At 30.6% G+C, this 57,671-nt stretch carries 40 protein-coding genes, 2 pseudogenes, 1 riboswitch and 1 other annotated feature (2 of these 44 running past the window's edge); of the genes and pseudogenes, 7 read left to right on the top strand and 35 right to left on the bottom strand.

Annotation, left to right across the window (positions count from 1 at the left end):
- Together ABDZ93_RS10285 and ABDZ93_RS10280 are read right to left on the bottom strand one after the other, a co-directional pair.
- Nucleotides 1-492, bottom strand: partial view of an ABC transporter ATP-binding protein gene (locus tag ABDZ93_RS10285; RefSeq protein ID WP_343826089.1) — the beginning only. 1,251 nt of this gene lie to the left of the window's left edge; the window shows 492 of its 1,743 coding nt (coding positions 1-492); it begins with the start codon at nucleotides 490-492; its stop codon lies off the left edge, out of view.
- A gap of 40 nt (nucleotides 493-532) precedes the next feature.
- A complete protein-coding gene (locus tag ABDZ93_RS10280) occupies nucleotides 533-2,236 on the bottom strand; it encodes an ABC transporter ATP-binding protein (protein WP_343826088.1) in 1,704 nt (567 codons plus the stop codon).
- Nucleotides 2,237-2,407: 171 nt separating this feature from the next.
- Here ABDZ93_RS10280 and ABDZ93_RS10275 point away from each other — a divergent pair, with 171 nt between their 5' ends.
- Together ABDZ93_RS10275 and ABDZ93_RS10270 are read left to right on the top strand one after the other, a co-directional pair.
- Nucleotides 2,408-3,133, top strand: a complete 726-nt coding sequence (locus ABDZ93_RS10275) for a hypothetical protein (protein WP_343826086.1) — start codon at nucleotides 2,408-2,410, stop codon at nucleotides 3,131-3,133.
- Nucleotides 3,130-4,215, top strand: a complete 1,086-nt coding sequence (locus tag ABDZ93_RS10270) for an anti-sigma-I factor RsgI family protein (RefSeq protein WP_343826085.1) — start codon at nucleotides 3,130-3,132, stop codon at nucleotides 4,213-4,215. Before ABDZ93_RS10275 ends, ABDZ93_RS10270 begins: the two co-directional genes overlap by 4 nt.
- A 378-nt stretch (nucleotides 4,216-4,593) precedes the next feature.
- Here ABDZ93_RS10270 and bioA read toward each other — a convergent pair whose 3' ends face one another.
- The 5 genes from bioA to ABDZ93_RS10245 form a co-directional block, all read right to left on the bottom strand.
- Complete coding sequence (gene bioA, locus ABDZ93_RS10265) at nucleotides 4,594-5,940, bottom strand: adenosylmethionine--8-amino-7-oxononanoate transaminase (RefSeq protein ID WP_343826083.1); 1,347 nt, start codon at nucleotides 5,938-5,940, stop codon at nucleotides 4,594-4,596.
- A 19-nt stretch (nucleotides 5,941-5,959) separates the two neighbouring features.
- Nucleotides 5,960-6,697, bottom strand: coding sequence for a dethiobiotin synthase (gene bioD / locus ABDZ93_RS10260; RefSeq protein ID WP_343826081.1), 738 nt, complete (start codon nucleotides 6,695-6,697; stop codon nucleotides 5,960-5,962).
- Nucleotides 6,690-7,673 carry a biotin synthase BioB gene (gene bioB / locus ABDZ93_RS10255; protein ID WP_343826079.1) on the bottom strand — a complete coding sequence of 328 codons (984 nt, stop codon included), beginning with the start codon at nucleotides 7,671-7,673 and terminating at the stop codon, nucleotides 6,690-6,692. The genes bioD and bioB overlap by 8 nt, the downstream gene beginning before the upstream one ends.
- 21 nt (nucleotides 7,674-7,694) lie before the next feature.
- Nucleotides 7,695-8,258 carry a biotin transporter BioY gene (locus ABDZ93_RS10250; protein WP_343826077.1) on the bottom strand — a complete coding sequence of 188 codons (564 nt, stop codon included), beginning with the start codon at nucleotides 8,256-8,258 and terminating at the stop codon, nucleotides 7,695-7,697.
- Between the two features lie 297 nt (nucleotides 8,259-8,555).
- The gene (locus ABDZ93_RS10245; RefSeq protein WP_343826075.1) at nucleotides 8,556-9,443 is read right to left on the bottom strand and encodes an AraC family transcriptional regulator; all 888 of its coding nucleotides are present in this window, start codon (nucleotides 9,441-9,443) and stop codon (nucleotides 8,556-8,558) included.
- A gap of 199 nt (nucleotides 9,444-9,642) precedes the next feature.
- Between ABDZ93_RS10245 and ABDZ93_RS10240 the strand changes: the two genes are divergently transcribed.
- Both ABDZ93_RS10240 and ric read left to right on the top strand, forming a co-directional pair.
- The gene (locus ABDZ93_RS10240; RefSeq protein WP_343826073.1) at nucleotides 9,643-10,350 is read left to right on the top strand and encodes a Crp/Fnr family transcriptional regulator; all 708 of its coding nucleotides are present in this window, start codon (nucleotides 9,643-9,645) and stop codon (nucleotides 10,348-10,350) included.
- Nucleotides 10,351-10,530: 180 nt separating this feature from the next.
- A complete protein-coding gene (ric, locus tag ABDZ93_RS10235; RefSeq protein WP_343826072.1) occupies nucleotides 10,531-11,247 on the top strand; it encodes an iron-sulfur cluster repair di-iron protein in 717 nt (238 codons plus the stop codon).
- A gap of 104 nt (nucleotides 11,248-11,351) precedes the next feature.
- Here ric and ABDZ93_RS10230 read toward each other — a convergent pair whose 3' ends face one another.
- The 8 genes and pseudogenes from ABDZ93_RS10230 to zupT form a co-directional block, all read right to left on the bottom strand.
- On the bottom strand, nucleotides 11,352-13,118 hold the full coding sequence (locus tag ABDZ93_RS10230; RefSeq protein ID WP_343826070.1) for a PAS domain-containing protein: 1,767 nt from the start codon (nucleotides 13,116-13,118) through the stop codon (nucleotides 11,352-11,354).
- A gap of 296 nt (nucleotides 13,119-13,414) precedes the next feature.
- Nucleotides 13,415-14,494: a 2,3-butanediol dehydrogenase gene (locus ABDZ93_RS10225; RefSeq protein ID WP_343826068.1), complete on the bottom strand. Its 1,080-nt coding sequence runs from the start codon at nucleotides 14,492-14,494 to the stop codon at nucleotides 13,415-13,417.
- Nucleotides 14,495-14,830: 336 nt separating this feature from the next.
- Nucleotides 14,831-16,771 (bottom strand): sigma-54-dependent Fis family transcriptional regulator, encoded by a 1,941-nt coding sequence (locus tag ABDZ93_RS10220; protein ID WP_343826066.1) that lies wholly within the window; start codon nucleotides 16,769-16,771, stop codon nucleotides 14,831-14,833.
- Nucleotides 16,772-16,907: 136 nt separating this feature from the next.
- Nucleotides 16,908-17,150: pseudogene (locus ABDZ93_RS10215) on the bottom strand (winged helix-turn-helix transcriptional regulator).
- A gap of 469 nt (nucleotides 17,151-17,619) precedes the next feature.
- Nucleotides 17,620-17,775 carry a hypothetical protein gene (locus tag ABDZ93_RS10210; RefSeq protein WP_343826064.1) on the bottom strand — a complete coding sequence of 52 codons (156 nt, stop codon included), beginning with the start codon at nucleotides 17,773-17,775 and terminating at the stop codon, nucleotides 17,620-17,622.
- Between the two features lie 282 nt (nucleotides 17,776-18,057).
- Nucleotides 18,058-20,598, bottom strand: coding sequence for a cation-translocating P-type ATPase (locus ABDZ93_RS10205; RefSeq protein ID WP_343826062.1), 2,541 nt, complete (start codon nucleotides 20,596-20,598; stop codon nucleotides 18,058-18,060).
- Between the two features lie 99 nt (nucleotides 20,599-20,697).
- A riboswitch (NiCo riboswitch) is annotated at nucleotides 20,698-20,796 on the bottom strand.
- 140 nt (nucleotides 20,797-20,936) lie between these two features.
- Nucleotides 20,937-22,184, bottom strand: coding sequence for a UV DNA damage repair endonuclease UvsE (gene uvsE / locus ABDZ93_RS10200; RefSeq protein WP_343826061.1), 1,248 nt, complete (start codon nucleotides 22,182-22,184; stop codon nucleotides 20,937-20,939).
- A 21-nt stretch (nucleotides 22,185-22,205) separates the two neighbouring features.
- Complete coding sequence (gene zupT, locus ABDZ93_RS10195) at nucleotides 22,206-23,042, bottom strand: zinc transporter ZupT (RefSeq protein WP_343826060.1); 837 nt, start codon at nucleotides 23,040-23,042, stop codon at nucleotides 22,206-22,208.
- A gap of 403 nt (nucleotides 23,043-23,445) precedes the next feature.
- On the opposite strand from zupT, the gene ABDZ93_RS10190 reads away from it, so the two are divergent.
- Nucleotides 23,446-24,201: a creatininase gene (locus ABDZ93_RS10190; protein ID WP_343826057.1), complete on the top strand. Its 756-nt coding sequence runs from the start codon at nucleotides 23,446-23,448 to the stop codon at nucleotides 24,199-24,201.
- Nucleotides 24,202-24,319: 118 nt separating this feature from the next.
- Here the strand turns inward: ABDZ93_RS10190 and ABDZ93_RS10185 are convergent, their stop codons facing one another.
- A complete protein-coding gene (locus ABDZ93_RS10185) occupies nucleotides 24,320-24,814 on the bottom strand; it encodes a hypothetical protein (protein WP_343826055.1) in 495 nt (164 codons plus the stop codon).
- A 363-nt stretch (nucleotides 24,815-25,177) separates the two neighbouring features.
- Here ABDZ93_RS10185 and ABDZ93_RS10180 point away from each other — a divergent pair, with 363 nt between their 5' ends.
- Together ABDZ93_RS10180 and ABDZ93_RS10175 are read left to right on the top strand one after the other, a co-directional pair.
- Nucleotides 25,178-26,899, top strand: coding sequence for an ABC transporter ATP-binding protein (locus ABDZ93_RS10180; protein ID WP_343826053.1), 1,722 nt, complete (start codon nucleotides 25,178-25,180; stop codon nucleotides 26,897-26,899).
- A gap of 4 nt (nucleotides 26,900-26,903) precedes the next feature.
- A complete protein-coding gene (locus ABDZ93_RS10175) occupies nucleotides 26,904-28,631 on the top strand; it encodes an ABC transporter ATP-binding protein (RefSeq protein ID WP_343826051.1) in 1,728 nt (575 codons plus the stop codon).
- Between the two features lie 73 nt (nucleotides 28,632-28,704).
- Here the strand turns inward: ABDZ93_RS10175 and ABDZ93_RS10170 are convergent, their stop codons facing one another.
- The 19 genes and pseudogenes from ABDZ93_RS10170 to ABDZ93_RS10080 all read right to left on the bottom strand — a co-directional run.
- Nucleotides 28,705-30,429, bottom strand: coding sequence for an FAD-binding oxidoreductase (locus tag ABDZ93_RS10170; protein ID WP_343826049.1), 1,725 nt, complete (start codon nucleotides 30,427-30,429; stop codon nucleotides 28,705-28,707).
- A gap of 21 nt (nucleotides 30,430-30,450) precedes the next feature.
- Complete coding sequence (locus ABDZ93_RS10165; protein WP_343826047.1) at nucleotides 30,451-32,007, bottom strand: FGGY-family carbohydrate kinase; 1,557 nt, start codon at nucleotides 32,005-32,007, stop codon at nucleotides 30,451-30,453.
- Nucleotides 31,997-32,386 (bottom strand): DUF1667 domain-containing protein, encoded by a 390-nt coding sequence (locus ABDZ93_RS10160; protein ID WP_343826045.1) that lies wholly within the window; start codon nucleotides 32,384-32,386, stop codon nucleotides 31,997-31,999. Before ABDZ93_RS10160 ends, ABDZ93_RS10165 begins: the two co-directional genes overlap by 11 nt.
- Before the next feature lies 1 nt (nucleotide 32,387).
- Complete coding sequence (locus tag ABDZ93_RS10155; RefSeq protein WP_343826044.1) at nucleotides 32,388-33,671, bottom strand: NAD(P)/FAD-dependent oxidoreductase; 1,284 nt, start codon at nucleotides 33,669-33,671, stop codon at nucleotides 32,388-32,390.
- Entirely contained in the window at nucleotides 33,658-35,418 is a 1,761-nt protein-coding gene (locus ABDZ93_RS10150) for an NAD(P)/FAD-dependent oxidoreductase (protein ID WP_343826043.1), read from the bottom strand. The genes ABDZ93_RS10155 and ABDZ93_RS10150 overlap by 14 nt, the downstream gene beginning before the upstream one ends.
- Before the next feature lie 82 nt (nucleotides 35,419-35,500).
- The gene (locus tag ABDZ93_RS10145; RefSeq protein ID WP_343826040.1) at nucleotides 35,501-36,223 is read right to left on the bottom strand and encodes a GntR family transcriptional regulator; all 723 of its coding nucleotides are present in this window, start codon (nucleotides 36,221-36,223) and stop codon (nucleotides 35,501-35,503) included.
- Nucleotides 36,224-36,562: 339 nt separating this feature from the next.
- On the bottom strand, nucleotides 36,563-37,525 hold the full coding sequence (locus ABDZ93_RS10140) for an ABC transporter ATP-binding protein (RefSeq protein WP_343826038.1): 963 nt from the start codon (nucleotides 37,523-37,525) through the stop codon (nucleotides 36,563-36,565).
- 11 nt (nucleotides 37,526-37,536) lie between these two features.
- On the bottom strand, nucleotides 37,537-38,481 hold the full coding sequence (locus ABDZ93_RS10135) for an ABC transporter permease subunit (RefSeq protein WP_343826037.1): 945 nt from the start codon (nucleotides 38,479-38,481) through the stop codon (nucleotides 37,537-37,539).
- 1 nt (nucleotide 38,482) lies between these two features.
- Nucleotides 38,483-39,451 (bottom strand): ABC transporter ATP-binding protein, encoded by a 969-nt coding sequence (locus tag ABDZ93_RS10130; RefSeq protein ID WP_343826035.1) that lies wholly within the window; start codon nucleotides 39,449-39,451, stop codon nucleotides 38,483-38,485.
- 25 nt (nucleotides 39,452-39,476) lie between these two features.
- The gene (locus ABDZ93_RS10125) at nucleotides 39,477-41,927 is read right to left on the bottom strand and encodes an ABC transporter permease subunit (RefSeq protein ID WP_343826033.1); all 2,451 of its coding nucleotides are present in this window, start codon (nucleotides 41,925-41,927) and stop codon (nucleotides 39,477-39,479) included.
- A gap of 678 nt (nucleotides 41,928-42,605) precedes the next feature.
- Entirely contained in the window at nucleotides 42,606-44,141 is a 1,536-nt protein-coding gene (gene rlmD, locus ABDZ93_RS10120; protein WP_343826031.1) for a 23S rRNA (uracil(1939)-C(5))-methyltransferase RlmD, read from the bottom strand.
- Nucleotides 44,142-44,290: 149 nt separating this feature from the next.
- On the bottom strand, nucleotides 44,291-44,650 hold the full coding sequence (locus tag ABDZ93_RS10115) for a DUF1540 domain-containing protein (protein ID WP_343826030.1): 360 nt from the start codon (nucleotides 44,648-44,650) through the stop codon (nucleotides 44,291-44,293).
- Nucleotides 44,651-44,972: 322 nt separating this feature from the next.
- On the bottom strand, nucleotides 44,973-46,730 hold the full coding sequence (gene pyk / locus ABDZ93_RS10110) for a pyruvate kinase (protein WP_343826028.1): 1,758 nt from the start codon (nucleotides 46,728-46,730) through the stop codon (nucleotides 44,973-44,975).
- 108 nt (nucleotides 46,731-46,838) lie between these two features.
- Entirely contained in the window at nucleotides 46,839-47,798 is a 960-nt protein-coding gene (pfkA, locus tag ABDZ93_RS10105; protein ID WP_343826026.1) for a 6-phosphofructokinase, read from the bottom strand.
- A 658-nt stretch (nucleotides 47,799-48,456) separates the two neighbouring features.
- Nucleotides 48,457-49,977, bottom strand: coding sequence for a lysine--tRNA ligase (gene lysS, locus ABDZ93_RS10100; protein WP_343826024.1), 1,521 nt, complete (start codon nucleotides 49,975-49,977; stop codon nucleotides 48,457-48,459).
- A 186-nt stretch (nucleotides 49,978-50,163) separates the two neighbouring features.
- Nucleotides 50,164-50,500: a binding site (T-box leader), on the bottom strand.
- 50 nt (nucleotides 50,501-50,550) lie between these two features.
- Nucleotides 50,551-50,765: pseudogene (locus ABDZ93_RS10095) on the bottom strand (hypothetical protein); the annotation flags it as partial.
- Nucleotides 50,766-50,907: 142 nt separating this feature from the next.
- Nucleotides 50,908-52,107: an FprA family A-type flavoprotein gene (locus ABDZ93_RS10090; RefSeq protein WP_343826022.1), complete on the bottom strand. Its 1,200-nt coding sequence runs from the start codon at nucleotides 52,105-52,107 to the stop codon at nucleotides 50,908-50,910.
- A gap of 50 nt (nucleotides 52,108-52,157) precedes the next feature.
- A complete protein-coding gene (locus tag ABDZ93_RS10085; RefSeq protein WP_343826020.1) occupies nucleotides 52,158-54,068 on the bottom strand; it encodes an acyl-CoA dehydrogenase family protein in 1,911 nt (636 codons plus the stop codon).
- A gap of 753 nt (nucleotides 54,069-54,821) precedes the next feature.
- Nucleotides 54,822-57,671: the 3' portion of a DNA polymerase III subunit alpha gene (locus tag ABDZ93_RS10080; RefSeq protein WP_343826018.1), read on the bottom strand. It continues 714 nt past the right edge of the window; 2,850 of the gene's 3,564 nt are visible here — the last part of the coding sequence; the start codon falls outside the window, past its right edge — the gene reads right to left on this strand; its stop codon occupies nucleotides 54,822-54,824.

Genomic DNA, 57,671 nt, shown 5'->3' with positions numbered 1-57,671 from the left:
TTCAGATATCATAACCATGGACACAAAAGATATTACCACAGTAATTATGCTTGAACAAATACTAACTAAATCAGATGTGAGGGTAGAATTTAAAGTATCCACATCATAGGAAATTTTACTTATAATATCCCCTGTTGCATGAGTATCAAAATATCCTACTGGAAGGGATAATAACCTATCAAATAAATCTTTTCTCAACCTATAGGATATTCTCTTACTAATTTCTAGCATAAGCATTGATAAAATATAAGCCAAAATGGAAGATAGAATATAAAATATAACCATAAGTCCACAGTAGTAATATACCTTAGAAAAATTTACAGCTCCCCTTCCAAGATTAATATTATCTATGGCATAACCTGATAACATTGGTCCAATAAGTGCAAAAATATTAGAACCCATGGATAATAAAATTGCTATAATCATTAATATCTTATATTCAAATAAATAGGACATTACTCTTTTTAAAGTATTCTTTTTTCTATCTTTCATAAATTATTAATGTCCTCCTTTTAACTTTAATTTTCATATCTTACTCTCCCATCTGAGACTTATTAATTTCTTTGTATATATCACAACTTTCAATAAGCTCCTCATGAGTTCCATAACCAACAACATAACCATCTTCTAACACACATATGTGATCTGCATTAAAAATTGAACTAATTCTTTGAGCAATCATTATAGTTGTAGTATCTTTAAAATGTTCTGTAAGATTTCTTCTAAGTACAGCATCTGTCTTATAATCTAAAGCACTAGAGGAATCATCTAAAATTAATATTTCTGGGTGTGCTGCTATAGCTCTAGCTATAAGCATTCTTTGCTTTTGTCCACCACTTAAATCTGCACCTCTTACTGCAACTTTAGTATTAAAGCCTTCTCCCTTGCCCTCTATAAACCCTGTTGCCATGGCATAATCTGCTGCTGAACTTATAGCTTCATCATCTAAAGCCCTTCCAAATCTAATGTTTTCATAAATTGTATCAGTACTTATAAAATCGTTTTGGAATACAACTCCAAACTTTTCTCTTAGCTTCTTCATATCAATGGCTCTAACATCTTGTCCATTTATATAAACTGAACCCTGATCTACATCATAAAATCTCATTAATAGTTTAATTAAAGTAGACTTTCCTGAACCTGTAGCTCCTATAATACCAAGAGTTTCACCTTTTTTAACTCCAAAGGTTATATTACTTACATTTTCTTCTTTGTGATTGTAAGAAAAAGATACATTACTAAATTCAATAGCATAATCAGTTTTTATGCTTGGTATATCTTTAATTACTAATTCTTCTTTTTCATTTAGTATTTCAGTGATACGCTTTGCAGAAGCACTTGCTTTGGAGTAATTAGTAAAAACTCTAGAAATAAATAAAAGAGCATTTAATATTAAAGTTACATATGTTAAAAATGCAATTATTACTCCTGGTTTAATAGCTCCACTATTTACTCTGTAAGCTCCAGCCAAAATAACAAATACTGTTCCTACGTTTAAGCAAAGGTTCATTACTGGATTTAATACAGACATAACCATACCACTCTTCTTTTCTTGAACTACTGTGGCCTCATTTCGCTCATTAAATTTTTTCTTTTCATAGTCTTCTTTTGATAAAGCCTTAATTACACGAATTCCTGTAACATCTTCACGAACCACACGTACAAAATCATCTACTTTTTTCTGAACAATTGAATACATGGGAATACCAACTTTTGAAACGTACATAATAGTGAGAAAAATAATAGGCATTACTGAAATCATTACAAGGGTTAGTAATGGATCTAAAGTCAAGGTTATAATTATTCCACCAATAAGCATTATAGGAGCTCTGATACCAAGTCTTTGCATCATTCCTATCATCTGATGAATATTATAAGTATCAGTGGTGGCCCTAGAAATTAAAGAAGGTAGTGTAAAAGCATCCACTTGCTTATCAGAAAGACAAATCATTTTAGAAAATAAATCATTTCTGACTCTCTCTGTGGTGTCTCTTGCCACCTTTGAAGCCATTCTATTAGCTAATATATTAAAGGTCACTGCACAAATTGCACATAAAAGCATAATTCCGCCCCAAATTAAAATTAAAGATACTTGTTTCAATGGAATAATTTCATCAATCATATAAGACAAAATCCAAGGAATAGCTAACTCTACAATAGTTCCAGTAAACTTTATGGAAAATCCTATAATCATGTTTACTGTATAAGGTTTTAAATACTTAAATATTTGCTTCATAATATTCCACCTATAAAATTAATATATTTCGTTATCCTAAATATATTATATCTTAAAGCTTTTAAAAAATCTATTTTAAAATTCAAAAATTATACTTTAGCAATTTATAGTTCTAAAGGTTTACCTAATAATTTTTAGATGATAAAATAGTAAGAACAAGGAGGTGCCATGTTGAGAGAAATAGATTATATGGCTATAGATGCTGCTAATGATCAGGATCTATTGAATAGTTTCATTGAACAAAATGAATTGTTTATTTTGAAATGCACATCAAGAATAACCCGGAAATACATAACTAAAAGTGATGATGAATGGTCTGTTTCACTTCAGGCATTTGTACAAGCAATTCAAGGTTACGAATTAAGCAAAGGAAATTTTCTTAGTTTTGCTGGGCTTATAATCCATAGACGTCTTATTGACTATATTAGACTTCAAAAAAAATATAACTTAGAATTATCCGTAAATCCTGCCATATTTAATTGTCAGTTAGATGAAAATGAAGATGATAAAGATATTGCACTTGGACTTGCTGTAGCAGAAAAGGTATGCCAAAAAGACAACTATACACTAAAATTTGAGATTGAAGCTGCAAATGAAGTATTTTCCCATTACGGTTTTTCTTTTTTAGATTTATCTACCTGCTCACCTAAAGCTAAAAAGACAAAATCGTCCTGTGCAAAAGTTGTAATATATCTACTTAGTAATCCACTATTAATTAATGAATTACAAAGTTCAAAACAATTACCACTAAAAATAATTGAAAAAAATTTAAATGTACCCCGAAAAATATTAGAACGTCACCGAAAATATATAATAGCAGCAGTGGAGATACTATCCGGAGAGTATCCAAATCTAGCTTACTATTTCAGGTACATCAGAGAGGAGATTAACAAATGAAATCTGTTGTTGTAGAAATCAAGGCTGGCTATGCTGCAGTCCTTTCTGAAGATGGCTGCATATCAAAAATTAAAAATAGAAATTATATCATTGGGCAGGTGATTGAAATTAAAAGTAGCAAGTTTAAAAATATAAATAAATTGGTAATGTGTTCTGCTTTAACAGCTATGATTGCAATTGCAGGAGGCATAACCCTATGGGCCTATAAAACACCTTACTCCTATGTGAGTTTAGATGTAAATCCTTCTATAGAATATTCTTTAAATCGTTTCGACAAGGTAATTAGTGTAACCGCAGTAAATGATGATGGTCAGGAAATTCTTAATGAACTTGAGTTGGACAAGCTTGAAAATCAAAATATTGAAGATGCAGTTGCTGAAACAGTTAATCAAATTAGTGAAGATGGTTATTTTGATAATAGCATTGATAATGACATTGAGGGTGGAATTATTATTGCAACTTCTGGTGAGGATCTAGAGAAATCAGATGAACTTGCTGAAAAATTGCAAAAAAGTTTGGAAAATGAAATTGAAGAAATAGGTGGAGATATTAAACTTGAAACAATAAGTGTTGGACTTGAACGAGTACAAAAAGCAAAAGAACTTGGCGTAACACCTGGCAAATTAAATTTAGTTGAAAAACTACAAAATAGTTCTACAGATCCAGAGAGCATTATTGTTGAAGAGTGGTTAAACAAACCAGTTAAAGATATTATGAGTGCTATTAAGGAAAATAAAAAAGCTAAAGTAGAACAAAATGAAACTTCTGATGAAGATGAAACTACTGAAGAATCAACTACAGATAATGCAGAAGTAGTAGATGAAATAAAAACTGACAAAGCCCTAACTAGAGAAGATGGAAAGACCAATAATACTGAAGTTACTCAGGAAAGATCTAACCAAAAATCTCAGAATAAAGTAGAAAAAGTTACTAACAAATCTGAAAAAACTGAGGGGAAATCTACTAATAAACCTGAAACCACTGAGAAGAAAAACAACAACACTGAAAAGACTAAAGAAAAGACACCTAATAAACCTGAAAATCCAGGAAAAAAAGGTAATGACAAATCAAATAAAAACTAATATTAGTTTTTATATATATAACTAATGATAAAAATGTAATTAAAATATACTAATGATAAAAACATCGTAAAGTACAATAAAAAATACAAAGAGTATGCCCCTAATACCCCCATACTCTTTGTATTTTTTATATGCTTATAAACAGATTTCTTAGCTTTTTTGAAGCTCATGAATCGTTATCCAGGGACGTAACAGCTCTTAACTTCCGATTTGAAAAAGATGGGAGTATTAGAGCTGGTAGCCATCGGATAAAACCATAAATATCCCTGAAACCTCCATGAACGGAACAACTATATAAATAGTTAAATAGTTTCCTATATAACTATTTATATAGGAAACTATTTTTATATCTAATGAAATTTTTCTATTATATCAAAATTAATATTTAAAATATTCTTTTATACATTCAAAGCAAGTATTTATCATAAATTCTATTTCATCCTTATTTATAACATAAGGCGGTATGAAATAAAGCACATCTCCCATAGCTCTTAACAGTAAGCCTTTCCTTAGTGCTATTTTATAAATTTCATATCCTACTCTACTTTGCCAAGGATATCTCTCCTTTGTATCTATATCCTTTACTATTTCAATGGCTGTTATCATGCCTATACTTCTTACTTCTCCTACATACTTACAACTCTTTGCCTTTTCTAGTGTTAGTTCTTTTATTAATTTTCCTTTTTCTTTATTATTCTCTATAATCCTATCTTCTTCAAATATCTTTAGATTTTCTAAGGCAATAGCACATGCCATGGCATTTCCAGCATAGGTATGACTATGTAAGAAAGATTTTCTTTCATAGTAGTCACCGTAAAAACAATTATATATTTCATTAGTAGTCATAACTACAGACATTGGCATATATCCTGCAGAAATACCCTTTGAAAGGCACATAAAATCTGGACTTATATCTGCATGATTACATGCAAACATTTCTCCTGTTCTTCCAAATCCCATGGCAATCTCATCTACAATTAAATGCACATCATACTTATCACAAAGATTACGAAGCTTTTTGAGATAAATAGGTGAGTAAATTTTCATCCCTGCTGCCCCTTGAACCATTGGTTCAACTATTACAGCACTTATCTCCTCATGATTTTCATTTAAACACTTTTCCATAGTTTCAAAGCATTCAGCATTACATTGCTCTCTATTACATCCATATTTACATCTGTAACAATCAGGTCCATCAATCCTAAGAGTATCTAAAAGTAATGGTTTATATATCATGTTAAAAGCATCAATATCACATACAGATAGTGCTCCTAAGGTTTCTCCATGATAGGCATCACTTAAAGCCACGAATTTCTTCTTTTTAGTTTTATTTCTTTGCATATTATAATGAAAGCTCATCTTCAAAGCTATTTCCACTGCAGAAGAACCATTATCTGAATAAAATACTTTATTTAATCCCTTTGGTGTTATAGCTACTAGTTTTTCTGCTAGATCTATAGCTGGTTTATTAGAGAAATTAGCAAAAATAACATGCTCTATATCATCTATTTGATTTTTAATAGCTTCATTAATTCTTTTATTACTATGTCCTAGGGTATTTGTCCACCAAGATGATATACAATCTAGATATTTATTTCCATTGATATCATAAAGCCAGACTCCTTCTCCCTTTTCTATAACTATGGGATTAAGCTCCTCATAGTCCTTCATCTGAGCACAAGGATGCCATATATATTCTAAATCTCTTTTTACATAATCTTTCATATAAACACCTAACTCCTTACTATAATTCTTCCATCCATGTTAAGATATTTTTATCAGTAAATTCATTTTCAGCACAATTTCTTATACTTTCTATATTATTCTCTATACTGTTTTCATCTAGATTTTCTATGGCTTTAAATTTAGCTACTATTTGAACTCCAGTAAGCCTTTCAATAACATTAATATTATCTCTAGTTAAGTAAGTGTCTTCATAATTATTTATGATTATTCCCTTTACCTTAATTCCTAAAGACTGAATACATTTTATAGTAAGTACAGTGTGATTTATTGTTCCCACTCCAGCCCTTGCTACAACTAAGGTGCTCATATTTACTTCCTTAATAAGGTCAGCTAGAGTATATATCTCTTCATCATTATCTATTAGTGGACATATTATTCCTCCACTGCCTTCAGCAATTATAAAGTCATATTTCCCTTTTAACTCTTCATATTTCTCTCTTATTATATTTAAATCTATAGGCTTATCTTCTATTTTTGCTGCCAAATGTGGAGATACCGCTGTCTTATATACATACGGAGTTATATTTTCATAGGATTCATTTAATCCACTAACTCTACTTACTAAATTGGTATCACCAGGGATTAGCTTATCTCCTTTTTCTATAGCTCCACTTACCGCACCTTTAAAATATGTTGCACTGTGACCTTTACTTCTGAGAACATAGAGAAGTCCTGCAGTTATAATAGTTTTTCCTACATCTGTATCTGTTCCAACTATAAATATTCCTTTAGTCATTGTTTCTAACCTCCAACTTAAGCTCACCAATCATTCTCTTATCATCACATACCTTATTTCCAGAAGTAGTTAAATAATTTCCTGTGATTGTGGCATTAGCACCTGCATTAAAGCAACCTTTTCCTAAATCTTCAATAAGATTTCTACCACCTGCCAATCTTATTAAAGCCTTAGGATTTATAAATCTAAAAATAGCAATAGTTTTTAGAATATCCTCTTGAGTTAAATTTTTAGAGCCCTCAAGAGGAGTTCCTTTAACAGGATTAAGTATATTAACTGGAATAGACATGACATTTAACTCTTCTAACTGAAAGGCGAGATTAATTCTATCTTCCCAGCTTTCTCCCAGTCCAATGATTCCTCCTGAACATATAACCATTCCAGCTTCTTTTGCAGCCTTTATTGTATCTATTCTTTCTTCATAACTATGAGTTGTACATATTTCCTTATAAAATTCTTTACTTGTTTCTAGGTTGTGATGATACATTGTTATTCCTCTTTCCTTTAATTTAAGAAAATCATCATATCCAAGTATTCCTAGTGAGGCACATAAATCCATACTTAACTCATTATTTAATTCCTCGTATATATCTAAAATCTTTTCAAAATCACTACCTACAATACCTCTGCCACTTGTAACTAAAGAAAATCTATTTACTCCTTCTGCTTCATTTTCTTTTGCTAGCTTTAATGCTGACTCTTTGGAAACTAGATCATAAACTTCCACATTAGTGTTGTAGTGGGCAGATTGAGCACAGAATTTACAGTCTTCAGAGCATCTTCCTGATTTTGCATTCATAATAGTACAAAAATCAACCTTATTTCCACAAAGAGTCTTCCTTATATTGTCAGCGCTAATGTATAACTGCTCTATATCCTCATTGCTATCTAACTTTGTTAAACTTAGAGCTTCTTGAAAGGTTATACCTTCTCCTAATAGCACTCTTCTTTCTAAATCCTTAATAAAATTTATCATACTTAAAACCTTCTTTCACATTTAATTTATATATCCATTTCTTTTTAATATAGGTATTATTTTTACTGCTACATAAGCTGCAAAAGCTGTTAAAACTAAATCTCCAGCTATACATACTAAAAAGCCATTAAAAAATGCTAAGTATAATGACATAGGTTGTCCTAAATATAAGTTATAGCTGATATAAAGATATATAACTCCAAATAAATAAACAAAAAATAATCCAGCTAAAAGCATTCCCATAGCTTTAGTAAAAGTTAATTCCTTAATTTTTTCTCTTATCTTCCCTATAACGCAGGTAGCTACTATAAATCCTATAAGATATCCAAAAGTAGGTTTAAATATATAGCTCAAGCCTCCACCTTCAGTGAACACTGGTACACCTGCAAGGCCTACCATAACATAAACTATTTGGGATAGTGCACCTAGCTTAGAACCTAAAATAACACCTGCTAAAGCACAAAATAAGTATTGAAGGGTAAATGGTACATAGGGTATTGGAATTTTAATAAATGCACCGATAGCTGTTAAAGCTGCAAACATGGCTACTAAAATTAAGTTTCTAGTATTATTAGTGTTTTTCATAAATCTACTCCTTAAAATATTTATTTTATGGTTTTGATTATAATTAAGAATTTTCACATTGTCAACCATGTTTATAATTATAGTTTACGATATTGCTATAAGTATTTTTTCTTTACTCTATACTAAAAATGCATTAAGTATTATTAGCAAGTAAACAAAAATTAAAGAGCATGCTCTTTATAGAACAATGCTCTCTAATTTATCAAGTTTTATATTTATTATTTTGCATAGGCTCTATTTCAAAATTCTTTGATGATTTCACAAAAGTTTAGCCTGTACCTTAATATTTAACTAATTTTAAAACAGCTTCTTTACTGGAACATAGATTTCCATAACTGTATCTGGTCTGTAATGGCAGCGTTCATCATAAAATTCAAAATCCAATTTACCTTCGTCATAGATATATCCACTATCTTTAAACCATTCTTCAAATATATATCTCCACGTTTCTTTAATTACATCTGAAAATTCAATTTGCTGAGGATCTACAGTGACATCCACTGGTGGAGTAGTAAATACTGCATACTCAGCTTCTGGCACTTCTACTGTAATCATATCACTTGTAACTTTAGAGAAATCCTCCACAATAACTCCTAAAAGATAGCTTACATTTCCTCCTTCATCTGTTGGAACACATAACCCAACTTCTCCATGTTTAGGAGGCTTTAAGATTTCATACATCTTTGATTCTAAATTTTCTCCATCATAATTACTCCAAAAGGATGCAATATCCTTTGTATAGCTTGTTCCTCCAATATTAGTCTTTATTCCATATCCAGCTACCTTAAAAGCTGGCTTTTTAACAATAATAGGATTCATAATATAACCTCCAATTTTAAATGTTGTTTCCTTATTAAAATACCCATCCATTCTAGATACATATTGCGTTGGACTATATCCAAAAGCTTTCCGGAATGCCTTTGAAAATCCACTAGGTGTTTCAAAGCCATATTCAAAAGCAATATCAATAATCTTTCTTCCTTTAAATAATTCTATTGCCGATAATGATAATTTACGCTTTCTAAGGTATTCCATTATGGATACCCCTTTACATAATGCGAACACTCTACAAAAGTGGTTTACAGAATAACCAACGTAATCAGCAATCTCCTTTACAGTAAGAGTCTCTTTAATATTGTTCTCTATAAATTCAATACACCTATCAATATCTTTACTGTAATTCACTTCTATCACAACCTTTTCCCTAGGGTAACTTTATTATATCAAGTCTTTAAAATTGTTGCTGTTCCTATTTTGCTAAAATCTTAAATTTAAAACCCAATATTCACTTTTGAATACTTTAATGGTATATTAATTTTAAAGAAATTCAGTGTTATATTATTAAAAATAGCTTATCAACTCATAAGTAAGGATGTGATTATTCATGAATGAACATGAAAAATGTAATTGCGAAAACTGTCTTCATAAATTATGTGTAGAAAGAGTTCCTATTTTCTCAAGTTTAACTTCTGAAGAATTAAGTAAGGTAGCTATCTTAGTTGTAAAAAGGAAATATGAAAAGGGTGAGCTAATTATAATGGAAGAAAGTTATTTAGAAAATTTAATTATTATAGATAAAGGCAAGGTAAAAGTATTTCGGTATACTATCGAAGGTAAAGAACAGATTCTATATATATTTGATCAAGGTGACTTCTTTGGTGAAAAAAATCTCTTAAATAATCAACAATCCACCTATAATGTTGAAGCACTTGAAACTACTTATATTTGCATGATAAATAAAAATGACTTTCAAAAACTTTTAATTAATTATCCTAAGATAGGAATTAAAATCATAGAAGAATTGTGTACCCGAATGGATAAAATAGAGAGTTCAGTGCAAAATATGGGTACTAAAAACATCGAATGGCGTATAAATTCACTACTTCTTGAATTTGCAGAAAGATATGGAAAAAAACACCCTAGTGGTATTATTGTAGAGCTTCCTTTAAGTCGTGAAGGAATAGCTAATTACATAGGTACTGCAAGAGAAACGGTTAGTAGAAAATTAAGTGTATTACAAGACGAAGGTGTTATTAATATGATAGGAAATAAACGTATTTTAATACTAAATATGAATGCTTTAAAACATTAGAAAGTTGAATATGAATGAATAAGGTTGTCGCAAAGCAAACTAAATCTTAATTAGTATTGTTACAACCTCTTTTTATTCTTTTAAAACTATGACTCCAGTCACAGAATATTTCAGAGAACTAATATATTATAAAGTTATAAGTAAGAAATTTATAAATAATACTGTATTGGAGGAATATATATGAATAAATTTAACAGTTCTCAAACCGTAGGAGAAATTGTTTCAATTATGCCTAAGGCTAGTGAAATTTTCAAACAATATAAAATTGATTTTTGCTGTGGAGGTAATAGACCGCTTACAGATGTACTCTATGAATTACATCTTGATGAAAATCTAATATTAAATAAAATAAATGAGATTTTTGAAGAAAGTAATAATACAAAAGAAGTATCCATAGATTTTAGGGCATTGACATCAAGTGAATTAATTGACCATATTGAAAATACTCACCATGCCTATACTAAGAGAGTACTTCCTGAATTAGGAGAATTAACAACAAAAATAATGCAAGTTCATGGTATAAACCATAAGGTACTGTTCAGAGTCCATAAGCTTTTTTCAATGCTTAAAACTGAGCTGGAGCAACATCTACTGAAGGAAGAACAAATTCTTTTCCCATTAATTAAAAAATATGATAAAAATCCAAGTGTTAAACAACTTCAAAATATTGATGAGGTAATTAATGAAACTGAGGATGAGCATGAAGCTGCGGGGGATATCCTAAAGGAACTTAGAAAAATTACAGATGATTTTAAAGTTCCTAATGACGGTTGTAACACCTACGTTATAACTTTTAAAACTCTTGAGGAACTAGAGGCTGACTTATTCCAGCATATACACCTTGAAAACAATATTCTATTTAAGAGAATAACCTTGGATGTAAACAAACATTTATAAGCAACTTTCTTAAAATCAGCAAATAAAATGTAAAAGCCTAAGAATAATTTATATCCTTAGGCTTTTCTATTACTGCTCTCTACCATATACTTAGGTTCTAACCTTTACTTATTAGTATTGATTTCCTCAACAATTTTATCAATAAGGTCCTCAATCTTAAATCCGGCTCTTTCACTAATCATTTCTATAGTGGCTATAGAAGACATGGTTTTAAATAGTATCGGATTCTTTAATTTATTAAACTTAGGAGAAAGATTAAATAAGAATTCCTTTATAAATGGATATTCTTTCACTAAATCTCCTATGATGGTTTCTTTTTTAATTACATACTTATTTTGTATCTCTACACTATTACTCTCTATATTCTTAGTATCCTGCTTTTTATTACTCCAAGACAATAATCTCTGACTTCCCTCTAAGCCTCTAATTTTAGTGACATCCTGCATCATTTCCAGTACACCCCTAAAATTACCATCTTCATCTCTTACTGCATTATAAATGATATAAATAAACTTACCACCAATCTCTAACCAGAACTCAGCCTCATCTTGCTCTCCTTCTCTAAATGCCCTAATAATTTCTTCTACGGTATCTACACTCTCTCTCGGATGACAGTTCTGAACCTTTCTTCCAATTACACCAGCACTTCTTGGAAATACTCTATGCTTAGTATCACTATAGAATTTTACAATTTCATTCTCATCAACATAGGATAAATCTACTTGAAGGTGTTTAAAAATCAAGTTAATCTGTTCAAGAGTTAACTTACCTTGACTTACATCTAATACTTCACTCTTTGATGATGTATTAAGAATCCCATGTTTTTGTAGGACATTGGCTAAATCCTTTAAAAATTCATTATTTGAAGAGATCTCTTTATCTTTTCTTTCTTCATTTCCATAGAAAGGAGGCTGTTTAATCAGACAATATCCAATCTCATCATCCCCTCTTCTCATTTTAATGAAATCTTCCTCAGAAAGAAGATCCATGGAAGTTGGATAAAGAATTTCTTCTTCTTTTACCATCATATCCTCTACCATCTCAACTACTTCATTCTGAATATTTATAAATTTTTCATCTTCATTATCATCCAAATATCCCTTTGCTTTTTTTATAATATCTTTAATATTATTTTCTAGAGTCCACATAACCTTAGAAGGTTTATCAAATCCTCTACTCTCAAGTGAGGGATACAGTTGGTTTTGTTTTCTCGCAAAATGAATATTAATTTCTTCGAGTTTATCATAGATCTCAGCCCATTGATTCTTTATAAACTTTTTTTCAATCATATTTATAATTTGATTTAAGACAATTCTTATAGCTTCTACCTCATCTAGGTAAGTTCTAATTGGATGCCCTAATGGAACATCTAGTTTATTCCTCACCAACACTCCATCAAAAATTTCTAGAATTTCATCCATTCTTTCTGCTAATACATCATCTGAAATCCCATATTGTTGAAGATATTGTTCACATATAGCAAACTCTTGAGCTGTTACACTTTTAAAGGATGTTTGCATCTCCTTTTTTGCTGCTTGTAAAGATATATTCCCCTTTAGATAATTAAGTTTAATAGTCATAATCTTATCAATTTTTTTACGATCAATTTTCAAGTTTTCTTCCATTTGAATCTTCCCTACTTCATCTTTTGGAGTAAAATAAACATGAAATTCTTCATCACTTATTTTTTCTAAATATTTATCAAAACCCTTTTCTTCCATCATCTTATACATAGGAAAAGGTTCAAAATCCTTAATAACATGTATCCCTTCTTGTGGATTTATATCTTGAAGTGCTTTAGTAATACAATCTTTAAAAGTCTCATGCTCTCCGCGTCCATCGATAGTAATGTAATTAATTTGTTTTCTCATATATTTCCATCCTCTCCATATAAATTTATAATAGCTTAAGTTTACATCTATATTTAATGATAATGATTCGCATTAGTTGATTTTCTTATTCAATTGATAATATTTTTCATTTATAATATATCATCTTTTCTTTATTTATTATGTGATTACTATCACAATACATTAAAATTTTTATACAACTAAAAAAACAAACTGATTCCATAAAACTAATTAATTATCTACATTTTCTCTGATCTCTAATAAAAAAATATACCCTTATAAACCTTTAGCTTATAAGGGTATATTTTTCTATTTTCTTATTTATTTAAAAGAGCTTTATCTGGAGTTACAAGAATTTTCACATGTTTTTTCTTTTCAGGACCGGTCAAGGCTCCAAATCCTTCTTCAACTATATCTTCAAGTGCTATTTTCTTAGTTATATATCCTTCTGCCTTAATTCTTCCATCGCTCATTTGCGCAATTGTTGCTGGAAACTCATGTCTATAGGCTAAAGTTCCTACTATTTTCTTTTCAGAAAATACTAAGACATTAGGGTTAAAGTTTATTTCATCTTCCCAAATACTTGTTATTACCATAGTTCCTTCATATTTTAGACTATCTATGCCTATATCAAAGCCTATCTTTGCTCCTGTAGTTTCAAAGGCAACATCTACACCTGTTCCACCAGTAAGTTTTTTAACCTCCATAGCTATATCAACTTCATTTGGATCAAGAACAACATCTGCTCCTGCCCTCTTTGCATATTCCTGTCTTATTGATTTTCTTTGTAACACTACTACTAATTTTGCTCCTGCCGCTTTTAAGCATTCAATAGTTGCAAGACCTATTGGTCCTGAACCAAGTACTATGGCAGTATCTCCTGTTTTAAAATTAGCAATTCTAATAGAATGAAGTGCTACCGCCATTGGTTCTACTAAAGCTCCTTGTTCATAAGTCATCCCCTCTGGCATTTTATGCACATATTCTTCTGGAAATACAGTATATTCTGCAAGTCCTCCACCACTACCACAAAGTCCGTGAAATCCTAAGGAAGAGCACAGATTGTATTTACCTTCTCTACATGCTGGACATTCTCCACAAGCTACTATAGGTTCTACAATAACTCTATCACCTATTTGAAATTTTGTTACTCCTTCTCCTACTTCTACAACTTCCCCTGAAAATTCGTGCCCTAGAACTACTGGTGCTATATTCCCACTTAAAGGATGAGGTTGTCCAACAGGTATAAAAATAGGTCCTCCTAAATATTCATGCAAATCTGAACCACATATTCCACACCATTTAACTTTAATTTTTATATTTCCTTTAGTAACCTTTGGTTCATCTACCTCTTCAACCCTAATATCTTTCTTAGCATACCATAATGCTGCTTTCATAATAAAAGTACCTCCTAAAAAATATAATCTAATATATTGTTAATATTCTCACATATTTATTATGCAAGACTTATGCCAAAATCATTGCTTAAAATACTTTTTAAAACATTATTCACCCTATTTTGCCTGCAGCTATGAAAATGACTACATTGAGTCCCATTCTATATTTATAATTAAATTTACTTTAAACCTTATTTAAAAATTTAATTTTTATAGCCAATTAAAAAATCTCAAAATAATACACAACTTAGTGTCTCATCTTGAGATTTATTATTTTTAATTCTCATTTTGATACATGTATGATTCTAATCATTGATAATAAAAAAACAAAGTAATTTATAGGTCATTTATGTTATATTTTTTTATTTTTCTATAAATAGTAGCTCTACTTATTCCTAACATTTCTGCAGACTTTAATATGTTACCTCCGCAAAAGTTAATAGCTTTTATTATACTTTCTCTTTCTAAAATATCTATAGGTACTATTTCATCTACATCACTTGCTTTCTCATTATTAAAATTAGCTTCTATTATTTGTGACTTTTCCAAAGATTGTACACAAATTATATCCTTTTCACTAGAATAATAATCCCTTTCTATAGCATTTCTAAGTTCTCTTACATTTCCAGGCCAATCATGTTTTTTTAGTCCATTTATATAATCTGTTTTTATTAGTTTATATTTATCTTTATTTTTAAAATTAAGACTATTAACAAAGTATCTTGCTAATGTCTCTATATCTTCCTTTCTTTCCTTTAAAGGGATGGTTTTTATATTCATTACATTTAACCTGTAATACAAATCTTCTCTAAAAGTTTTTTTACTTACCTCTTTTTTCAACTCTTTATTGGTTGCTCCTATTATCCTTACATCTAATTTCTTTTCGTAATTTCCGCCTACTCTAACTATGGTATTGTTATCTAAAACTCTTAATAATTTCGATTGCATATCTAAAGGAAGTTCTCCTAATTCATCTAAGAAAATTGTTCCACCATCTGCTAATTCAAATTTTCCTGGATGTCCCTCTTTAGCCGCTCCAGTAAAAGCGCCCTTATCATAACCAAAAAATTCACTTTCCATTAGGTCTCTAGGAATTGAAGCACAGTTTACAGCTACAAAAGGTCCATCACTTCTTTGACTATAATTATGTATAGCTTGAGCTACCAGTTCTTTTCCCGTGCCGCTAGGTCCTTCTATTAATATATTGCAATCACTTCTAGAAGCCCTTTTTGCAAAATTTATCATATTTATCATTTTATCGTTACTAGTTACAATGTCTTTAAACTTATAGTTAGCCTTATATCCTACCACTTTATTTACAAGCCTATGTACAGATTTACTTTCTCTAAAAGTTATAACTACTCCCATAGACCTATTATTAACATTCATAGGCACAACATTTAATATACATTTTATTCTTTTATTATTAATATTAAAGTCACATTCTATGTTATTATACGCTTCCTCATAATTTTCTATAATGTAATCAAAATTTAAATTACCTAAAGCTTCTTTTATATTTATTTCAAATATTTCATCTTGATTCATATCTAAAATATTTTCTGCCCTATGATTCACTCTCTTAATATTAAATTTTTCATCTATTACTATCATTCCCTCTACAATGGAATCAAAAGTTATATTTAATAAATTATAGGATAATATAAGTTCTAACTGTTTCTTTATGGATTCAGCTGCTGCAATAACTATTCCTAAAGTATGTAGATGTGCATCCTTGCATATGCCAGACATATTTATACACCCTATTATTTTCCCATCACTATCATGTATAGGTGCTGATGAACACGTCCAAGAATGTTGTTGTATACCATAATGCTCAGCCCCAATAGTTTGAATTGGTTTATTTAGATATAAGCAAGTTCCTATAGCATTAGTTCCTACTGCTTTTTCTGACCATAAGGCTCCCTTTGTAAATCTTAAATCCCTAGCTTTTTCTAAAATACTATCATCACCAATAACATCTAGTATATATCCATCTTTATCTGCAAGGAATAAAGCAAAGCCTGAACCTGATATGGTGTTATACAAATTCTCCATTATAGAATGTGCTACTGAAACTAATTCTATATTCTCTTTAACTTTAATTCCTACAGGAGCTTTGTATTCCTCAACACCTCTTCCATCCATATAGTCTACATTATACTCTTTACATCTTATCCATGAATCTCTTATATCTTTTTTAACTTTTTTATTATCTATACCGTATTTCACAAATTCATTCCATGCTTTTGTAATGAATTCCGTATAATTATCCATTCTTACACTCCCACCCCTTAAGAAATATATACTTAAAACAATAAATTTATTATTTTAGTATTTGTTTTATATCACCATGGAAAAAATATATACCTAGAACTAAATCTAATAAATAAAATAAGCTGCTTCTAATTTTCTAAAACCTAAATTTAAAATTTATAAACTTTAGATTTAGTTTATTCCGAAACAACTTATGCATAAGCCCTAATATTGGAAGTATGGTCCTCCCCCTATCTGTAATAGAATATTCTACATTAGGTGGAATCTGATGATATTACTCCCTATGAATTAATTTATCCCCTCCTAGCTCTTTAAGCTGCTGAGACAATATTTTATGTAACATATCTGTTAAAGTTCTTTTTAACTCTCCATATATCATAACTCCTTTAGTAGATAAATATCAAATAATTATATGTTTATATTTTAAGTCAATAACCTTTTGAGTGTATTCTAAATGGCATTTCATTTATCCTACTATACATTAGACATTTCAATATTACACTCCTTTTATATAGTATCTTACATAAAAGTGCATACTATTAAATTTAAATATATAGCCAGTATATAAAATAAAAATTATTATTACAATCTACTAAAAATATAAAGAGTGTTTTTATGGAACTGCATAGAAGTAATACAAAATAGAAGAAGTATAAAAAATGTTAAATCTTATAAAATAGCAGAAAAATCTCTTCACTCTCTGATTGAAACTGGAGGATTGGCACCTTCTGTACAAATATTCAACCTACACGCTATATAGTAATAACTGTAAATATAGATATCTTAGGATTCCCATCAGAGTTTATAGAGTGATTTAATCCAAATGCACGTAAATTACATAAGGTTCCTTAGATTAATGGTCTAATATAAATTCTATCTACCACATTATACATCATATTTACTACCATGCCTATAATCGCAGGAATAGAAAATTTCACTATTAATTTAACTATTCCTAAATTACCTAATTCTTCTTGATTTTTTTCTAAACTACTTATTTCCATAGCGTCCCATTAACTGAATATATTGTATAATGCTTTCGCTGAGTATGTAACATATTTTTAAATCATAATATAGATAATATAAGATACTATGATGGTACCATTGAGCATTTAAAATAACATATAACAACGCCCTTAATCGAAGACTAAGTTTAAACGTCGCAGTAACCTATAATTTTTAGTATAATTACGAATAAAAAAATAGAGTACTACCATGATGATAGTACTCTATTTTTCATCTAACTTTATAAAGTCTTCTACTACTATAACTTATTAATTCACTCTTTATCTAGCTATATGATTTTTATTGGTCGCCTTGACTATTTTTACAATTTCATACCAACTTACTGAAATTATAGATATGAAAATAGCTACTCCAAATTGTTTCAAAGATAAAGGTGAAAGCTTTAAAAAAACATTTATTGGAGTATAAAGTATCAATAAAAGACCTGCTATTGTACCCAAACTTACACCCCACATTACTTTATCTTTAGCTAACCTCTTAACAGATTTAATAGCCAATTCCGAATCTGAACTATTAACTTGAACTAATAATATATTAGCCATCAGTATAATAGTTAACCCCATTGCTCTTGCAAGTGATGCATCATCTGGATACTTACTTAAAAAAGCAAAATAAGTTCCGAATGATGCTCCAAATATAATAACCCCTTGAAGTATGCTTTTAAAAAGCATTTTAGACGTTAACAATTTTTCATTAGGATCACGAGGTTTTCTCTTCATGATATCATGCTCTGCTGGTTGGCGTTCTAACACAATAGAACATGTAGGATCAATTACAAGCTCAAGTAAAACCACATGTAGTGGAAGTAACAAAAGACTTGTTGGACTTATTGCTAATAAAGGAGCAAGTACTGAAGCAAGTGCTATAGGAATATGAATTGTAAATACATAGCCAACAGCCTTTCTTATATTATCATAAATTCTTCTACCATCTTCTATTGTATCTACTATAGTAGAAAAGTTATCATCAAGTAATATTAAATCTGCAGCTTCCCTTGAAACCTCTGAGCCACGTTTCCCCATTGCAATACCTATATCTGCATGTTTAAGTGCGGGAGCATCATTAACTCCATCTCCAGTCATTGCTACTATTTCTCCATTTTTCTTGAAAGCTTTAACAATTCTCATTTTGTGTTCCGGCACAACTCTGGAAAAAATGCTAACTTGTTTAACTTTTTCACATAACTCCTCGTCACTCATTCTGTCAATGTCATCACCTGTAATTACTTTATCAATGTTCTCCATTCCAATTTGATTAGCAATAGAGCTTGCAGTTATACCATTATCTCCTGTTATCATTACAACTCTAATTCCAGCCTCTATGCACGTTTTTATGTCTTCCTTTACAGATTCTCTTGGAGGATCTGCAAGTCCAACTATTCCACAAAATTGCAAAACGCATTCATTTAGAGTGTCTGGTACATTGCTTATGCTATCATATTTTGCTCTACCAATAGCTATAACTCTAAGTCCTTTTCTGGACATTTCTATAATTTTGTCTTCAATTAATTTTTGTTCTTTCTCTGTTAACTTGCATATTTTAACGATACTCTCAGGTGATCCCTTAGCTGCTACTATTATTTGATTATTTTTTAACCAAACATTCCCCATCATTTTGTCTTCATTACTAAAAGCATATTCTTTAATTAATTCACCATGAAAAATCATATCTTCAGTAATTTCATTTTCCTCACAATAGGATATCATAGCTTTTTCCATAGGATCATAGGCATCTATTTTGCATCCCATTCCCATTGTACTAACTACTGACTTTATATCATTATCAAAACTCCAAGCATCTCTAACTTTCATCTTATTCATTGTTATTGTCCCTGTTTTATCTACGCAAAGTACAGAAACTGCTCCTAAAGTCTCTACAGAAGGTAATCTTCTAACAATTGAGTTCTTTTTAGCTAATCTCCAAGCTCCCATTGATAAAAATACTGTTAGAATAACTGGGAATTCTTCTGGTATCATCGCCATTGCAAGAGTGACACCAGATAAAATACTTTCTATAATTCTATCCATAAAAACATGGTCTGAAATGTTAAAATAAGTTACTATTCCAACAAATATAAATAGAACTGCTGCTATTAATGCACATAACTTTACTAATTTACCCGTTTGCTTTTGGAGTGGAGTTGGGCTATCTGATGCTTCCACAATATCCTTTCCTATTTTTCCATATTCAGTAGATAACCCTATTTTGTCTACTAATATTGTACCTGATCCTTGTATAACTAATGTTCCAGCATAACAGTAATCACGTCGCCAATAATCATTAGTTTCTACTCTATCATCTTGTTTAGATATTTTCCATACACCTTCCGATTCTCCAGTAAGAGATGACTCATCAATACATAGTGTACTTTCTTTTAAAATTATGCCATCTGCTGGTATCTTAATACCTTCCTCAATATACATTATATCATCAGGAACTAAATCTTCACTCTTAATTACCTTTTTAACTCCATCCCTACATACCGTTATATGAGGTGCTGATAAATCTTTTAATGCATCCAATGTTTTATCAGTTTTCCATTCCTGTATTACTTCAATACTAATAATTCCAACGACAAAGATAAGCATAATACTACCATCTCTCGGTTCTCCTAAGATGAAGTATATTACAGCTGCAACAATTAGTAATAAAAACATTGGTTCACTAATAACCTTTAAGATTTTGTTTAAAAAGCCCTCTTTCTTTTTTGATATAAGTTCATTCTTTCCATATTTTTTCTGACGGTAATGTGCCTCATCACTTGTAAGCCCTTCCATAGCTTTGATTTGTTGTTCTGTCATACTAGTTACCTCCAATTTTAAATTATTTAAGATAGCTCTATGGCATTGCAAACCTCAGAAATGTTCTAAAATTGGTCAAAAAAAACCTGTAGAACATTTTACTGTCCCACAGGTATATAATCATAATTATCCTGTTGCCAATTAAGGCCCGGCCCCACGAACTCCCAAAAAGTTCATCGCCTGCTCAGTTTGTACTGTAGATTTATATGCAGTGCAAATAGATATACTTTAATAATAACATGCATACTATGATTTGTAAATAAATTTTAAAATAAGATATATGATCATTATAAATAATAAGCACATTTCTTACCTTGACTCTACATTTAAAATTAAATCTAATAAATAAAATAATACGAGTTATTAATATAATCTACCTCATATTTTTCGCATAATTTTTTTAACAAAGTTTTTATCTTAATATTATTTCCATTTGGATTTTTTAAAAGTTCATTGAATTTATTCTTTTCTTTTAATGTTGCTGTATCTTTTATATATCCATAAACATGTTGTGCTGAATTAATAAAATTATCTTTGCTAAAAGGCTTTTCTAAACACTGATCTATATACATATACACTTCTCTCATTGGTATATGAGAAGTTACTAAGCTACTACATTTTTTATAATAAGAATAGTCCTTTTCCATTAAAGAATACTTATACTTTGCCCATTGCTCTGTCCTTATTGAAATTGGTAAGTCTTCATTAAGAGTGCAAATACACTTGATTGCTGATATTTCCTTATCCTTAACTTCAAGCATAACATCTGAATTAAAATCTGAAATACTTTTCATATAATCTAAAAAATTACTAGTAACAACAAACTTAGAATGAGCTCCTCCTTTTTTACTTATATCTCTATCAGAATAATGAAATTTTACTGGACCATCTTCAACTTTCCATGTATTTTTAACAGAGTATAAAATATCCTTCCACTCTAAAGAACAAGGATTGAGCTGTTGATGAAGATTATCAAACACTGCTGGTATTTTAATATCATTACAAATATTTAATACATCTTCTATGGTATAACTCTTATCATCATTCTCAATTACCAATCTTTTTTTCAAAGAGTTTGATAGTCTATTAAAATTATGTTTAAATCGTTCCATGGCAGAAATTTTATCTCCATATACCCCTCCAACATGAAGTATAATTTTGTTAGAATAGTCCACACCTAAACTATCTAAAAATCTGCAATGATACTCTAGATCCATAATACTTTTTTTAACTACTTCCTCATTAGGAGAATTTAGAACTGTATATTGACCAGGATGCATAGAAACCCTAATATTATTATTTTTTATAAATTCTCCACACTCTGTAAGTTCTTTATTATATGTCTCCCACCACTTTAGGTTATTAATGGGGTGACTACCAAAAGGTATTATATCTGAACTTATCCTAAACATATATATTTCATTTTTTACATTCCATTTCAATATATTTATTAAATCATCAATGTTATTTCTGACACACTGATTAAAAATATTATCACTATAATTTTTTAATAAAAAGCTTCTTGAAGTTTTATAAGGTATAGATGCAGGTGTACATGCATACCCAATTCTATTTTTCTCAAGCAACTTATGACACCGTCCTTTTACTTAAATAAAAAGTAATAAGCTAATTGCCATTACAGCCATTCCTGCTACCAGTCCATAGATAGATAAATGATGTTCCCCATATTCTCTTGCAGATGGAAGTAATTCATCAAGAGAAATGAATATCATAATACCAGCCACTATAGCAAAAATAATTCCAAGGGTAATATTGTTAATAAATGGCATCAGTACTAAATAACCAATAATCGCACCTAGAGGCTCTGAAAGTCCAGATAGAAAAGAATATAAAAATGCTTTTTTTCTACTACCTGTAGCATAAAATACTGGAACTGATACTGCGATACCCTCAGGAATATTATGAATAGCAATCGCTATTGTTATAGGTATTGCTATTGATGGTTGCTGTAATGCAGAAATAAAAGTAGCCAAACCCTCTGGAAAGTTATGGATACCTACTGCCAGCGCTGTAAGCAATCCCATTCTAAGCAACTTCTTATTATCTTTTGATGTATCTTTTGATGTATCTTTTAAATTACTCTTTTCTGTCTCATTTAATTCTTCAATTTTATAAATATCGTGAGGATTTTCACCACTTGGTATAAGTTTATCAATAAGAGCTATGATTAACATACCAGAAAAAAATGCTCCTACAGTAACCCATGAACCTAATTTATATCCAAGTTCAATGGATAATAACTTCCTAGCTTCAACAAAAATTTCTATCATGGAAACATATATCATAACTCCTGCAGAAAATCCTAAACTAATTGATAAAAACTTTGTATTGGTCTTTTTAGCAAAAAATGCAAGAGCACTTCCAATTCCTGTACTTAACCCTGCAAATAGCGTTAATGCAAAGGCAATAAAAACTTGTTCCATATCTTTTCCCCCTAATTTCTAGATTTTATTCATATACTTGTTAATAATTTCCGTGAATTTGTATAATCATTATAATATCTATTACTACTATTTTTACTAATTTTCACTTTAATTCAACTTTCTAATGATAGGATAATTTAAATTATTTTTCCTTTTCCAGTATAATAATTATATCATAAACAATTTTAAAATTACTACTATGCTAGCTACATATAAACTTAAATCACCTAAGGTTACTCTTTAAATTTCTTTAAAAATAATTCTTATCCCAATGTTTTTATTAGATTTATTTATATTTTTGTACATTGTATTGGATATTATCCACGAGTGTACTTATGTTACAATGGTATTACTTAAATTTAAATCTTATTATATAAGTACTTAAGAAAAGGAGACGTTAATTATGTACGAAAATCTTAAAATGGAAAACATGACCTGGCAAGAGTTTGCAAAGAAAAAAGATGATGTGATTATATTACCAATAGGTGCTACAGAGCAACATGGTCCTCACTTACCTACTTGTGTAGATTCTGTATTAGCAAGAGAGTTTGCTTATCGCATAGCAGAAAAAATAAATGGAGTAGTTGCTCCAACAATTTCCTATGGATATAAATCAAAACCATTAAGTGGTGGTGGTCCATTATTTCCTGGAACTATTGACTTAAATGGTGCTACATTACAAGCCTTAGTAATGGATATAGTAGATGAATTTGTTCGTGATGGCTTTACAAAAATATTTATTTTGAGTGCTCACTTTGAAAATGAAGCATTTATCATAGAAGCTATGGATTTATGTTCTGCAAAATATGGGGACAAAGTGAAGCTTCTTCTTACTAACTGGTGGAATCCTATGTCACCTGATGTAATTGATAAAGTTTTTGATGAAGTACCATTCCCTGGATGGGCTTTAGAACATGCTGCCGTTACAGAGACTTCATTGATGATGTATTTTGCACCAGAGCTTGTTAGAGAAGATAAAATACTAGATACAGAAAACGCCAGTCCAGCAACCTACTTTCGATATCCTATAGAAAAAGATATCGTTCCTGAAACTGGAGTACTTGCTTCAGCTAAATCCTCTTCAGCTACAAGAGGAAAGATAATTGTAGATGACGTTATTCCAAACATTGTTAAAATAGTTGAAGAAGCTTTCAGATAAATCTAAGAATTATCTCTTAATTTATAAAATTATTATGCTTCTATTTAATATAATAAGCTTTGCCTAGTATGATTTGTATACTTTCATACTAGGCAAAGCTTATTTATATTTCTTTCCCCTAATCATCACATAAAACTATAATTTGTGATGGTGTCGTAATTGCAGGTATGCTTTTTGTACTCATTCCATATACAACAACAAGATTTCTATTTTCTATATTTCCTAAAAAGCTCTGTCCATTTTCAAGTAGTATTTGTGTTTTATTACTAATATTAAGTTTAAGTGAATCATCTCTACTGACTAATCTTCTATTGAAATGAGATACCTTGACATTTTCTTTTTTTGATTTTCTGGCTATAACAATAGCTCTATACTGAGGTGGAAATATTAATGGCATAGGTGCCAATGAATCATAAAACGCAATTATATGATCGCCAGGTCTTATATTAACATGGTCCACAAAATAAGTATCTCTGCTAACAACTAAATTAAAATCATCATCTCTTCTGCCTCTTACTGACATCATTATTGTACATGCTGATGTGTCATTTACTGAAGTCTTCATTACTTCTATACTTTTAACTACTCCTTCAACACTTAAAAATTCCTTCACTATTATTCCTCCATATAATAACATATTATGTTGCTATTATATTATGGTCAAAGAAACTATATGTTACATGAAATAAATGCCAAATTCTATAATGTTAATAAAATTTATTGACAATTATTAAATAAATCTTTGAATATTTCACATACTATCCTATAAGCATTAATGAAAGATCAACTATAATAAGTCAAGTAGTTTTTAGAAAAAGGGATCAGTCTTTCAAGTACGAGTTCTAAGTCTCAAGTAGATAGCAATAATCCTCTCAATCTAAAAAACAATTATCTTTAAAATTAAGAGATAATTAAAAATAGGTTTATAGGTTTTCCTATCAAATAACCTAAATATACTATACGAGGAGAAATAAACGTGGTATTTAAGTTTTTAACAAAATATTTAAAGCCTTTTAAAAAAATGGTTTTTATTGCACCGATATTTATGTTAATAGAGGTTATTGTAGACTTAATCCAACCATTTTTAATTCAACAAATAATAGATAAGGGACTAAGTGTTGGTAATCTTAATTATGTAATACGTAATGGTATCATTATGGCAATATTATCTTTAATTGGAATTATATCAGGAATTGTAACTATATATTTATCATCCAAAATTTCTCAAAACTTTGGAGGTTATCTTCGCGAAGATACTTTTAGGAGAATCATGGAACTTTCCTATAAAAATCTAGATCATCAGAGTCCTAGTAACCTTATTATTAGATTGACAAACGATACTAATCAAGTTCAAAATTTAATACTCATGAGTTTTCGTATTTTAGTTCGTGCTCCACTTTTATTAGTAGGTAGCTTTATATTGGCTTTATTAACTGCAAGAGATTTATCTTTTATAATTATAGCTTTAGTTATAGTTATTGTTATTTCACTTACAATAATAATAATAAAATCTTCTCCGCTATTTACAAATTCTCAAAAGGCTTTAGATAATCTAAATACAGCCTTAAATGAAAATTTTACTGGAATAAGAGCTGTTAAAGCCTTTGTTCGTGAAAATTATGAAATAGAAAAGTTTCATAATAAAAATGAATTACTTTATATAACAAGTACTAAAGCTTCTCATGCTGTAGCACTTGTTATGCCTTTTCTAATGCTTTGTGTTAATTTTGGCATTGTTGCTACTCTTTATTTTGGAGGAAATTTAGTAATTAAAAATGGATTAGACGTTGGTCAAATTGTTGCATTCATAAATTACTTACTTCAAATATTAGTTTCTTTGTTGATTTGTGGAATTCTACTGATGAATGTGTCTCGTGCTATTGTATCAACTAAAAGAATTATTGAAATTCATGATATAAATCCTGATATTATTTATAAAACAAAGGACTTTAATGAAATTAAAGGTAATATAACCTTCGATCATGTTTATTTTAAATACTCTGAATCTGGTGAATTTGTGTTAAAAGATATTAACTTTACTGCTAATTTAGGTGAAACAATTGGAATCATTGGCCTAACAGGTTCTGGTAAATCCACTTTAGCTCAACTAATTCCTAGACTATATGATGCAACCCTTGGTCGTATCCTAATTGATGGAATAGATGTTAAGGAGTATAGTGAAAAATCTTTACGCTCTCAAATAAGTATTGTATTACAAAAGGCTCTTCTTTTTGCCGGTAAAATTAATACAAATATACGTTATGGTAATCAAGAAGCAACTAATTATGAAATAGAAAATGCTGCTAAAACAGCTCAAGCTAGTGAATTTATAGATCGTTTTCCTGAAAAGTATGATACCTTTATATATCAAAAGGGAAGTAATTTATCTGGTGGTCAACGTCAACGTGTATCCATTGCTCGTGGATTAGTTGGAGATCCCAAAATACTTATTTTAGATGACAGTACTAGTGCTTTAGATGCAAAATCTGAAGAACTTGTAAAAAAGGCATTAGCTAAAGATTTTGGTGATACAACTACTTTTATCATTGCTCAAAAAATATCGTCAATTAAAGCTGCAGATAAGATTTTAGTTATTGATAAAGGTGAAATTATTTCTATAGATACCCATGAAAATTTACTAAAGTCAAGCTCTTTGTATCAAGAAATTTATGCATCCCAATCAGGCAAGGAGGCTTAAATATATGAATAGCAATAAAATGAAGAATCTACTTAAATATTTTAAAGATTACAAAGGTCAAATTTTTATTATAGTCATATGCGTAATTATTTATACCTTAGGTAGAACTGTAAGTCCATTTTTGTCTGGCTTTATAATAGACACTTACATACTTCCTGGTAACTCATCTGGATTAATATATGGTGTTTTGCTAGTTCTAGCTATTTTCCTTACAACTTCCATATCTAGCTTAATACAAAATCGCTTAATGATTAGTGTTGCTGGTAAAGCTGTACGTCAATTACGTCACGACTTATTTGCTAGACTTCAACAGCTTTCTTTAAAATATTTTGATTCTACTCCTACTGGAGAACTAATGAGTAGGTTTACTAATGATATTGACAATATTAATACTACTTTAAATCAAAGCTTACTTGAAATAATTTCAAGCATATTAGTTCTAATTGGTATAATCACATTTATGCTTTTTTTAAATGTAAAACTAGCTATTGTAACTGTAATTTCTACTCCCATCACCCTAATTATTTCAAAGGTTTTTGCTAAAAAAACCAAAATTAATTTTGATAAAATGCAACAAAAACTTGGTGACCTTAATGGTTATATTGAAGAAAATATTTCTTCTGAAAAGGTTATTTTAGCTTATGGAATGCAGGAAGATACCATAAACCGTTTTTCCAATATTAACAAAGATTTAGTTGATTGCTCCACAAAAGCTCAAACAACCGCTGGTATCATGTCACCTTTAGTTAATGGAATAAGTAATATAAACTTAGCTGTAATTGTTGCATTTGGTAGTTATTTAACTATACAAGGTGAAGCTACTGTTGGTCTAATCGTTGCTTTTATAAATTTTGCTAGACAATTCTTTCAGCCTTTGAATCAACTAGCGAACCTTTATAACCAAATACAACTTGCCTTAACTGGCATTGAAAGAGTAATGGAAGTTATGAACCAAATTCCAGATATGGAGGACATTCCAAGTAGCAAAGCTGTTTCGCATTTTGAAGGAAATGTCGAAATTTCTCATTTAGATTTCAGTTATGTTGAAGGTAAACCAATCTTAAAGGATATTAATATGCATGTTGAAAAAGGTAAAATGTTTGGTATCATTGGCCCAACTGGTTCTGGAAAATCAACTATTATGAATTTATTACCACGATTTTATGACTATCAAAGTGGAAGTATAACTATAGATGGTACAATACTTAAAGATTTTAAAATCAAAGATTTAAGAAGTGCTATTGGAATGGTTCTCCAAGATACTGTTATATTTACTGGTACTTTTAAGGAAAATATCAAATATGGAAACTTAGAAGCCAGTGATGAACAAGTAATCGATGCAGCTAAAGCTGCTAATATTCATGAATATATTACTTCTTTACCTGATGGTTATGAAACCATGTTAGATTCCAGTGCTAGTGAATTAAGTATAGGTCAAAAACAACTTTTAACTATTGCAAGAACTATAATATCTAATCCTGATATCCTTATTTTAGATGAAGCCACCAGCAACATTGATACTCGTACAGAAATTAAGATTCAAGAAGCTATGAACAACATGATGAGAGGCCGTACTAGTTTTGTAATTGCTCATCGTTTAAAAACTATTTTACATGCTGATGAAATAATTGTTCTTAAGGATGGTAAAATATTTGAGCAAGGTACTCATAAGGAATTACTAGCTAAAAATGGATTCTACACCGAACTTTATCATAGTCAATTTAATATTTAAAAATTTTAGCACCCTTTTAAAAGGGTGCTATTTTACTAATGATTAATTGCACATTTGTATTACATATATAGTTTTACTTTACTATTCGTTTCTTATCATCAGATAAATCAAGGCCTAATGTTCCACCTGGATTCATAATATTATTTGGATCAAAATGATTTTTTAATACCTTGAATACTTCCATTTGATTTTTACCTATTTGACCTTCAAGCCAAGGGGCTGTCATCTTTCCTATTCCATGATGATGACTCATCGCAGCTCCATACTTCTGAATATTATCAAGTATTCCATATTGATATTCTAAATACTCATCTATTTTATTCATTTTAGCTATAAAAATAAAGTACAGATTTGCACCTTGTGGATAAACATGAGACATATGTGTCATGCAAATTGTATTTGGTCTACTTTTGCAATAAGCTCTTACTCCCTTATGAACGTAATCCATATTATTCCAATTAACTGAACATTCAAGGGTATCAGTCATAATACCATAATCCTGTAAATCTTCTCTTAAATATGGATCTCTAAACCTTCCGTGCTCCCATGCCTTAGTTACATATCCGGTGGTCGACATAGCTCCATACGCTTTACATATCTTATGAACCTTTTTCCTTACTATCTTTGTAAAACATGTTTCTCCATCTGTAAATCCTAAAAACATACATCTCTCATTTGGCTTATATCCTCTTACAGTCATTATTTTATCAATAATTGTTCCTTCTACGCCATAGAGTTTCATCATAACATCAGTTTCTTCTGGGTCTGATAATCTAAATACTGATGGAAATCCAAATTGCCCTTGCATAATCTCTCTTGCTGCATTTCTAGCATCTACCCAGTTTTTAAATATATAACTAAATCTTCTTTGATTTTCTGGCATGTATCTAAAAATTTTAAGAGTTACAGAAACTAATATTCCATAAGCACCTTCGCTTCCCATCATGATTTCATCAATGGATGGTCCTGTAGCTAATGCAGGATATTCATCGGTTTTTATAACACCAGCTGGTGTTATATACTCTTGACATATAACCATATCCTCAATCTTTCCAAAGTAAGTTGAATTCTGACCTGCTCCTCTAGTTACAACCCAACCCCCAACTGCCGAATATTCAAAGGATTGAGGGAAATGTCCACAGGTATATGCCCTCTTTGCACCAAAGAGTTCCTTTGCTTTATTTAATGTTTCTTCTAGTTTTGGACCTGACATACCAGCTTCTACAGTTATTGTTTGATTTATTTCATTAAAGTTAACTACCTTATTCATATGAACTCTCATATCTAAGGATACTCCACCTTTTACACATTCAACACCTCTAGTTACAGATGAACCTCCTCCGTAAACATACACTGGTATTTTCTCTTCATTACAGTACTCAACTATTTCTTTTATATCTTCTTTGCTTCTTGGATGTATTACTATATCAGGAATATTTTCAACGATACCTTCTCTAAGTCTCATCGAATCTATCATAGTTTTTCCATAAGCTATTTGAAGCCTTGAATAAGGGTCCATCCTTACATTATTTTCTCCTACTATATGTTTAAAGTGAGCAATTTGCCCTTCTGTTAAAGTAATCTCTTTTTCAAAATTAACCTTTTCTAAACCCATTTTTTGAGGTGTTTTAAAATCCTCATCAGTCATTTCAAAGATTTTCTTCATCAAAGTGTATAATCTAGGATTAGGATGTTTAAATTCCTTAGGGTCTCCCCATTTTAAAATAGATCTATAGGATCCTTCTGGTGGTAAATCTTCATACCATTTCGGTGTAAAATTATCTTCATTTTTATTCATAAATAATTCCCCCATATACAACTAAATATCTGGATAATTTGTTATCTTTCCAATATCTGAATATAGTGATTTAAGTTTTCTATATATTTTCTTGTAAACTTTCTTAAAAAGCTTTGAATATATTTCTGTATATTCTTTTTCTGGAGTAAATATTTTTTTATAATGAACCATTTTTTCAATAGCTTCATTGTAAGTTACATACATTCCTAAAGCTACAAAGGTTATAATAGCTGCTCCTAATCCTGACGTCTCATGGGTCGTAGTTTTATAAACCTTTCTATTTAGCATACTGGCAGTTATTTGACAAATAGTATCACTTTGAGAACCGCCTCCTGAAACCATTACATACTTCACTTTCTCCTTAGTCTTTCTTTCTATCTTTTCTATTCCATCTAATAATCCATAATTTATTCCTTCAATAATAGCTCGATAAATATGGCTTCTTGTATGAACATCTCCAAAACCTATAATTGCTCCCTTTGCCTCAGGATATTTTAAACCTGGCCCCCAATATGGTTGAAGCATTAACCCATGGCATCCCGGTGGAACATCCTTTAATCTTTCATTTAATATTTCTTCATAAGAAATACCTCTTTCTTCAGCTTCCATAGCTTCCTTTCTAGCAAATTCTCTCTTAAACCAACTAATCATCCAATAACCCCTGAAAATTTCAAATTCCGGATTATAATATCCTGGTATGCAAGCTGGATAAGCTGGCATGAACATTAAAGGCTCTATATATTTTTTTGACATAGTCTGAACTGTAGCTGTTGTTCCAAAACTTAAATTTACCCATTTTTCATTCTTACAACCTGTACCTAAGGTTTCACAACCTTTATCTGATCCTGCTGCAATAACAGGTATTCCAATCTTTAATCCTGTAACCTTTGCAACTTCTGGACTTATTTCCCCAATTCTTTCTCCCACCTCTACAAGCTGAGGTAGTTTTTCTCTTTCAACTCCTGAAATTTCCCACCTATAATCTTTATTTCCTTTTGGCCAATCTTTCTTTTTAAAATTAAAAGGTATATGTCCAATCTGAGATGCTATGGAATCTACAAAATTTCCTGTTAATTTAAAATTTAAATATCCTGAAAGTAATAAATACTTATAAGTGTTTCTCCATATTTCCGGCTGATTTTCCATTATCCAATTTGCTTTACATTTTTTCCTTGAAACCTCTATGGCTTTTTTCATTCCAATTAACCTAAAGAGAAAATTATATCTTTTACTTATAGGCTTTTTACACTCTGCCATCCTCTGATCTAACCATATTATTGCAGGTCTTAATGCTTCCCCATTTTTATCTACATTTATTCCTGTATCTCTTTGTGTTGTTACTGATACTGCAAGTATCTCATTGAAAAAAGTAGAATTATTCTCTTTTAGTGCTGTACATACATGACATACTCCTTGCCACCAAATCTCTGCATCTTGTTCTGCCCATCCTGGTTTATTTGAAAAGTATGGTTGAAAATCTAACTTTTCTTTAGCTACTAATGTACCTAATCCATTAAATATCAATGCTCTTACACTTTGTGTCCCACAATCTATGGAGAGAACATATTTATCCTCCATTCGGATACTCCTCCTTTAATATCTCAATTAAACTTGAGGTTGAAATGATATTAACTCCAGTGTTTAATACATTTTCAATTATTACTTCATTTATATCAACATGATTTGTTATTACTACTTTACTTATTTCTCTCATTACATTAAATATTTTACTCTTTGGAATCAGTCCATCAGTTCTCACCGGTAGCCTTGGCATTTCCTTATATATAGTATTTACTGTTGAAGCAATACTTCTTAATGGATTTTTAATCTCATTAATTCCAAATTCTATTCCTCTTTTGCACTTATTACCTTCCACTAATAGTTCTTCATTTTTTTCAATTATAGTAAGTTTACAACCATTAGGACACACTATACAGGTGATTTTTTTTAACTCCACCTTATACACCCTCTTTAATTTTACTCATAACTAAATTTAAATTATCAATATTATTTACAGAAAATGATTTTAAGTTCAAATTTATTTTTTCCATCTCCGGTGGCTTTATTATATTATACTTTTTCATAAATAATACCTTGTCACCTAAGTAAAATTCCACTTTTACATTCTCTATTACATCTTTACTTCTAAAGTAAATTGTTATATCTTTATTTATAGAATTTAAATCTATGCTTTGAGGTACTACATATAGAAACTCTTTTTTATCAAATATTATGTCCACTAATCTTCTATAACTATCTACTTCATAAGTTGCTGCCTGCTCTCCAGCATATTTCCCACTTTCTGATACATAATCTACTAAATCATTAACATGAAGAGAATTTCCACAGGAAAATACCCCATTTACACTTGTTCTAAAGTTATGATCTACCTTTGGTCCTTTGGTTGATGGATCAATTTCTATATTCAAACTTTCTGCTACCTCATTTTCTGGTATTAATCCTACTGATAATATTAATCCATCACACTTAATTATCTCTTCTGTTCCATCAATGAGCTTCATATTTTCGTCAACTCTACATGTTTCAACAGCTGAAACTTTACTCTCCCCTATTACCCTAGTTACTGTATGTGATAAATGTAATGGAATATTGTAATCTTCTAAGCATTGCATAATATTTCGGCTTAATCCTGAAGGAGTACTTTTCATTTCATACACCCCTATAACCTTAGCACCTTCCAAAGTTAACCTTCTAGCCATAATTAATCCAATATCTCCACTTCCTAAAATCACACAATTTTTACAAGGTAAATAACCCATCATATTTGTTAAATATTGTGCTGTTCCTGCTGAATATATGCCAGCAGGTCTATCGCCATTTATAAAAACTTGCCTAGCCGTTCTCTCTCTACAACCATTTGCTAAAACTAATGCCTTAGAGTTAACCTGAAAAACATTCTCTTTCGAATTTATTAAGGTTAATATAAAACTTTCTCCTATTTTTTCTACTTTACTTACAAATGTTGATGTATATATTGATATGTTTTTTTCTTTAATCCTTCTTATATATCTATCTGCATATTCTGGTCCACTAAGAGTCTTATTAAAGGTAATCAATCCAAAACCATCATGAATGCATTGTTTTAATATTCCACCTAACCTTTCTTCTCTTTCAACAATTAAAGTTTTAGCTCCTTTCTCATTAGATGCTAATGCTGCTGCAAGCCCTGCTGGACCTCCACCTATAACTATTACATCAAAGTGAAATTTATTGTCTTTCATACAATTTCACCTCATTTTCATTTATAGTGAGATTATTATACTTACTTTGAACTTTTTCTATAAGAATATTAGAATCTTTTCCTTTCTTAGTAATTATCTCAAAACTTTTACTAGACTCCTCATGAATAATCTTTAATACTTGTTGTAAACAAAAGCCTCCTTGACACCTACCTGCTCCAGCCTTAACTCTTCTTTTAATAGCATCTACTGTATCTACTTTTATTGGGCTTCTTAAAGCATCCTGAACTTCACCTTTGCTTATTTCCTCGCATCTACAAATTATTTCACCATATTCTGGTTTCTCTTTTATTAACTTAGCCCTTTCCTCAAAGGACATATTTCTTACTTCTGGTATTCCTTTTCTTATTGGATTCCAATAATCTTTTTTCTTTAACTGTATTTTTTCAGCTAGTAATCCACAGGTTATCTTTTCAATTTCCTCTGCTATAGCTGGTGCAGATGCAAGACCTGGTGATTGGATACCTGCTGCATAAATTAAATTATCAACACGCTCAGAGCGTTCAATGATAAAATCTTCTTCATAAGTAGCGGCTCTTATTCCCGCATAATATGTTATTACATCACCATTAGATAATTTAGGTACTACAGGTAAATGCTTTCTTAGTATATTCTCTATATTAGTTGAATTTGTAGAATAATCTTCTCTAAAGGGTTGTTCATAAGCATCAGGCCCTACCAATATATTTCCATCTATTGTTTTTATAATACCTCCACCCTTAGTATTTCCTTTAGTCAGATTTAAGCTTGGCTTAGCTACCACTCCATTAATTAGAGAACCTTTCTTTCTATCTAGTATTAGCGTCTCTCCTTTTCTTGGATGTATTGTGAAAAACTGATCATCTGCCATGTTAGCAATTTTATCAGCAAAGATTCCAGCAGCATTTATAATTACCTTAGGATATATTAATCCTCTATTTGTATTTACTCCAATAATCTCATTTCCATCCATAAGCAATGATTCTACTAAGGTATCTAAGGAAAAATCGACTCCATTCATAGCTGCATTTTCTGCAAAAGCATAGGTCATTCTATAAGGAGATAATATACCTGTTGTTCCAAAATGAACTGCCCCAACTATATTATCCGTCACGTTTGGTTCTATTTTTTTTACCTGTACCTTATTTAAAATAACTACATCCTTTACTCCAGCCTTCCGTGCTCTATTCATAAGGTAAGGTTTAGCTAACCTTATAAATCCTCTATCGAAAAGCACTGTAGAGCCACATCTTTCAAAAGGCACCCCTAGCTCCTTTGTAATCTTTGAATAAAGCTCATTACCTCTAACATTAAATATGGATTTTTTACTTCCTATAGGAGCTTCTATACCTGGATGTATCATCCCATCATTTCTTGATGATGTGTGCATTGCCAAATCTGATTCTTTTTCAAGCAATAAAATAGACAATTCCCACTTTGCAAGCTCTCTAGCAATAGCACACCCTATAACTCCTCCTCCAATAATAAGTACATCTACTCTTTTTCCATTTAAATGTGAATCTCTTATAATCGGTGCTTTAATTAGAGGTATTTTCAAACCTTTCACAGTTATTTGATTTACTACACCCTTGTATCCTCTTTTAGATGCAAGTTTGCCAGCTTTAATAACCATATTCCAACTCTCCACCTGCCCTTCTAAAATGATTGAAGAGTTCCATTCTCTGCAGTAAATCTCTTTATTAACCTCTTTTTGTATAAGTTTTTGAACCTTTTCATATTTTTTTATCATTACATATCCCTTCCTTAGGATGTTCGGACATCTTAACCTCTCTGTATATACTATGATTTGACTATGAAATAAATACTTATTTTCAATAATTTACCATAGGTACATAGTATAAATTTTCTGGGACTATAAAATTTAAATAATAGAATGGTTCTTCATTATTTTCTTCATATATCCATCTTTCCATGACTAACACTCTTGTAGTTCCATCTATTTCTAACAGACTTTTTTCTTCGCTATTAGGAATTCTAATAGTTATCGTCTGATCTACCTTTGATATATCTACCTTTAAATCATTTATAATCATGCTTGCCAAGGATTTTTCAAAATCAAATTTACTATTACCATTGGAAAACCGCTGTGAAAAATATGAATTCTCTATGGCTACTTGTATTTCCTCAACAGTTCTTAACCTCTTTACATAAAGGCACTTTTGATTTATTTTCCATCTCATCTTATTGGTTAATTCCTCACCTGGGATAAAAAAATTCTCATCTAGTATTTTATTGCTAACCTTTATTCCCTTAGTTCTTAAAGTAAAAGTTAAACTAATAAGTGGCTCAAATCCCAAAGAAGGCTTATCTCTTAAAACAAAGGTACCAATTCCTTGTTTCTTATACAGATATCCTTGATTAACTAATAAATCTATAGCTTGCCTTATAGTAGCTCTACCTACTTCATATTTCTCCATCAGTTCCCTTTCAGTTGGGATTTGAGAATTGACCTCCCATCTACCACTTCTAATTGTCTTGGTTATTTCTTCTTTTACTTGTATATACAACGGTGTTTTATCATATCTATCAATCATCATTAATTCCTCCAATGTTTTTTATATTTATATGCTGGCTGATTTATATGATTACCAATTTATTAACATGTTAAGAATTATTTATATCTCTTCATTTATATCTTTTAATTATAAATAAAGAAGAAAGGTAATTATATTAATAATTAAGTATAATTAAAAAGACAGTCTGAAATTACTTTTCAGACTGTCTTACATCTTATTTTACAATATACTAATTTTACAAATGAACTACTTAATTTTGCAGGATAACGGTATTATCAATAATCCTATGAATACTAGACCTATTGCAATAAATAAGATGTAAATTTCTAAAATGATTTACTTAAAATTTTCCTTAAACTAATCTTCATGAAGCCAACATCTAGACCAATGTCCTTTAGAAATCTCTCTTAACTCTGGCAATTCATTTCTACATTTTTCACTAGCTTCATTACAACGATCTGAAAATCTACATCCCTTTGATAATTCTGCTAGATGTGGTACATATCCTTCAATGGTATTCAACCTCTTTTTTTTATCATCTATTCTTGGAATACATTCCATAAGCTTTTTAGTGTATGGATTTATAGGCTCTTCAAATAGTTCTTTATTTGGTGCTATCTCCATAACTTTTCCACAATACATTACCACTACTTCATCTGCCATTTCTGCTACTACTCCCAAGTCATGAGTATTCAATATTATGGACATATTATATTTATTCTTAATGTTACGTAATAACTCTAAAATTTCTGCCTGAATTGTAACATCTAGAGCTGTTGTAGGTTCATCTGCTATTAGTATCTTAGGATTGCAAGCTATTGCCATAGCTATCATAAGTCTTTGTCTCATTCCCCCACTGAACTGATTGGGAAGATGATTGAACCTTTCTTCTCCGTCTGTAATACCTACTGCTTTCATAAGCTCTACAACCACCCCTTTGGATTCCTTTTTATTAACTTTTTTATGGATGATTAGTGCCTCTGCAATTTGTTCTCCTACCTTATTCATTGGATTTAATGTTGACATTGGATCTTGATATATCATAGATATTTCATTTCCTCTTATTTGCCTCATTGCTTTTTCGTTCTTTTTTAACAAATCTTCTCCATTATAATGTATTTCTCCTCCGATTATTCTTCCCGGAAAATCAATTAAACCCATAATAGAAAGAGCAGTTACACTTTTACCACTTCCAGATTCCCCTATAATTGCCATAGTTTTTCCTTCATCCAAGGTAAAGCTTATATCATCTACTGCAGGATATTCATTACTATTCAAATAAAAATAAGTTTTTAAGTTCTTAACCTGAAGCAATGTCATATTATCCCTCCTTAATGAGATTTTGTCTTAGGTAATATGATATCTTTTAAAATATTAAAAATCATAAAAATAAAATAATAAAAAATAGCCAGTAATACAATAAAAGTCATAAATGCAACTCCACCTTCATATGGTGGAATCAAATCCGTTGTATAAAAAAATATCATATAGAACCCCATTCCTCTATAGTAAAATAATCGTTCTACTATAATGAGACTTGAAAACATTATACCTATAACTGTTGGAAATCCTGATAACACTCCATAGATTATACTTTTCATCATATGTTTTTTTATAATTTGAAACCTAGAGCATCCCTTTCCTCTAGCTGCTAGTATATATGGTTTTGTAAAATTTTCTTCTATTGTAGTAGCTGTTATCCTTGCAATATAAGCTGCAGGAAGTATTGATATTGATATTATGGGGTAAATTGCATTAACCAAGGTCTCATCTCCATAGGCTGGAATTGGTCCTAATCCCAATATTGAAAATCCATTATTATATAGATATATGGCAAATATTTGCACAAGTACTATTATTAAAATATCTGGTACTGAAAGAGGTATGAGAGATTGAAGTAGTTTTATTGTTCCACTCCTATCATTCTTTCTACTATCTATAATTCCCTTTGGAATTCCAAGGATTACTGCTAAAATAGCCCCGAAAAATAATATAGATAAACTTTTAGTGGCTGTTTTAACTAACAGTTGACCTACAGTTTCTCCTTGAATCCTAACCTTAAATGCTTCACCACTAAAAAATATTTTAAAATTATTTTTCATATTTTCAAAGATTACGTTTATTTCCATATTGGGTGTGTTTTTGCCATTAGATGAAATTATATCAAAATCTAGAGGTATTCCTGTTACAGCTATAACAAGGAATAAAATTACAAGGAGTATTAATACGTTCATAAGAATTTTTTTAGCTACTACCTTTATTATTTCAGTTTTCATTTTAACTCCTCCTATCTTCATATAAATGACAAGAAACTACCCTTCCATTATCAAGTTCCCTAAGTGCTGGTTCAAGAATTTCACATTTAGCCATTTTTTTAGGACACCTATTGTGGAATGCACATCCTGATGGTATATTCATTGCACTAGGTATTTCACCTTGAAGCTTTATTCTATCAATGCTTCTGCTAGGCTCTGGTACTGGTGAAGCAGACATTAAAGCTTCAGTATATGGGTGCTTTGGAGAGTCGAATATATCATCTACACTACCTTTTTCTACTACTTTTCCAAGATACATCACTGCTACTTTATTACTAACATGCCTTATTACACTTAAATCATGGGATATAAATAAATAGGATAAACCAAATTCATCCTGAAGATCCATAATAAGATTGAGTATCTGAGATTGAACAGATACATCTAAAGCTGATACGGATTCATCACATACTACAAATTTTGGCCTTACTGCCAAAGCCTTAGCTATAGCAACTCTTTGTCTCTGCCCTCCACTAAACTCATGTGGTAATTTTTTAGCGTCATGTCTTGATAACCCTACCATTTCAAGCAACCTTAATACTTCTTTTTTATACTCTAGCGGTTGTACTATTTTGTGTATTTGAAGTGGTTGAATCAAAATATCTTCAATAGTCATTTTATAATCTAGTGCAGAATAAGGGTTTTGAAAAACTATTTGTAAATCTTTTCTTATCTTCCTGAATTCTTTATTACTAATAGTACTAATATCTCTTCCTTCCAAAAATATCTTTCCTTCTGTTGGTTCTAAGAGTCTTAATATCAATCTGCCTATAGTTGATTTACCACTTCCAGATTCCCCAACAAGACCAAGTGTCTCACCCTTTTCTATTTTAAAATCTACACCATTTACTGCATTTACAATTTCTTTATTTACACCAAAAATTTTGTCTTTTATTAAAAATTGCTTTTTTAAGTTTATTACTTCTATCATAGTTTTTCTCCTTTTCAAAGGCTTCTTACTTATCTATCATATAAGAATTCATTGTCATGGTATCTACTATTATCTGTCCAATACTTTCCATTGTCTTGTAATTTATATTTTCTATAGTATCAATACTACTATTAACTCCCTCTGTTGAAGGATTTCCTATCCCAACACTTGAAAGTGCATTTAACCTCAAATTAATCAAAGCATTTGTAGTTCTATAATTATGATGAAATCTTTGGTATCTCACATCCATTTGTTTAAATCGTTTTTCTATCTCCAACCCCATTAGATAATTGCTTTTATCTGCTCTTTGAGCTGGGAAGGTTATTAGATTTAAATCTTCACCTTCTTTATAACCCGGATAGCTTATATCAAAATAATAGTATCCATGTGACATTGCCATATTTACAGGTATATTCTCTGTTATACCATAATGATATGAACCATCAAACTTTGAATATTTATAACTTTCATACTCATTATCCCAAAATATAAACTGGATTGATTTTTCCAATGGCTCCTCTATAATAGACAATCTCCTTGCCACCTCTAGTGCTGTTGCAGCGGGCGTTGCTGTCATTGCATAGGAAAATTCAGTTCCATTTATATGGACACCATCATAGCTTGATCCTATAATTACTAACTCACCTGGCTCTTCGTAGGTTTTGTCTTTACCAGGTAAAAATGCAGTGATATTTCTTCCCTTATATTTAGGTAGCTTTGGATAGTCAAAATTTATCTCAACTTCTCTATAACCACTTTCTAACTCTACCCTTAAATCATCAAATGGAATGATTGCAGTGGATTTAAAAAGATACGCATTGTTACTTGTATTGTAGCCTCCACCTAATATAAACTGTATATCATAATCAAAATTTTTTCCTGACTCACTACTTATCATCTCTTTGGGAGTATTAAAAGAATTAAATTCTAATCGATTAAATTCCCTCTCAATAGAAAAAAAATCCTTCCCATCTGGTATATTATTTAAATTTTTAGAGTCTGCAGCAATTCCTTTATAATATAATTCTTCTTTTTTCTTATCCATAAAAATACTATCACTTACAGTTGCAATTGTGAAATCTTTATGAAGTTGATAGGTCTTTTCTTCTCCAGCATCATCTGTAAGTTTTATCCAACCTGATTCAATTACCACAGGAGCTAGAATTTCAGGTACTGCTTCTTCAATGTTGGATTCTGGGTTTTTCAGGGTAACTGTTAGTGGAATTTCTTGAGTATTAACCTGATATCCATAGGACTTTAAAGTATTAATTATATATTCTCCAGCTAAATGTCCTCCTTCAGTTCCAGCTACCCTACCTCCATATTTATTCTTTGTAAGTTCTTCAACATGTAGTTTAGCTTGATTTATATCGAATTTATAAAGGCTAGGATGCCACGGTATTACAATATATATAACAATCACTATTATAATTGAAGTCTTAATAATTACAGGTTTGTAGTATTTCTTAATATCCTTAAGCTGAGATATAAATATTTTTGGTGATATTAAATAAGAAATTTTTCTAATAGAACTAATAACTCTGGATTCCCTCTTTTGAAATTCTATTCTAAGTCCTTCTCCTGTAAGATTTATTCCAATTATTGCAATACTAAAAACTAATATAGGATAAAGTGTCATCCAATATGTTGTTTCGTATTGTTTAACATTTCTTGCAATTCTGGAGAGAGTACCTCCCCATTCAGGTTCTAAATTCATCTCATAATTTGCTTTAAAAGCTAGTTCCTTAATTTGTCTTGATACTCCAACAAAAACATAAAGAACTGCTAACTGAGCAATTAGAAACAACGCCATTCCCATTTCTTTAAAAAATAAACTTATGCTAGTTGGTAATATATGTGGTAGGATATTTTGACGTGCTATCTGTAGCTTAGTCTTCCCTATAGCTATTTCACCTTCAATAAAGTCTTCTTCCATAACCATTCTAGTTGAATCTTCAATGATTCCAGCCAACTTTGCCCACCCCACCATGGTAAGTACTATAGCAAATGCAAAAATTGATTTATCCATTTGTAGATTCCTAAAATATCCTATATTCAAAATTACAAAGCTAAATAAGAGCATAGGTATTGCAGTAAAAAATGTATTAAATATTTTTATTATACTTGAAATAAACTTTACACCCATTCCTGCAGCCAATCCAAGTGGAAGGGCTAAAATCATCCTAAATATAGCTACAAGAAGTGCCAATTTTAATGTGTTTCTAGTTCCATATACAAGTCTTGAGTAAACATCCCTTCCAGCATCATCTGTTCCAAAGCTATTATCTTTATTAGGTGGCATTGGATTATTCGCAAACTTTTCCACCCATTTTCCTTCCTCTTTGTATTCTATATACTTAGGTACTTCTTCAAAAAGAGGATCCTTTGATGTGAAAAATCCTGGGTATAAGGCCACAATTGCTAGAAATATTACAATTATACTTCCAAGAAGTAGTGGAAAATTAATCTTTCTCATTTTATAGGTACTTCCCTTCAAATAATATTTTACTTATGAGTATATATTTAAGTTATATGTAAATTAATAGTTAGGTATGCTTATCTATTATTTTATCTAATCGTTAAGGTTCTATCAATGAATTTCATTAACCATATTTCAACATTAAACGTAAAACTTCAATATTTTTTTCAACATGAAAAACCAGTAAAGATTAATATTTTTAATCTTTACTGGTTTGTACATTGTGATATTCCAATGTATAACTTCTAATTTCTAATCACATTAAAATTCAATATTAAAATTTTATTTTATCCTTTTGAATTTTATTTATTATTAAAATGCCTATAATACTTAAAATCAACCTAACACAACTATATACCTATAATTATATATAACTATATACATATAATCCCATTTAAATATATAACTATTTAAATAGTTGTTCTACACATGCGGTTTTAAAGCTTTTTTCTTATTTGAATAATATGATTAAGTCTAAGTTAACGTATAAAAATTTGCATGTAATATCCATGTTCTAGTGGAATAATTACGAATAATACTGTTGAAAAATGATACTGTTAATATTCTAGAAAATATACTTATACAAAAATAATTTGCCACCATTACAAAACTTATGGTGGCAAATCGGTAGCAAATCATATTTTTATTCATATTTAAGTGGCTTAAAGCCCTTATTTATCTCACTAACTTAACTACACATTCCACATGATGCCCTTGGGGGAACATGTCTACTGGTTGCAGCTCTACAGCTTTATAGCCTAATCCTTCAAGAACTTTCAAATCTCTTGCTAATGTTGCAGGATCACATGATACATACACTATTCTTTTGGGTTTTACTCCTGCTATGGCATGTAAAAGTGATTCCTCACAGCCCTTTCTTGGAGGATCTAACATAATTACATCTGGTTGTATCCCACCTTCTATTAGTTTTGGAATTTCTTCTTCTGATTTTCCTACTATAAATTCCACATTATTTATATTATTTATTACTTTATTTTCATTGGCATTCTCTATAGCTTCTGGTATTATTTCAATTCCAAAGACCATTTTTGCTCTTCTAGATAGGAATAATGATATGGTTCCTGTACCACAATAAGCATCAAATACAATTTCATTTCCTGTAAGACTAGCATATTCTAATGCTTTTTTATATAGCATTTCTGTTTGTACAGGATTTACTTGGAAGAAAGATAGTGGTGATATATTAAATCTAAATTCCCCTATATAATCTGATATGGTGTCTGTTCCCCATAGATTAATAGATTTGTTGCCTAAAATCACATTTGTTTTATCCTTATTAACATTTTGAATTATAGATTTAAGATTTAAGATTTCTTCTCTAAGAGATTTTATAAGTGGTTTTATATTAGGTAACTTTTCTCCATTAGTAACTATTACTACCATTACTTCCTTAGTCTTAAAACCTTCTCTAATCATTATATGTCTTACTACACCACTATGGCTTTTTTCATCATAAGGAGTTACTTTATACTCTTTCATCCATTCCTTAAGGAGCTTAACAACTTTATCACCGATTTTACTTTGTATATAACAATGATCCATATTGATTATTTCATGGGATCTTGGTGCATAAAATCCTACTACTATGTTTCCATCATTATTTCCAACTGGTAACTGAACCTTATTTCTATAGTTATATGGGAAATCCATACCCATGGTATTATGTACCTTTAATCCTTCTATCTTTCCTACTCTTTCCATAACATCCTTTACTCTTTGAGTTTTGAAGTTAAGTTGTTCTTCATAGGATATATGCTGAAGATTACAGCCTCCACATCTCTTATAAATTGGACATATAGGTTCTGTCCTATATTTAGATGAGAGAATTACATCTAATAATTTACCTATTCCATAGGTTTTACTAACTTTTATAAGCTTTATCTTTACTGTTTCACCCTTTATGGCTCCTTTAACAAACACAGTAAAGTTATTTATTTTTCCTACACCTTCTCCTTCATGTCCATAGCCATCTATCTTAATTATATAGTCTTTATTTTTTGCAATTTCTATATTTACATGATTATTGTTTAATTCCAAAATAAGATTTTCTATCTCAGCTTCTCTTTCTTCACTTTCCCTTTGTTCTTTTATTATTTTTTCTTTTTCTAATGCTGCTTCCACTCTTTCTTTCTCTTGTTTTTCAGCTTCTTCTATAACTTTAACCTTGCTTATATCTTTACGTCTTTTCATAAAACCACCCTCTATTAGCTTATAATTAATTTTAATTCTATCAGAAAATTAGTTAATTAACCATAATAAGTAGTCATAATATAAAATTAAAGTAAGGGCAACTTTAGATTATTACTTAAATTAGCTAAAGTTACCCTTACTATAGTGAATTACATCTTAAAAGTATCACAATCTGTTCTATTGCTACTTATAGCACCTATCCCATTGATGTGTACAAAATTCGCAACACAATCCTTATTAATATTATACCTACAGTTTATTGCATCACATATTATTCTTGGTCCTATACCTCCAGCGAAATTATTAAAGCTTTGTTTTACTTCTCCTCCAATATTCATATTATATACATTAGAAAGAGAATTTTTTATTCCCATTTCTATGAATGTTCCACACTGAGTATACTCACTAGAGTGAGCATTTCCTCCTTGCACATGTATACTGCTAGCGCTGCACATTCCAGAGTTATTGTGTATGCAATTAGTTGCATTACATGCTAAATTTCCACTCATTCATAGCACTCCTATTCTTAATTATTTTCTTAAGTTATTAGATAATACTATTATGTGGAAAAATATATTTTTTATACACGGGGTGTGTCTAAAATTTTAGCTACTTTTAAATACTAATATTACTTAAATTAAATGCCCTTCAAAAAATTAAAGACACCCTTTACGGGTGTCAATAATGAATCAGTTGCCAAAAATGTTATATTTTAAGTCTTATCCACTGGATTACTAATTATACATTAAATTTCAGATAATTTCAATATTTTATATTTATTTTACATAAATTCCATAATTATCTTCATTTTTAGAGATCCACTAGATAAAATTACTTAATATTAGCTTTCCCACTATACACCATTCCTACTTTTGAATCCATGGTTATAAAGCAACCAGATTTTATAATTGAAGATGCATTCTGTGCATTATATATAATAGGAATATTTCTTGATGAACATTCAAGTAGTACACTAGAACTCATTTCATCACTTTCTACTATTATTCCACCAACTTCATCAAGTACACTAGAAAAGTCTCTGCTTAATTTATCAACTATAATAATTTGTTTTTCATCTAAAGAATTAAAAAACTTTTTAGAATTATCTACATGCATTACTGTTCCATAAGCTGTACCAGAATCGCTTCCTTTACCTTGTAAAAGTATATCTCCTATAATATGAACTTTCATCATATTTGTACTACCAACATAGTTCATTGGAATTCCTGCAACAATTACTACAAGATCACCTTTCTCTACATAATTAGCTGATAATGCAATTTGCGAAGTTTTATCTATTAATTCATCTGTATCTTTTAGTTTTGGAGTTATTACAGGAAATACTCCCCAATTTAATGCTAAACTTCTTGCAACTCTTTCATAAGGAGTACAAGCTATTACTGCGCATTCTGGTCTATATTTAGATATCTGTCTTGCTGTTTGACCACTTTGAGTTGCTGTAATTATTGCTGATGCATTTAGTTCCATAGCTGTTGTACAAGTAGCCACACTTATAGCATTAGGTACATTAGAAACATGTAACTTTCTTCTTTTCTTGAAACTTTCCTCGTAGTTTATATATTCCTCTGCCTTCATAGCTATTTGAGACATAGTTTTTACAACTTCCAATGGATATTTCCCACTAGCAGTTTCTCCACTTAGCATTATAGCATCAGTTCCATCAAAGATTGCATTAGCTACATCTGAAGCTTCTGCTCTTGTAGGTCTTGGATTTCTAATCATAGAATCCAACATTTGAGTAGCAGTAATTACTGGCTTTCCGGCTTCGTTACATTTTTCTATAATCATCTTCTGAACCACTGGTACCTCTTCAGTAGGAATTTCTACTCCTAAATCTCCTCTTGCTACCATAATTCCATCAGAATACCTTATTATTTCATCAATATTATCTACACCTTCTCTATTTTCAATTTTTGAAAATATTTGAATGTAATCCCCACCATTCTTATCAAGAAGGTGTCTTATATCTAAAACATCTGTACCTTTTCTTATAAAAGATGCAGCCACTATATCTACTTCACTTTTTATACCAAACATTAAATCTGCAATATCTTTTTCTGTTAGTGCTGGAAGATTTAATTTAACTCCTGGTACATTCATTCCCTTATGATTGCCTATGACTCCTGTATTTTCAACATGAGTTTTAATATTTCTATCTTCTATGTCTAATACCTTTAGTGCTACTAATCCATCATTTATTAAAAGTACATCACCTGACTTAACGTCTTTATAAAGATTTTTATAAGTTATGGAACACTTAGTTTCATCTCCTATAATATCTTCACCACAATGAACTATAAAAATAGTTCCTTCTTTAAGTTCTACAGTTCCATTTTCAAAGTTTCCAGTTCTAATCTCTGGTCCCTTAGTATCAAGTAATATAGCAATATGCTTTTCTAATTCAGCTCTTGCTTCCTTAACCATATCTATTCTTCTCTTATGTTCTTCATGACTTCCATGAGAAAAGTTTAATCTGGCAGCATTCATACCATTTTCAATTAATTTTTTGATAAGTTCCTTTTCATCAGTAGTAGGTCCCATTGTACAAACAATTTTAGTTTTTTTCATAGTTATCCTCCTTTTTATTTGATAGCATTAAAATTTTTTACTCAGATAACTTTATCAATCTATAAAATTATATTAAAAAATTTGCAATTCTACAATAGCTATAATATATTAATTCGACAAATCCACACTTAATTTATATAACTCTTCATTAAAACATGATTTCATCTCTAGAGCTTCTTTTATATCTACATCTACAATTTTATTAGCCTTGATACCTATAAGTCTTGCTGTCTTTCCTTCTAGCAATACTTTAACAGCTTTACTACCCATCCTTGAAGCTAAAATTCTATCAAAAGCGCTAGGACTTCCTCCCCTTTGTATATATCCAAGCACTGTTGCTCTAGTCTCTATTCCTGTTATTCCTTCTATACTTTTAGCCAATTTTTGAGCTCCACCTACACCTTCAGCTAAGATTATAATATTGTGAAGCTTACCATTACGCTTTCCTTTAAAAATGTTCTCACATATATCTTCAATAGTGAGTTTTTTCTCGGGAACTATTACCTGTTCTGCCCCACCAGCAATACCTGAAAACAACGCTAAATCTCCACAATTTCTTCCCATAACTTCAATTACACTTACTCTTTCATGGGAGCTAGAGGTATCTCTAATTTTATTTATGGCATCGATAGCTGTATTTAAAGCTGTATCAAAACCAACAGTATAATCTGTATAAGGTAAATCATTATCTATAGTACCTGGTATTCCTACTGTTGGTATACCTAAATCACTTAATTCCTTAGCACCTCTAAATGATCCATCTCCACCAATTACTATAATTCCATCTATTTTAAGCACTTTAATAACATTAAGAGCCTTCTGTCTACCCTCAGGAGTTCTAAACTCTTCACTTCTAGCAGTCCTTAGTATAGTACCGCCTCTTTGAATTATGTCGGAAACAGAGTGTCTATCCATCTCAAATATTTCCCCATTAATAAGTCCATTAAATCCTCTATGTACTCCAAATACCTGGACTTCACTTTCAATTCCAATCCTAACTACAGCTCTTATAGCTGCATTCATTGCCGGTGAATCTCCTCCGCTAGTCAATACTGCTATTCTTTTCATCATATTACCCCCTAGCTTTATTGTGGTTGTTATTTACAATTATTCTTTTCTTATGTATTTTAATAATATATATTTATAAATAATTCAACCATTAGAATATTAATTGCTTACACAAGCATATACCTACCTAGGTTTATACAATTACTATATTAATTAAAATACCAATATATTATTAAATTTCTACATACTTACTTAACTTAATTTTAATGTTTAGAGTTACTCCTTGCAACCTATTATTAGCTACATTTAAGTATTTATCTATAGATTTGCTATTGTAAATGTTGTCAAGTTTTAATAAAGTTTCTTATAATCTATTCTTCCCATTTTATACTTTATAATTAGTAAATTTCATTAAAATTTATATACAAAATTAAGAAGAGTTACATCCACAATTAAACTAGGCTTTACTAACAATTTAATTTGCAATGTAATATTAATACAATTTATTTATATTTTCATGCAAATTAAAGTTAAATCTAAGTAAAATTTGAACTAACTCTTCTTATACTATTTATAATTAACTTTATTATGTTTAATCATTGAATCACTATCATACTCTATGAAGTAGATTTTGCAAAATATATTACTAATCTTATATTAAATATTGAGCTTACACTTTTATATCAGTTTATTTTACAAAATCCCCTAACTAGCTATCCTATCTCTTAACTAATGGAAAAGCAATTACATCTCTTATAGATGATGAGTTTGTTAAAAACATCATCATTCTATCTATTCCTATTCCAAGCCCTCCTGCTGGCGGCATAGCCACATCTATAGCTACTGCAAATTCTTCATCCATTGGGCTAGCAGTTTCAAGTCCAGCTCTTAATTTCTCAGCTTGCTCATGAAGTAAAATTCTTTGTCTTAACGGATTATTAAGTTCTGAATATGCATTTCCAAGCTCTACTCCAAAGGCATAAGGTTCAAATCTTTCTATTAGATCTGGATTTTTTCTATGAACTTTACATAATGGAGATGAATCTAATGGAAAATCTATTACAAATGTTGGCTCTATTAATTTATCCTCACAGTAGGCCTCAAATAATGTAAGTATCAACTCCCCTTTATTTGCTTCTTTAATACTAAAACCTTCGCTTTGTTCCTCTTCTAATAATCCTTTTTCTATAATTAGCGTAACTATTTCTTCCTTAGTTAATCTCTCCACATCTACTCCTGTATCTTTAAGAACTAAATTGCACATAGTTTCTCTCTTCCATGGAGCTTTAAAATCAATTTCAACACCATCATATACAGCCTTAGTTGTTCCTTTGATTTTAGTAAATACATACCCATATAAGTCTTCCATAATTCTCATCATATCATTATAGTCAGCATAAGCCATGTAGCATTCAAACAATGTGAATTCTGGATAGTGAGTTCTATCTATTCCTTCATTTCTAAAGGAACGTCCCATACTATAAACTCTATCAATACCTCCAACCATTAATCTTTTTAAATATAATTCTGGAGATACATTCATGAACACTTCACAGTTTAATGCATTTACATTAGTTATAAATGGTTTAGCTTCTCCTCCACCATATTTTGTATCTAAAATAGGGGTTTCCATTTCCATAAATCCTTTAGAATTCATAAACTCTCTTATGGCATACATAGCCTTAGATCTATTTACAAATCTATCTCTTACATCCTCATTCATTATCATATCTAGGGATCTATGTCTTTGTCTTAAATCCATATCTTGAATTCCATGATATTTTTCTGGAAGAGGTCTTATAGATTTTGAAAGTACTGTAACATTTAAAGCCTTAATAGTTATTTCATCGGTTTTTGTTTTAAATGCACAACCTTCTACACCAATTATGTCTCCTACATCAAGAAGTTTAATAACTCCATATGCATCTTCACCAAGATCATTTTTACTTATATACACTTGAATATTTCCATTTTTATCTCTTAAATTTAAAAATGTTACTTTACCCATTCTTCTTAACAACATTATTCTTCCTGATAAAATAAATCTCTCTTCACTATCTATATTATCAAAGTTATCTATCACATAGGTTGAAGTTGTGTTTGAATCAAAAGTGTATGGATAAGGATTGATTCCTCTACTTAAAAGTTCATTTAATTTTTTTATTCTCTCTACGTTAAATTCATTTGCATCTTGCATTATTTCTTGTAAGTTATTTAATTCTATATAATCATTGTACATATATAGTACCACCTTTCAATTTTGCTTTTTAACTTTAATTTCTCGTAACTTTTATGAAGCTAAATAACACCTCATTATAGTATTTTCAATTAGACTCAGTTACCTTAATTTCATTATTAAATTACGTTACTTTAGTCCATTAATAAATTTTTGCAAAATAAAAACTCTCACCTCCAAGACAATAGTCTTGGGGACGAGAGTTTGGTAAGTTCAACTTCGTGGTACCACCCCAGTTTATTAATATGTCACCATATTAACCTTTTCAAGTACGGCTTTACAATAAAATAGATTAAGCTTATACCCTAGCTCTATAACGGGAGCACCCGTTACACCATCTCCCTTCCTAAAGGAAACTTCTCTCTTTTTAAGAAGCAACCTCACTTTAAGATAAACTTTAGTGAAGTAAAGATCCTGTGTACAACTCCGAGGCTTTTTTCACCAAACTGTTTTTTGCTTTCTCTCACCATCTAAAGCTCTCTGTAAAAAAATTGAGTTTGATTACTCTTCTCTTCATAGTTTTGTTGAATATATTTTAATATACTCAAAATATAATGTCAAGAATTTTTAAAAAATTTATATTACCAATCTAGTAGGAGATAGATAATTGTTTAGGATTCTTGCTAAAATAGGACTGTTGGAATTCTCCAATAGCCTTTTCTTGTATTTGCATATTCCCATGCTTTATATTCTTAAATGCCTAAAATCTTAAGATTATCATATTTAGTCTTAATTTTCTTCCATTTTTTTTAATAGCATAGGCGTAGACTTCGTCTTAGCCATTCATTTAAATAAATAATTCTAAATTTATGTACAGAGGAAAACCCTCGACATTTCTATCGAGGGTTTCATGATGAAGGTGATATATTTCGATAAAATTTACATCATAATTTGTTTTAGGTAACCATCCCTTAAACAACATGTCTATTATAACTATTTCATTGATTCTATAACACCTTCAACAATTGTATCCATATCTGTAACATTTCCTTCATTCATAGAAGATACAAGTGTAACTTTCTCTTCTAGAACTGTCATTTCTCTCATTTCCTCTAGGAACTCACTCATCAAACTTCCAGACTTACATGCCCATGAGCCATTTTCAATTATTGCAAAAGTTCTCTTTTGAAGGTTAAGAGCCTTCATATCCATAAGATAATTATGCATAGGTGGGTAAATACCAAGGTTATAGGTTACAGAAGCTAAAACTACGTGGCTAACTCTAAAGGTTTCTGAAATCAGTTCAGATACATGAGTGCTTGAAACGTCATACATAACTACATTTTTCATTCCCTTTTCTACAAATTTAGTAGCTAAGGCAGTAGCTGCGGCTTCGGTATTACCATACATTGAAGCATAAACTATCATTACTGCTTTTTCTTCTGGTTCATATCTACTCCATTTATCATACTTATCAATAAAATATCCAAGATCTGTACGCCAAACTGGACCATGTAGTGGGCAAATCATTTTAATATCTAGTCCACTTGCCTTTTTTAACAATGCTTGAACATGTGGTCCATACTTTCCAACAATATTTGTATAATATCTTCTAGCGTCATCAATCCAATCACGGTCAAAGTCAACCTCATCATTAAATAGCTTACCATCTAATGCTCCAAAAGATCCAAAGGCATCAGCTGAAAAAAGAACACCGTTTGTAGTATCAAATGTAACCATAGCTTCTGGCCAATGTACCATTGGTGCAGCCACAAATGTTACTTCATGCTTTCCAAAAGATTTTACGTCTCCCTCTACAACTTCCTCCATTCTACCATCAATTTCGAATCCAAATTGTCTCATTAGGAGAAAAGATTTCTCAGTACTTATAATCTTAACATCAGGATAACGCAGTATTATTTCTTCAATGGCAGCTCCATGATCAGGCTCCATATGATTTATTACTAAATAATCTAATGACCTGCCATTTAAAACAGCTTGTATATTTTCTAAAAACTGTCTACAAATTGACCAATCTACAGTATCAAATAGTACAGTTTTTTCATCTAATAATAAATATGAATTATATGAAACCCCTCTTGGAATTGGATGAACGTTTTCAAAAAGAGCTAGACGCCTATCATTTCCGCCTACCCAATAAAGGTCTTCAGTTACCTTTCTAACACAAAACATAAATTACTCCTCCTTTTTATTGTAAAAAACTTAAAATTTCTGCTATAAAATTAGACCTCTATAAAACTATCTTTTTCTTCACCGCAATCTGGACAAATCCATTCTTCTGGAAGAGCTTCAAATAGAGTTTCTGGTGATATGTCATTTTCTATATCGCCTATAGCTGGATCATATTCATATCCACATCCATTACAAACATATCTCTTCCAACTAGGAACAACCTTTTTAGGAACATACTTTTTCATTTTTTTCATAGGAGGTGCTTCCTTTTTTGGTTCTCCGTTATCTAAAGCATCTGTTAATAATGGCATTATCTCTAGTAAGTCTCCAACAATACCATAGTCTGCATTCTTAAATATTGGAGCATTAGGATTATTATTAATAGCAACTATGGTAGTAGCATCCTTTATACCCTTTAAGTGTTGACCAGCACCTGATATACCACATGCTATGTAGAGATTTCCATTAAATTTTTGGCCTGACATTCCAACATAACGATTTAAAGGTAAGTATTTTAAGGTTTCAGCTACAGGACGAGATGATCCAATTGCTGCACCAACTTGAATAGCTAAAGCTTTAGCAAGTTCCATATTTTTTTCTTCTCCAATTCCCTTACCTACACTGACAACACGCTCTGACTTAGATATTGGAGTATTTATATCAATACCAACAGTAAAATCATAACCATCTGCTTTTAATGCTTCTACAAGCTTAGCAACTCTTTCCTCTGCTGTTCCATCTTTCATAATCATTTTCTTACGAGCACCAGTTACTCCTCCACCAGCTGAACCTTTTTTAGATCTATTCTCATTTTTAGGCATTTTTCCAATTATATGAGATGCAATTACCATTCTTTGAATCTCATTTGTTCCTTCATAAATAGTACAGATTTTAGCATCACGATATGCTCTTTCTACATCCATTCCTTTAAGGTAACCAGACCCTCCAAAGATTTGTAATGCATCATTTACAACTTCTAAGCATATATCAGACGCATATTGTTTAGCCATAGCAGCCTCCATAGAATAAGGCTCATGATTTTCCTTAAGTTCAGCAGCACTATATATTAAAAACCTAGCGGCTCTTAGCTTAGTTGCCATATCAGCTAATTTAAATGAAATTACTTGTTGTTGGCATATAGGCTTTCCAAATTGTATTCTTTCCTTTGAATATTCTAAAGCGTTTTCATAAGCTCCTTGAGCTATACCTAGAGCTTGAGCTGCAATACCTATACGACCACCATCTAATGTTCCCATAGCTATTTTAAAACCTTGTCCTTCTTCACCTAATAAGTTTTCTTTAGGTACTTTAACATTATTAAATACTAATTCAGCAGTTGCAGAAGAGCGAATTCCCATCTTATCGTAATGATCACCAAATGTAAATCCTTCCCATCCTTTTTCAACTATAAAGGCACTTATACCTTTGACTCCTATATCTGGAGTAGTCACAGCAAATACAACATAAGTATCTGCCTTATCTGCATTAGTTATAAAAATCTTTCCACCATTTAAGATATAATAATCTCCTTCTAGTTCAGCAGTCGTTTCAGTTCCACCAGCATCACTACCAGCATTTGGCTCAGTTAAGCCGAATGCACCAATCTTTTCACCCTTTGCTAGAGGAATCATATATTTTTGCTTTTGTTCTTCAGTTCCATATGCAAAAATTGGATATGTTCCTAAAGAAACATGAGCTGATAAAATTACACCTGTACCACCATCTACTCTAGAAAGTTCTTCAACAGCAATGGCATAACTAAGTACATCTAGACCTAAACCACCATATTTTTTAAGATACGGAGTACCTAATACCCCCATTTTACCTAACTTTTCTATAGCCTCAGTTGGAAACTTACTTTCTTGATCCAACATAAATGCTTGTGGTTTTACCTCTGTCTCTGCAAATTCTCTGATTTTTGCACGAAAAGCTTCGTGTTTTTCTGTAGTCTTAAAAAACATAAATTTACCTCCTTTAATTTGGTGTTTTATTTTAATTTTCACAAGTTTTATTAATAAAGCTTATAAAAATTTATAATCTTTGATTTAAAAAGCATAATATCCTTACAATGCAAATTAAAACTAAAATTGCTTATATAATTTTCTAATAATCAAATTAATTATATAACTTAATTTCTTTCTTAATAATTATTATTATAAAACTTATAATTTCCATTGTCAAATTTTTATGCAAATTTATTGTAGCCCCCTTAATTAATATTATTTTACATTACATAAAAATATATCTAAAATATCCTATTCCTTAGTTCTTTTCTATAATATTCATGACTGTTTTGATACTATGACCTCTGCTGACTTCTGACAGTTCAGCCATACATCACTGTATATATTGTTACTTATAAATACATATCCATAACGTATCTGTCAGATCTCCCTAGGTAAGACCATAATCTTTCACTCCATATATCCGCTACATTCATACTAGCTGTTTCGAATAGTTTCAGGCTTTGATTTGTATAGCAACCTTCCCCACGGATATATGCCTTATATGTAGTTCCTACTTGTCAGACAAGAGTTTCGCCCCCAACTTCCGTCTGATTCCACATTACCATAGACACACCCCCTTACTTGGCACTATCAACCCGCGCTTAGGACTTTCACCTATTAGATTACACCCATGCTGGGCACAATATAAAAAGCACCAAGATAATTTCTTGGTGCTTGAATTAATTTATTTTATTATGATAGCAGACTTTACTCTTCTAAAACTTTAACATTATCATCCCCAAAAATTTCTCTTAGTTTAGATGTAGTTTCATAATCATTATTAAGCCAACTATTTTTATTTATAAGATATTTTTTCTTTGTATTAGCAGCAAATAAGTAAGTTGGATCTGAACCAAATTCTCCTATAAAATTTTCTCTTATAAGCTTCATTACACTATTTAACTTGCTATCATCTTCAACTCGAATATATATCTTATCTGTACTCACTTTAACTAGTGGCGATATTTTTTCACATAATATTTTAGGTTGCTCTTCCTCTTCCAGAGCTATACGTCCTTCCACAGTTACTATTTCATCTTCCTCAACAAATTCTCTATAAGCTGAAAATGTCTTTGGAAATATGACTAATTCTATGGTTCCAAATAAATCCTCCAAGGTTGCAAATGCCATAGCCTGATTATTCCTTGTAATTTTTTTAGATACAGATGTTAAAAGTCCCCCTAAAATTACTTTTTGTTTATCCTTTACTTTTGAAACTCTCTCACTAACAAGTCCCTCTCCACCTACACTATCATCTTCTAACGTATCTGCTAAAACTAAATCTGATATCTTGTGGGTAGTTACATGTTTTAAAGTCTTCTCATAATCATCTAGTGGATGACCAGATAAATATATTCCTGTCATTTCTTTTTCCATGGCTAACAAATACTTTTTATTAAATTCCTGAATCTCTGGATAAACTATCTTAAAGGCACTATCTTCTTCCTCAGCTCCTTGGAATAGACTAATTTGTCCTGGAACATTTCTCTTTCTTTCATTGTTTATTCCATCTAAAATTTTCTCAAATACAGCTATTAATTTAGATCTGTATACTCCTAAACTATCAAAGGCTCCAACTTTTATAAGGCTCTCTACAGCTCTCTTATTTACTGCTGCAGAATCAATCTTGTTACAAAAGTCGCTAAAGCTCTTAAATTTACCTTTTTCCTTACGTCTTTCCACTATGGACTCTATAACATTTACTCCAACATTTTTTATAGCTGAAAGACCAAATCTTATAGTATTTCCTTGTACTGTAAACTTACTAAAACTTTCATTTATATCTGGTGGAAGTACTTTTATTCCTATTTCTTCTGCAAATCTAATGTAGTACGCTACCTTTTCATTATTTCCCATTATACTATTTAGCATGGCTGCTATAAATTCTGCTGGATAATAATACATTAAGTAAGCAGTCTGATAACCTACTACTGCATAAGCTGCAGCATGACTCTTATTAAAAGCATAGGATGCAAAATCCATCATCTGATCAAATATCTTATTAGCTGCTTCCTCTGAAATTCCATTTCTCATACAGCCAGGCACTATAATTTTTTCCTCTTCATCTACTATTCCATAAACAAAGTTTTTTCTTTCTTCTTCCATGACCTTATGCTTCTTCTTAGACATGGCACGTCTCACAAGGTCACTTCTTCCCAGAGAATATCCTCCAAGATCTCTAACTATTTGCATTACTTGCTCCTGATACACCATTACTCCATATGTAACATCCAGTATTTCTTCTAACTGTACTGTTACATATTGAACTTTTTCTGGATTTCTTTTTCCTTCAATGTATTTTGGAATTTCTGCCATTGGACCTGGTCTATAAAGACTTATTCCTGCTATGATATCCTCAAGACAGTCTGGTTTTAGATCTCTCATGAATGAAGTCATTCCTGCAGATTCTAGCTGGAATACACCAACTGTTTTTCCATCTCCAATCATCTGATAAACCTTTGAGTCTCCAAAGTCTATATGGTCTATATCTATTTTTACACCTTGATTCTCCCATATATTATTAATAGCTTCATCCATTACCGTAAGGGTTCTTAACCCTAGAAAATCCATCTTTAAAAGTCCTAATTCTTCTAAAGTACCCATGGTAAACTGAGTTACTATCATACCTTCATTCTTTTGTAAGGGAACATATTCTACAAGAGGATGAGATGCTATAACAACTCCAGCAGCATGAGTAGATGAGTGCCTTGGTAATCCCTCTAAATCTCTAGCTACATCTATAAGTTCTCGTACCCTCTCATCTACATCATAAAGTTCTTCTAGTTCACTATTCATCTCAAGAGCTTTATCTATAGTTATATTTAACACGGAAGGGATCATCTTAGCAATTTTATCTACTTCAGCATAGGAATAATTCATTGCTCTTCCTACGTCTCTGATACATGCCCTCGGTGCCATAGTTCCAAAGGTGATTATCTGTGATACATTGTTTTCTCCATATTTATCAACTACATAATCAATTACCCTTTGACGCCCTTCATAGCAAAAGTCTGAGTCGATATCAGGCATGCTTACCCTTTCTGGATTAAGAAATCTTTCAAAAAGCAAACCATACTTAATTGGATCGATCTTAGTTATTCCCAATGTATAAGCAACTATAGCTCCTGCCGCAGACCCTCTTCCTGGTCCTGTAGGAACTCCATTTTCATTGGCATATCTTATAAAATCCCAAACAATTAGAAAATAATCTACATATCCCATTTGCTTGATTATTCCTAACTCATAATCTAATCTATCACATAGGAGTTTTCCTTCTTCATTTTCTTCTCTTATTTTATTTATTTTCTCTTCATCAAATGTTCCATTTAAAGATGAGAATACTTGATATCTTTCAATAAGTCCCTTGTAGCAATTTTCCCTAAGATATTCAAAAGGATCTATCCCCTTTGGCAAAGGGAATTTAGGTAATTTAGATTCATGAAATTTATAATCGAAATTACATTTTCCAGCTATCTTTACCGTGTTTTCCATAGCCTCTGGTACATAAGAAAAAGTCTCATACATTTCTTTAGGTGACTTAAGATAAAATTGATTTGA

Origin of the sequence: Clostridium subterminale (assembly GCF_039521425.1) — a bacterium.
Taxonomy (GTDB): Bacteria; Bacillota; Clostridia; order Clostridiales; family Clostridiaceae; genus Clostridium_J; species Clostridium_J subterminale.
Note: the sequence above shows the minus strand (reverse complement) of the source record. Positions and strands in the feature narration are given on the sequence as shown.

What these genes read in the sequence shown, in the direction of transcription:
- ABDZ93_RS10230 (WP_343826070.1), bottom strand. Translation starts at nt 13,118, where the DNA reads ATGAGAAAACAAATTAATTACATTACTATCGATGGACGCGGAGAGCAT.
- ric (WP_343826072.1), top strand. Translation starts at nt 10,531, where the DNA reads ATGAATAAATTTAACAGTTCTCAAACCGTAGGAGAAATTGTTTCAATT.
- ABDZ93_RS10225 (WP_343826068.1), bottom strand. Translation starts at nt 14,494, where the DNA reads ATGAAAGCAGCATTATGGTATGCTAAGAAAGATATTAGGGTTGAAGAG.
- bioA (WP_343826083.1), bottom strand. Translation starts at nt 5,940, where the DNA reads ATGAAAGATTATGTAAAAAGAGATTTAGAATATATATGGCATCCTTGT.
- ABDZ93_RS10270 (WP_343826085.1), top strand. Translation starts at nt 3,130, where the DNA reads ATGAAATCTGTTGTTGTAGAAATCAAGGCTGGCTATGCTGCAGTCCTT.
- ABDZ93_RS10190 (WP_343826057.1), top strand. Translation starts at nt 23,446, where the DNA reads ATGTACGAAAATCTTAAAATGGAAAACATGACCTGGCAAGAGTTTGCA.
- pyk (WP_343826028.1), bottom strand. Translation starts at nt 46,730, where the DNA reads ATGAAAAAAACTAAAATTGTTTGTACAATGGGACCTACTACTGATGAA.
- ABDZ93_RS10130 (WP_343826035.1), bottom strand. Translation starts at nt 39,451, where the DNA reads ATGATAGAAGTAATAAACTTAAAAAAGCAATTTTTAATAAAAGACAAA.
- ABDZ93_RS10165 (WP_343826047.1), bottom strand. Translation starts at nt 32,007, where the DNA reads ATGGAGGATAAATATGTTCTCTCCATAGATTGTGGGACACAAAGTGTA.
- ABDZ93_RS10145 (WP_343826040.1), bottom strand. Translation starts at nt 36,223, where the DNA reads ATGATTGATAGATATGATAAAACACCGTTGTATATACAAGTAAAAGAA.
- ABDZ93_RS10150 (WP_343826043.1), bottom strand. Translation starts at nt 35,418, where the DNA reads ATGATAAAAAAATATGAAAAGGTTCAAAAACTTATACAAAAAGAGGTT.
- ABDZ93_RS10085 (WP_343826020.1), bottom strand. Translation starts at nt 54,068, where the DNA reads ATGTTTTTTAAGACTACAGAAAAACACGAAGCTTTTCGTGCAAAAATC.
- ABDZ93_RS10090 (WP_343826022.1), bottom strand. Translation starts at nt 52,107, where the DNA reads ATGTTTTGTGTTAGAAAGGTAACTGAAGACCTTTATTGGGTAGGCGGA.
- ABDZ93_RS10170 (WP_343826049.1), bottom strand. Translation starts at nt 30,429, where the DNA reads ATGAATAAAAATGAAGATAATTTTACACCGAAATGGTATGAAGATTTA.
- ABDZ93_RS10155 (WP_343826044.1), bottom strand. Translation starts at nt 33,671, where the DNA reads ATGAAAGACAATAAATTTCACTTTGATGTAATAGTTATAGGTGGAGGT.
- ABDZ93_RS10140 (WP_343826038.1), bottom strand. Translation starts at nt 37,525, where the DNA reads ATGACATTGCTTCAGGTTAAGAACTTAAAAACTTATTTTTATTTGAAT.
- ABDZ93_RS10135 (WP_343826037.1), bottom strand. Translation starts at nt 38,481, where the DNA reads ATGAAAACTGAAATAATAAAGGTAGTAGCTAAAAAAATTCTTATGAAC.
- rlmD (WP_343826031.1), bottom strand. Translation starts at nt 44,141, where the DNA reads ATGAAAAGACGTAAAGATATAAGCAAGGTTAAAGTTATAGAAGAAGCT.
- ABDZ93_RS10205 (WP_343826062.1), bottom strand. Translation starts at nt 20,598, where the DNA reads ATGACAGAACAACAAATCAAAGCTATGGAAGGGCTTACAAGTGATGAG.
- ABDZ93_RS10115 (WP_343826030.1), bottom strand. Translation starts at nt 44,650, where the DNA reads ATGAGTGGAAATTTAGCATGTAATGCAACTAATTGCATACACAATAAC.
- ABDZ93_RS10210 (WP_343826064.1), bottom strand. Translation starts at nt 17,775, where the DNA reads ATGGAAATAAGTAGTTTAGAAAAAAATCAAGAAGAATTAGGTAATTTA.
- ABDZ93_RS10220 (WP_343826066.1), bottom strand. Translation starts at nt 16,771, where the DNA reads ATGGATAATTATACGGAATTCATTACAAAAGCATGGAATGAATTTGTG.
- ABDZ93_RS10175 (WP_343826051.1), top strand. Translation starts at nt 26,904, where the DNA reads ATGAATAGCAATAAAATGAAGAATCTACTTAAATATTTTAAAGATTAC.
- lysS (WP_343826024.1), bottom strand. Translation starts at nt 49,977, where the DNA reads ATGTACAATGATTATATAGAATTAAATAACTTACAAGAAATAATGCAA.
- bioD (WP_343826081.1), bottom strand. Translation starts at nt 6,697, where the DNA reads ATGACTAAAGGAATATTTATAGTTGGAACAGATACAGATGTAGGAAAA.
- ABDZ93_RS10240 (WP_343826073.1), top strand. Translation starts at nt 9,643, where the DNA reads ATGAATGAACATGAAAAATGTAATTGCGAAAACTGTCTTCATAAATTA.
- ABDZ93_RS10125 (WP_343826033.1), bottom strand. Translation starts at nt 41,927, where the DNA reads ATGAGAAAGATTAATTTTCCACTACTTCTTGGAAGTATAATTGTAATA.
- ABDZ93_RS10280 (WP_343826088.1), bottom strand. Translation starts at nt 2,236, where the DNA reads ATGAAGCAAATATTTAAGTATTTAAAACCTTATACAGTAAACATGATT.
- pfkA (WP_343826026.1), bottom strand. Translation starts at nt 47,798, where the DNA reads ATGAAAAGAATAGCAGTATTGACTAGCGGAGGAGATTCACCGGCAATG.
- bioB (WP_343826079.1), bottom strand. Translation starts at nt 7,673, where the DNA reads ATGATAAATTTTATTAAGGATTTAGAAAGAAGAGTGCTATTAGGAGAA.
- ABDZ93_RS10250 (WP_343826077.1), bottom strand. Translation starts at nt 8,258, where the DNA reads ATGAAAAACACTAATAATACTAGAAACTTAATTTTAGTAGCCATGTTT.
- zupT (WP_343826060.1), bottom strand. Translation starts at nt 23,042, where the DNA reads ATGGAACAAGTTTTTATTGCCTTTGCATTAACGCTATTTGCAGGGTTA.